Source organism: Rhodopseudomonas parapalustris, assembly GCF_053772255.1.
Map to the genome: position 1 here is coordinate 1 of NZ_JAMKBZ010000024.1, position 57,131 is coordinate 57,131.

The following is a 57,131-nucleotide window of genomic DNA, read 5'->3' on the forward strand; positions in this document are numbered from 1 at the left end:
GGCTGAACACTTGTCCGGGCGATCGCGTACTCCAGGGCGTTCGTGCTGAACTAACAGGTTCTCTGGGATACTGGATCACCCGCATGCGCGGGTGACGACGACGGTGAAGCGATTACTTCACCCGCGACTTCGTCCGATTTTCCGCGAGCCCGTCGCGCGCCAATTGGTCGGCGCGTTCGTTTTCGGCATGGCCGGCGTGGCCTTTGACCCAATGCCAGCGGACCTGGTGGCTCTTCAGCGCGCCGTCGAGACGCTGCCACAGATCGACGTTCTTCACCGGCTTCTTGTCGGCGGTCTTCCAGCCGTTGCGCTTCCAGTTGTGGATCCAGCTTCCGATGCCGTTCTTGACGTATTGGCTGTCGGTATAGAGATCCACCGTGCACGGCCGCGTCAGCGCTTCCAGCGCCGAGATCGCCGCCAGCAGCTCCATGCGATTGTTGGTCGTTTGCGGCTCGCCGCCTTTGAGCTCTTTTTCGGTGTCGCCGAATTTGAGGATGGCGCCCCACCCCCCGGGGCCCGGGTTGCCGGAGCAGGCGCCGTCGGTGTGGATGATCACCGGCCTGACTGCGTCCTCGCTCACGCCACCGCCCCTGCGATCTCGACCCCATAGTCGCGAATTCCGGCGACATTCTGCTGGAAGCGCAGCTTGCGGACGTATTCCATCGGGTCCTTCGGCTTGACCAGCGCGCCCTCCGGCACGTTGAGCCAGTCGACCAGGCGGGTCAGCAGGAAGCGCAGCGCGGCGCCGCGGGCCAGCAGCGGCAGCGCCGCCTGCTCGGCCGCGTCGAGCGGGCGCTCGCGGGTGTAGGCGTTCAGCAGCGCCCGCGCCTTGGTGACGTTGAAGGCATGATCGGCCTCGAAGCACCAGGCGTTCAGGCAGATCGCCACGTCGTAGGCCAGCAGATCGTTGCAGGCGAAGGTGAAGTCGATGATGCCGGAGACATCGTCGCCGATGAAGAACACATTGTCGGGAAACAGGTCGGCATGGATCAGCCCCTGCGGCAGATCGCTCGGCCACACCCCGCTTTCCAGGTAGCTCAACTCGGCAGCGAGGAAATCGCGCAGACCCGGCTGCACCTCGTCGGCGCGCGCTTCGGCTGCGGCGAACAGCGGCCGCCAACCGGCGACCGACAGCGCGTTCGCCCGCTTCATCGCAAAGCCGCGGCCGGCCAGATGCATTTTGGCCAGCGCCTCGCCGACGCCGGCGCAATGCACAACCGAAGGCTTGCGCGGCCACACCCCGTCGAGGAAGCCGATGATCGCCGCCGGACGGCCGGCGAGCGTCGCCAGAGACCGGCCTTCGCGATCGGCGACCGGCTGCGGGCAGTTGATGCCGTTTCCGGCCAGATGCGTCATCAGCGACAGGAAGAACGGCAGATCGTCGCGCGCGACGCGCTTTTCGTACAGCGTCAGGATGAAATAGCCGCGCGAGGTGTGCAGCAGGAAGTTGGAGTTCTCGACGCCTTCGGCGATGCCCTTGTAGGACAGCAGGTCGCCGATGTCGTAGCGGCTCAGGAAATCCGCGAGCTCGTCGGCGGCGACGTCGGTGTAGACCGCCATGTCGTGATCCGATCAGAAGGAAAAATCTGGCGGCTTCCTAGACCAAGACGGGGCGCGATGAAAGGGCGCCCCGGTGGAGGTCTCCGCCCCGGCCGGACTTATTCCGCGGCGTCGGGACGCAGCACCCGCGGCACCGGGAAGAACTCGTTTTCTTCCGCCGCCGACACCGTCTCGACCGACAGATCGAAGCGCTCGGCGAAGGCGCCCATGATCTCCTCGACGATCACCTCGGGCGCGGAGGCCCCGGCGGTGAGGCCGAGCACCTTGATGCCCTCGAACTGGCTCCAGTCGAGATCGGAGGCGCGCTGCGCCAGCACCGCGACCTTGCAGCCCTCGCGCTCGGCGACTTCGCGCAGCCGCTGCGAGTTCGACGAATTCGGCGCGCCGACCACGATCATGGCGTCGACCACCGGCGCGACCTTCTTCACCGCCGCCTGGCGGTTGGTGGTGGCGTAGCAGATGTCCTCGCGGTGCGGCCCGGCGATGTTCGGGAAGCGCTCGCGCAGCACCGCCACGATGCCGGCGGTGTCGTCGATCGACAGCGTGGTCTGGGTGACGAAGGCGAGGTTGTCGGGGTCCTTGGGCTGATACGCCGCAGCATCCGCCGCGGTCTCGATCAGCGTCACCGCGCCGGGCGGCAACTGGCCGAGGGTGCCGACCACCTCCGGGTGATGCGAATGGCCGATCAGCAGGATCTCGCGGCCGCGCTTGAAATGGATCGCCGCCTCGCGGTGCACCTTGGTGACCAGCGGGCAGGTGGCGTCGATCGAGAAGAAGTTCCGCGCCATCGCGTCTTCCGGCACCGATTTCGGCACGCCGTGGGCGGAGAACACCACCGGGGCCTTGGTGTCCGGAATCTCTTCCAGTTCCTCGACGAAGATCGCGCCCTTGGCGCGCAGGCTGTCGACCACGTATTTGTTATGGACGATCTCGTGCCGGACGTAGACGGGGGCGCCGTACATCGCCAGCGCCCGCTCGACGGTATCGATCGCCCGCACCACCCCGGCGCAGAACCCGCGCGGCGAACAAAGGACGATTTTCAGCGGCGGTTTGGCGAGCATTGGCAACGATCCGGGGGGCCTGGGCGCCGTGCAGAACCGGCGGAAAACGGGCGCACGCCATCGGCGCTGCGCATCGGACGAACGGTGTAGGAATTGGGCCGGGTTTAAGGCCCTGTCAAGGCCGGATCACCTGCACTTTAGCAAGGCTCCTTGCGCGGCGAGGCCCGGACGGCATATATAAGCGGCAATTCCCGTCATCCTCGACGACCCCGCCTTGCCTCAGGACGAATCCGGAGGGGCAAGGGACAAAGGAGATTTGCCATGAGCAACGCACCGCTGATGCCGAAGGCCACCGCCGTCTGGCTGCTCGACAACACGGCGTTGACGTTCGATCAGGTCGCCGACTTCACCAAGATGCACGTCTTGGAGGTCAAGGCGATCGCCGACGGCGACGCCGCCCAGGGCATCAAGGGCATGGACCCGATTTCGACCGGCCAGCTCACCCGCGACGAGATCGAAAAGGGCGAAGGCGATCCGGATTACCGCCTGAGGCTCGCCGAGAGCAAGGTGGTGCTGCCGCAGGCCGCCAAGAAGAAGGGCCCGCGCTACACCCCGGTGTCGCGCCGCCACGAGCGCCCGAGCGCGATCCTGTGGCTGGTGCGCAACCACCCCGAGCTGAAGGACGCGCAGATCATGCGCCTGGTCGGCACCACCAAGACCACGATCGCGAGCGTGCGCGACCGCACCCATTGGAACGCCGCGACCCTGACCCCGATGGACCCGGTGACGCTCGGCCTGTGCTCGCAGCTCGACCTCGACTTCGAGGTTCAGCGCGCCGCCAAGGAAAAGCCGATCGACCAGCAATACGGCGGCGCCACCCTGCTGCCGGCCTCCGAGACCACCCGCAAGGAAGCCGAATACGAAGCGGCGACCTCCGGCAAGAGCCAGGACGATCTCGACGTCGACGCGGTGTTCGCCAAGCTCAAGACCATCGGCGGCAAGAAGCAGGACGACGAGGACGAAGACGGCGGCTTCTGAGCCGCCCACCCTCACGGCCATCGCCCGCGCAGGCGGGCGACCCAGGATCCCAGAGCGCGTGTTGCTGACCGCAGGCTCTCTGGAATACTCGATCCTCCGCCTGCGCGGAGGATGACGGATGGAGCGCGTTGCCGCTCCGCGGCCGGCATCAGCGCGAAGCGCCCTCATCGCCCGCTCCCCGCCTTGCGCCCATCGCGCATCCGCTCGCCGTCCTGCAGCCGCGCCAGCGCCTGATCGCGGCGGCGGCGCTGCAGGTTGGTGTACAGCGTGTCGATCATCTTCCACTGCGGCTCGGTCGGCGGCTCCATCGGCACGACGGCGCAGAGCATCGGCGTGCGGCAGCCGCGCGCCCGGCGGCAGTCCTTCTTGGGGCAGCGCTTGTGCGCCTGCGCTTCATCTGCCAGCGCGCGCTGCAGCGCGCGGCGTGCCGCCAGCATGTCGGTTTCGAGCCGAAGCCGCGCCCGCTTGGCACTGGCCTGCTGCTCGAGTGCAACCAGCCGCGCGTGATCCCAGCTAAGGTATTCGGTCGGCCAAGTCGGCATCGCTCCCTCCTGATGTTGATACCAGCGGGCGCGCACGCATGCGGCGGCGTTGCCCGCAAAAGCCTTGCGTGAGTGATGGGTTCAGGGGGCCTCCGGTCGGCCATCGGGCCGAGGGAGGTGGAGCGCCGAAAGACGCGCCTTTGGTAGGACCCGCGGCCTCATGCCTCGGATCGCCGAAGCGCGAGCGCCGCGGAAACGTCTTTCGACGCTCCACCGTGGCGACTTTTGGCTGAAGGACCGTGCTTCCGGGACACGGCGAGCTTGCGGGCTTTCCCCGGCCTCTACCGTACCCGTCCAGCCTCTGTCGCGGCGGCCGCTCGTAGTAGCGGCGGACGGCGACCCTCAGCCTCCCGGAGGTACAGGGCGACGTCCACCCCACACCCGCAGGCGCCACACCCCGCCCCGCGACGACCAGCGTCCCGGCAACGCGCCCCTCGATGGGGCGGGATGAATGGGAATATAATCCAGGTACGGAATGTTGTCAAACGACAAGTCGGGAGGCCGTAGGCGATGAGCGCAGCGTCATCCGCTGTTTCCGTTGACGCCACGTACGGGGGTTAGGCATCGGCTAACCAGCCCTATGTGCTGAATTACACCGCGCCGCGATGCATAATGCGAATCTGCGACGAGTCATAGTTGGCCATCTTGACCGCGCTCACACCTTCTCGATACGCGTCACCAATACTTCGCCCTCTCACGAGGCCGTCGTAGAAGCCACGCGAAAACTCGATGGCCGCACCATCATCTATAGAGTCGTCCATTCCGATCGTAATCGGCGATATCGTATCCGTAAGCGACACAACTGACCCACAAGCATTCAGGATCACCGCCTTCGCACTACCCTGATTCTCAATAACTTCAGCGATAGCCTTCAGCGGAACCGGGGTGGAATTTCCTGACTCATCTTCAAATATCAAATTCTCCGAGTCGGAATGCCCAGCAAAATGAATAATGTCGTACTTTCCATCAAGTAAAGCCCGACGAAAATCCGTCGCGGTTGCCGCCGGAAGCGGCGCAAGTAACAACTTGAACGATCGCTCTTTTGATTTAGTTAGATCAGTTAGAATCTTATATTCGCCATGCACCCTGAGCGAATCTACGTCCGCCGGCGTGCAATACACAAAGAGAATTCTTACGGTATCAAGAATCTCACCAAGCTCTCCGACCAACCCATCCGTTCCACGGATATCGCTGCGACTATCGCTACCTAAACTCCGCCAGATTTCCTGGATTTGGTTCAGCAATCCATCGAGCTGAATCGGCTGTTTAGGCGTCCCCGGAAGTTGCGCAGAAACACTAATTGATAAGGCCTCCGACCTTAATCGTTCTGCAACTCGGGGGTTTGATTCAGCGACAGCATCTGCGATCTTTAGACACAAAGATACCAATGCTCGATTGGCATCGCCGCGATCGAAGGGGAGTTTCGATGTTAACCCTTCTAGTCCTCCAACCGACTCCAGAACTCTGTGTGCAACAATCTTCCCTTGCTCAGTAAACTCCTCAACATCGTTCAAGAATGGCAATTCTGCCTCCCCAATGGAAAGCTCCTTAGCCATTCGGCCGACAGTGGCCTCCGGAACAGCCGGACATACGCACGTCTTTGAACCACACTGAATGCAAAGCCCCGGAAATCGGGCGACAAACTCCTTCGAAAATGAAAACGAGAGCCCCTCTTGCGCGAGCCTCATCGTGTGCTCATTGGCAATACCCATGATATAGGAGAAGGTATCTGCAGCCTCGCCCAGGAAATATTTGGGATGTCGCTCAAACACCCTCACCGCCTCAGATAATTCGCCTAGCTCCTCAAGCAGACCGATAGTACTTCTTCCGTGCTCTTCCAACGACCGTGGATAGATTTGTTGGAACATTTCCTGCCAGCCGTCTAATGTCTTTGGCCTATTAGTCCAGTTTCTCTTATAGAAATTTTCGACCTCTTGATGATTGACCGTAGGGTTTGTTCCTCGCACGAGCTTGCAATCGACCTCCTTGTGAGGAGCCAATCTACAATAGGGGCACACCCCCGGAAATTTCCGAAAGACCAATTCCTCTACACTGCGCACTCGCATCTTCGCCAGTAGAGGAAAATACCAACCCAACGCCTTGCAGAGCGCATCAGTTACCTCAAGTCCTTCGCGCTTCTTCTTTCGATCATGGATCGTGAGCATCCCGCACACTTCAACAAAGTGAGCAAAGGTTGCCGTCGATGTTCTGTGGGTATTCTTATCGACGTAGATATAGGAGACCATTCGATACAACTCATCCAATGTGGGCTCCGCCGCGATAGATTTCATTTCAAATGCTCCAAAACACTCAATGGTTGCAGCATAGCAAAGCACAATTGACGCGCAAGTCACCCTACTCGACGATACCGGTTTCTGATCGGCAGCTCGTAGGGCGGATTAGCGAAGGGTAATCCGTCCTCTTCATTGGCGTCGCGCATCGGCGGGTTACGCCTTCGGCTAACTCGCCCTACGCTCTGATCGCGTCGCGGCGATCCTTGCCACAACGGCGAGATTCCGGGTTCGCTCGCCTCGCGAGCGCCCCGGAATGACCTGCTTAGCCTCAGTGTACAATCCTCTCTCCACGTCATTCCGGGGCGCGCGGAGCGCGAGCCCGGAATCCATACTCACTGTGGATGCTGTAAGGGCGCGGCGTTGCATCGGTGCGGCAAAACTCAAACGGCGGTGGTTATGGATTCCGGGCCTGCGCGCCGGTGGCGCGCATCCCGGAATGACGCGGGGAGAAGACGTCGTTTCGCGATGCTCTGGACATGCGAAGTGACCGCCCCCGCGTTGCTGCCATGCATTGACGGTCCGTGGGGCGGATGAGCGCGGCGTCATCCGCCGCCTTCACCGGCGTCGCGTATCGGCGGGTTACGCCTTCGGCTAACCCGCCCTACCCGCTGAGCGAGCATCATCGCCGCACCGAACGATTCCAAGCTCGGCGCATGGAAGCACGACCACGATCGCGGTAGTGTGCCACGCAGCTCAAACCGAGACCATGATGCGGATCACAACGGCGATCATCGAACGAGCCAGGCGCACCGCGAACGGGTTCAAGGATCTTGAGCTGGCGGCCGACGAAGTGATCGCGTCCGGCGATGCGGCGGGGGCGAAAGAGATTGCGGTGGAGCTGTTGCGATCCGAGGTCCATCAGGCCCGCTGTGTGGCGACGTTGATTCTCGGGCGTCTCGCGGCCTTCGACGGCGATGCGCTCGCCGTGCTGAAACAGCGCGTCAGCCTGGACGACGATTGGCGCGTGCAGGAGATTTTGGCCAAAGCGTTCGACCGGTTCTGCGCGGACACCGGCTATGAGGCCGCGCTGCCGACCATCCGGGAGTGGTTGTCGGCGGCATCCGCCAACACAAGGCGCGCCGTGACCGAGGGGTTGCGGATATGGACGGCGCGGCCCTACTTCCGCGCCCATCCCGAAGCCGCCGTCGCGCTGCTGTCGCCGCTGCGGAACTACGACAGCGAGTACCTGCGCAAATCGGTCGGCAATGCCCTGCGCGACATCAGCAAGAAGCACCCCGATCTGATCCGCAGCGAAATCGTGACCTGGGATCTAGATCACCAGGGCGTCCGACAAGTCCACAAGCTGGCCACGCGCCTCCTGACATCCGCCGCCGCCTGAAGCGCGTTCGGCGCGGACGGCTGGATCAGCCCGCAGGGCAGAGGAGCGTCGCGTCGTCCGTCGTCTTCATGGACGTCGCGCATCGGGGGGTACGCCTTTGGCTAACCCGCCCCACGCGCTTCGTCCCGCATTTCGTTCGACTCATGCGGACTCCACACTGGACTCACGACCCGCGTCGCCCTCACCCCAGCCCTCTCCCGCAAGCGGGAGAGGGAGCGTGCTGCGATCTGCGGCATGGCCCTTACGTCAAACTCGTAGGGGGCGGATTATCGCAGCGTGATCCGCCCTCTTCATGGACACCGCGCATGCGCCGGAACGCAAACGGCGGTGGTGATGGATTCCGCGCCTGCGCGCCGGTGACGCGCATCCCGGAATGACGCGGGGAGAGGACGTCGTGTCGCGATACGCTGGAGGTGCGGGGCGCCCTGCCCCCCGCGTCGCTGCCCCGCATTGACAGAGTCGCGCGATGCGATTGACACTTCGCGCATGGCTTATTTCTGGCTTCTGATCGCGATCGTGGTCACCGGCGGCGTGGCGGCGATCGTCAACGACACCGCCTATGGCGGCGCGCTGTTCGATTCCTCGACGGTGGTCAGCGTCGCGATGTTGTCGGCGCTGACGCTGTTCGTCGGCCGCGGCGTGCTGCGCCGGACCGGCACCAGCCAATGGCTGAACCACGCGCTGATCTGGGCCGCGATCGTGCTCGCGGTGGCGGTGGCGTATCGGCTGTGGCCGATGCTGAGCTGAGCGGCGGCTGGAAGCGGCAGTCGATCTTTGCAGCACGGCGGGATTCCAGGCTTCGCACGCGTTCACAAGCGCCGCGGAATGACTGGATAAGCGCAAGCAGATTTGACGCCGCGCAAGGCAAGCGCGGACGCGGCGCTTCTCAATGGGATCGGGAGGGCTAGCTGATGGGGTTGCTCCGTCTCGACCGGCGCGATGATGGCTGACGCTTCGCCATTGTACCGCTTGCTGTATGTCAGCGAGAATCGGATCGCAGGCGATGTCGCGGATGTCGGCCGCGAGATCGAGACGATCCTGAACGCCTCCCGCCGCCACAACCACAAGCTCGGAATTACCGGCGCGCTGATCTTCAATTGCGGGTTCTTCGCCCAGGTGCTGGAGGGGCCGCGCGATGCGGTGGAGCGGATCTTCGCGGTGATCCGCAAGGATCCGCGTCACAACAAGATCCAGGTAATTACCGCCGCCGAGGTCGAGGCCCGCGAATTCCCGGACTGGACGATGGCCTATATCGGCCGCTCGCCGAGCTGGGAGAAGGCGCTCGGCTGGATCAAGGACGACACCCATTTCGCGCCCGACGAACGCTGCGACCGGCTGTTCAAGATCGTGATGGAAATGGCCTACGATTCCGAGCTGTCGCCCGACCGGACCTTCGCGGCGCCGGGCAAGAGCTGAGGCGGTCGGCGCCTCACCCGCGCGGGCTCTGCGCCCGCAGGTAGTTCAGCATCCATTGCGCGGCGGGGCCGAGCGGGCGGGCGGCGAGGTGCGCGGCGGTCATCACCAGTTGGGCGGTGCGGTCCTCGAATTCGAGCGGCTGGATCAGCTTCAGCCGGCCGGCTTCGACATCGTCCGCCACCAGATGGGTCGGCATGCTGCCCCAGCCGAGCCCGGCCAGCAGCATCGCGTGCTTGGTGCCGAGATCGGCGAGCCGCCAGGTCTGGGTCGACAGCACGCCGTAGTCGCGCCCCTCGGTCAGCGCCGAGCGGTCGGTGAGCACGAGCTGGACGTAGCGGCGCAGCACGTCGGTCGGGATCGGCCCCTCGATCGCGGCGAGCGGATGATCCTGCGCCACCACCGGCAACAGCTGCACGGTGGACAGCGGATAGTGCTTCAGCGCGGGCTGGTCGCTGAACGGCTGCGGCACCAGGCCGATCACGCAAGTGCCGTTCAGCACCAGCTCGGCCGAGGCGCCGAGCGACTGCACGAAGATCCGCGGCGGCACCGTGGGGAAGGCGTCAGTGAAGGCGCGCAGCGCAGCGACCATCCGCGGCATCGGAAACATCGAGTCGAGCACCAGCGTCAGTTCCGGCTCCAGGCCCCCGGCCAGACTGCGGGCCTGATCGCGAAACGCCGCCGCCTCCTCGGCGATCCGCCGCGCCCGCGCCAGCAGCGCGCGCCCCGCCTCGGTCAGCACCGGCCGGTAGCCGGAGCGATCGAACAGCGACACCCCGATCTGCTGCTCCAGCTTCTGCACCCCGTAGGTGACGGCCGACTGCGCCCGCCGCAGCTTGCGGGCGGCGCCGGAGAAGCTGCCTTCGTCCGCCACCGTGAGCAGGAGCTGGATCTGGTCGAGGGTGAGGCTGTCGTTCATCATCGAAATTTTAGATGAAGATCACCAAGACTTCATCTCTTTCTTCAGGCGGCAGCGGCTCCTAAGTCAGGAGGACTGCCAAACTGGAGGACACCTATGATCCAACGACGCCTGCTGTTTCCGATCCTGGCCGCCGCGCTGGCCGTCGCGCCCGCCGCGTTCGCCGAGACCGCCCCTAAAGCCGGCGCCAACGCCCCGGCGGCGAAGACCGAGCCGGTTAAGGCGGAGAGCGGCACATATGCGATCGACCCGGACCACACCCAGGTCGGCTTCGTGATCTCGCATATGGGCTTCTCGGACTTCCGCGGCCGGTTCGGCGACGTCTCCGGCACACTGCAGCTCGATGCCGCCAACCCGGCCAAGAGCAGCTTCGACATCAAGCTGCCGACCGCCTCGGTGAACACCCCGGTCGACAAGCTGACCGCGGAGCTGACGGCGGCCGACTGGCTCGACGCCAAGGCGCATCCGGAGATCCTGTTCAAGTCGCAGAAGGTCGCTGTCACCGGGCCGCGCCAGGCCAAGGTCACCGGCGAACTGACGCTGCATGGCGTCACCAAGACCGTGACGCTCGACGCCCGGCTGCACGGCGCCGGCGTCAACCCGCTGAACAAGAAGGTGACGATCGGCTTCGATCTCACCGGCACGATCAAACGCAGCGACTTCGGCGTGACGAAATATGTGCCGCTGATTAGCGACGAGGTCCGCCTCGAGATCAGCGCCGCGTTCGAAAAGCAGAACTGATCGCCTCCCGCGCTCGCCGCATCCGGCGGCGGGCGCACCTGCCCTCGTCCGACAGAAGAAACGCCCCATGAGTTCGACGCTGCACGCTCCCCACCTCGACCAGTTGTTCGTCCAGGCCCGCACCCACAATGCCTGGACCAACAAGCCGGTGACCGACGACACCATCCACGCGCTGTACGACCTTTTGAAATGGGCGCCGACCGCGGCCAACAGCAATCCGGGCCGCTTCGTGTTCGTGCGCAGCACTGACGCCAAGGCGCGGCTGCTGACCAGCGTCGCGCCCGGCAATGTCGACAAGGTGAAAGAGGCGCCGTGCTGCGTGATCGTGGCCTACGACACCGAATTCCACGACCTGCTGCCGCAACTGTTTCCGGCGCGCGACATGCGCAGCGGCTTCGTCGGCAAGCCGGAGCTGATCACCGAGACCGCCAAGCGCAACTCGTCGCTGCAGGGCGCCTACATGATCCTCGCCGCCCGCGCGCTCGGGCTCGATGCCGGGCCGATGTCCGGCTTCGATCAGGCAGCGCTCGACGCCGAGTTCTTCCCCGACGGCCGTTGGAAATCGAACTTCCTGTGCAATATCGGCTACGGCGATGCCGAGAAGCTGTTTCCGCGCAATCCGCGGCTCGCTTTCGAGGACGCCTGCCGCGTGCTGTGACGCGGCGCTGATACCTTATCTTTCAGGGAGATTGCGACGATGCCCCGTCAACCCACCATCTTCCTGTCGCACGGCGGCGGCCCCTGCTTCTGGATGGAGCCGCCGCGGCGGTTCGGCCCGCACGCCTATGACGGATTGCGCAGCTATCTGTCCGGCGTGCTCGCCTCGCTGCCGGCGCGGCCGCGCGCAATCCTGATGGTGTCGGGCCATTGGGAGGCCGCGCTGCCGACCGTCAGCACCTCGGCGGCGCCGCCGATGCTGTTCGATTACTACGGCTTTCCCGAGCACACCTATCGGCTGAGCTATCCGGCGCCGGGAGATCCGGCACTCGCCGCGCGGGTGCAGCAGCTGCTCGGCGATGCCGGCATCGCCACCGCGACCGATGCAGCGCGCGGCTTCGACCACGGCGTGTTCGTGCCGATGCTGATCGTCGATCCGGAGGCAACGATTCCGGTGGTGATGCTGTCGCTGCAGCAGGATCTCGATCCCGTTCAGCATCTAGCGATCGGCGCCGCGCTGGCTCCCTTGCGCGACGACAATGTGCTGATCATCGGCAGCGGCAACAGCTTCCACAACCTCTCGACCTTCTTCGACGGCCAGGAGGCCGAGTCGGTGGCGTTCGATCACTGGCTCACGGAAGCTGCGACCGCGCCCGATGCCGCGGTCCGCAACGACCTTCTGGCGCAGTGGGCCAGCGCCCCCGGCGCCCGCGCCTGCCATCCGCGCGAAGAACATCTGATCCCGCTGATGGTCGCCGCCGGCGCCGCCGGCCCCGACCAAGGCCGCCGCGTGTTCCACGACGCCATCGGCAACAAGCGGATCTCCGGCTACGCGTTCGGGTGATTGACACCGTAGGATGGGTTGAGCGCAGCGAAACCCATCCTCACGATGCAGACGACGGAGCGATGGGTTTCGCCTGCGGCTCAACCCATCCTACGAACTACTCGACGCGCTCGTGCACGCGACCGCCGCAATCTCCACCGCATCTTCCTTCGTAACAACTGCGAGATTCCGGGTCTGCGTGCGGTCGCACGCATCCCGGAATGACGGCGGGTGGAGAGGAGCACGTTTGGCTCCACCGAGTCATTCCGGGGCACGCGCGTCAGCGCGTGAGCCCGGAATCTCGCGCCACGCACACGCGTAGGATGGGTTGAGCGCAGCGAAACCCATCATCACGACGCAGACGACGGAGCGATGGGTTTCGCCTGCGGCTCAACCCATCCTACGAACTCTTTCCTGACGAGCCGCGCGGTCCCCACGCATGCACGCCCCATGCACCCTTGTGCGCGGGCGGGGTGCCGAGATAGCGCAGCGCCGGCATCTCGTCGAAGATCCGGCGCTCGCGCGGGTTCTTGTAGATCACGTAATACTCGGCGCGGCGCAGCTCGAGCAGGTTGTCGCGCACCCGCTGCATGATCTGGTGCGAAAACGGGTTGAACAGATACAGCACGAACGGCTCGTCCTGGAACGCGTAGGCGCCGGCGTCGCCGTGCACCACCGAGATGGTGTCGAAGCCGGCCGCCGCGGCGTTGGCCTTCGCGGTCTGCGCCAGCTCGTCGGCGAATTCGACGCCGACGCAGGATTTGAAGCCGAGCTCGGCGGCGACGATCAGCATCCGGCCCTTGCCGCAGCCGAGATCGACGAAGCGATACAGGCGCGGATCGAGCCCGATGAACGCCACCGCGTCGCCGAGCACCGACGGATCGCTGGCCTGATAGCGCTCGCCGAAACGGCGGCTGTCGTGGCCGATGGTGAGCCCGTGCAGCTCGACGATGGAACGGGTGTCGGTGCCGTATTTGGCGTCCCAATCGATGGCAGTCCGCTGCGCGTCGCGCCCGGTCAGCAGGTCCAACAGCTTCGAGAACGACATCGCCTCGCCTCCCGGGTCTTCAGCGTTTGGTCGATGTTGCGCAGGCCAGCGGCGGCGTTACGCTAATCGGCGGGCGGCGCGATGTCGCTTGATTTCGCGCAAATCATGCGCGCGAGCAGACTGGGCGGCTCGGGGAGCTCATGCCGGAGACAAGCGACAGCGCGGCGGCCTTGCGCGACGCCGGAGAATGGACGCCGATCGGCGGCCAGGCCGGCTCCAATGCCGGCGGCCTGTTCGCCGACCCGCAAGGCCGCGCCTGGTACGTCAAAACTCCGGCGAGCGACGCTCACGCCCGGAGCGAAGTGCTGGCCAATCGTCTGTATCGGCTCGCCGGCACCAACGTCGCCGAGGTCGAGCTGGTGCGGCGCGGCGGCGGCCTTGCGGTGGCGAGCGCAATGCTGCGCGGCGCCTCGCTCGGCGAGGCACTGGCCTATCCGGAGAACGGCGTCGCCGCGGAGGTCTGCCGCGATTTCGCGGTCGATGCCTGGCTGGCCAATCGCGATGTGCTCGGCGTCGATCTCGACAACGTGCTGGTGACGCGCGACGGCGGCGTGGTGCGTATCGATCAGGGCGGCGCGCTGGCCTATCGGGCCCGCGGCGCGCGCAAGACCGACTTCGGCGCCGAGGCGATCGAATTCGACACGCTGCGCGATGCCCGCGCCAACGCGGTGGCGGCGAGTGTATTCGGCGCGATGAGCCGGCACGCGCTCGCCGCCTCCGTCGCCAAGGTGGCGCGGCTGACCGAACCCGCGATCGGCGCGGTGGTCGGCGATGTGCTCGGCGACACCGACGAGGCGCGCGTGCTGACCGCATTACTGCTGGCGCGGCGCGCCGATCTGATCCGCCGCGTCGCCGCCAGCGGCGCAGCGATCAACCGCGTCCGCGCGTTCGACACCATGGAGGAGTGATGGCGCCGCTGCGCACCAGCCAAACCCATCCGTTACAGATTGCCGAGGTGCGCGCCGGGCCGACGCTCGGGCGGATCGGCATCACCTTCTGCCCCGGCAAGCACGACGCCTCGGCGCTGACCGGCGGCTGGGCGCGCGATCTTGCCGCCGATCTCGACGCGATCCGAAGCTGGGGCGCGCGGCTGGTGATCACGCTGGTCGAGCCGCGCGAATTGGAGCTGCTGAAAGTGCCGGAGCTCGGCCTCGAGGTGGAGCGCCGCGCGATGCAGTGGCTGCATCTGCCGATCCCGGACTATCACCCGCCGACGGCGGAATTCGAACGGCGCTGGGACACCGAAGGCCGGCTGATCCGGCAGCGGCTGCGCGCCGGCGACGACGTCCTGGTGCATTGCAAGGGCGGGCTCGGCCGCGCCGGCATGATCGCGGCGCGGCTACTGGTCGAGCTCGGCGTGCCGGCGACCGAGGCGATCGCACAAGTCCGCGCGGTGCGTGGCCGCGGCGCGATCGAAACCCGTGCGCAGCAGGCGGTCGTCGAGCGGGCGCAGCCGATTCCGTGAGCGATGCGCGCCGGGCGCGATCCGCCGCAGCGGCGTTTTTCCGCAGCGCGGGACCGAGTCAAAGACGCTGTGCGGTCGATTCGCTACATCCGCGGCTTCAGGCGCAAGCCGCGCCACAACCGGACCGTCCCGATGAACGAGCTGCCGACTCCCGCCCCGCCGATGCCGCTGATCCGCAAGGGCTTCCAACTGATCGAGAACACCTTCCTGCTGCTGATCGGCACCTTCGCCGTGGTGGCGATGGCGCAGGAAGTCTACGAAACCGTGCTCAACGTCCGCGTCACGCTCAAAGAGCTGCTGCTGATGTTCATCTATGTCGAAGTGATCGCGATGGTCGCGGTGTACTACGAGAGCAAGAAGATCCCGATCACGCTGCCGATGTTCATCGCCATCACAGCGATCTCGCGGCTGTTGATCCTGCAGGGCAAGGACCAGCCGCCGGCGAACCTGCTGTACGAGAGCGGCGCGATCCTGATCCTGGCGATCGCCTGCGCGGTGATCTCGTATCGGCCGCCGCGCCATGGCGGCCACGGGCAGAGCCACGGCAAGCAGCATGAGCCGAACCACCCGGCCTAGCCGTCCCAGCCGCACCGGCAGTACCGGCAGTACCGGTCGCTCGCTGCGCGCCCATCCTTGCCGCTGATCGCGGACACGCTGTCCGGCATGAACCGGACAGCGGTCCGTGTCATGTCAAGTTGACAAGAGAGGGTGTCACGATAATGTGACCGAGCGAGAGAACGATGTGATCGGTACGCTACCGGACGATGGGTGGCACGGTCACGGAGGTCTCAGCCGGGACCAAACGGTCTGCGGGATGGCGCGGCAGCCTTCGAGGGGGGTGGTCGCGGACAGTCCAGCCGGATCGGGCGTCCCGGTCGCTGCTAGCAGCACTGAAGCGTGCGATCCGCACGCAATGATCGAAGTCTCTCTGGAGGTTTTACAATGGCAGACGATCCGAACAAGGTCTGGCCGACCGGTCTGACGATCGCGGAGTCGGAAGAGCTCCACAAGCATGTGATAGACGGCACGCGCATCTTCGGTGCGATCGCCATCGTCGCGCATTTCCTGGCGTATGTTTATTCGCCCTGGCTGCACTAAGGAGTATCGAACATGAATCAAGGTCGCATTTGGACCGTCGTGAACCCGGGCGTGGGCCTGCCGCTCCTGCTCGGCAGCGTCACCGTGATCGCCATCCTGGTGCACTACGCTGTTCTCAGCAACACCACCTGGTTCCCGAAGTACTGGAACGGCGCCACCGTCGCCGCCCCGGCCGCTGCGGCGCCGGCGCCGGCCGCTCCGGCCGCCAAGAAGTAAGCCTTTTACTTCTTCGACGCTGACAATACGCCCGTCGTTGCCCCTCGTGCGGGGGCACCGGCGGGTGTTTTGTTTGGGCGGTGCCGGATCGCCCGGCCAACCGATGCGAAGCACCGAGTCCCACACGACGAATTCCCGCGCGACGACTCGCTGCGGTTGAAATCACCCGGCCTCGGCGTTGCCGATCCCGACGAAAGCCGCGGCGCCGGGTCAGCTCCCTTCCGGCAGTTTGGATTTGCTCGAAATCCGGCGTTGTCGCGCAGGCTTGACGAATTGCAATAACCGCTGCGCCGCAAGGGTTTCTGCGTTCATGACAAGTCCGTAAGGTCACGGAAAAATCGCCTCCGTCACTGCAACTTCATCGCCGCTCCGCACTTGGGCCGCAATGGCTCGACATGGTGCCCGCCGCAACTGAAGGAGGTCACGATGACTGCCAACGAACCGCCGAAATTCGATCCCGAATACGTCGCGACGCTGCGCGAAGTGCTCGATATCGCGGTCGAGCAGATCGCAGCGGAGCACCGCACGCCGGCCACCAAGGCCATGATGGCGCAAATCATCGTGCAGAACGCCGCGCGCGGCGTCACTGACGCACACGAGCTGGTCGACGACGCGGTGCGTGCCGGCGCCGACGGCGCACCATAGTCCACCTCTCACGCCTGCCCCTCGCACGCGTCGCGGCCGTCCGCGGCGCGTTTTGATTCGGGGGGGCGTGATGGCGCAGAACGCCCCTCACGCTCCTCCCCACCCGCTCGCCAAACAGCACCGTCATTCCGGGATGCGTGCGGAAGCACGCAGGCCCGGAATCTCGCAGTGTTCTGCGGGGCGCGCGAAGCTGTCCATCACGGGCGACCGCTTGCTTATGACGTCATCCCCGCGCAAGCGGGCGATGACGGGTGTTGTTAGTTGCCTGCGCGAGATTCCAGGTTCACGCGCTGGCGCGCGTGCCCGGAATGACTGTGAGGGGAGACAGCGGCACGGAATGAGGCGGACGCGGAAGGCGTCACCACCGGAATGCCAACGCCCAAGGCGCGGGCGCGAAAAGCCTGGCGCTACTCGCCCCAGGCTTTGAAGGCTTCGTTGAAGGCGCGCTCGCCGGGGCCGCCTTTTTCGATCGCGATGATGGCGCGGCGGCCGTTGCTGTAGACGATCGGCACGTCGAACCAGGAGCGCTCCTTGAGGAGCTGCAGGTTGCGCGAGCGATCGGCTTCGACGTTGCTGAGGCCGACCAGGAAGAAGCCGTCGGTGACCTTGACGGCGAGCCCGGCGAGCGGCGTGCCGCGCGATTGCTCGTTCGACTTCATCAGGATGCCGGGCACGTTGGACACGCCGCCGCCCTGGAAATCGGCCGGCAGGATGAAGGTCAATTCCGCGGTGTGGCTGGCCGGCAGTGACGAGTCGGTGTTGCGGCGGAACGACATCGTCATCTTGAACTGCCGCTCCGGCACGTCGATGTCGGCGCGCACCGCGAGGTCGGCGCCGCCCTTGGGGCTTGCCCCCTTCACCTGCTCGGTCTTCCACACCACCGAGCCGACATATTGCTTGCCCTTCGGATCGCTCGGATCCTCGTCGTACAGCACCACGCGCTGCGCCACCGGGGCGGCCTGCTCGGTCGACGGCTGACCGACACGGTCGGTGATCTTCGGCCGCTCGGTCGGCGCTGCCGGCGTCGCCGGGGCAGCCGTCTCGGTCGAGGGCGACGACCGCATCAGCGTCATCAGGCTGGTCACAACACCCGGTCCCCAGACCAGGCCGGCGCCGATCAGCATCACCAGAACGCCGACGACCAGCGCGATCCGCAGCGGGAATTTCGACGGCCCGCGCACCGCCTTGCGCTTCGGCTCGGCCGGAGCCCGCGTCGCGGCGGCCGGCGGCGCATAGCGCGCCGCCTCGTCGATCGATTCATCGTAGGAATACGCCGCATCCGGATCGGCGCGGTTCTCCATCGTCGGTTCGAGCCGATCGAATTCCGGCGACGGCGCGACGTTGGCGTAGGTCTTCCGGGCGGCACGGTTGGCCTGTGCGGCCGCATTGCCGAGCCCGTCGAGATCGGCGGTGACGTCGCTGAAGCCGCGCAGGCCGGGGGAATTGGCCGGCGGAGGCGGCTGGTTCGGCGGAGCGGCGCGACGCGGCGGCACGGCCGGGCCACGGCCGGGCAGCGCCGGCTCCGGCGGAATCGGCGGCGGATCGACCCGCAGCGTGCGGGACGGACGCGGCTCGGGAGCCTCTTCCGGGATCGGCGCATCGTCCGGCGCGCGCGGGCGCACCGCCTGTGGCAACTCCGGCTCCGGCATCGCGCCCGCCGCAGCGCCGCGATTGACCTGGGGCGGCGGATCGCCGGGACGGCCGAGCGGACGGCTGGAAGCGCGCAGCGCATCGCCGGGTCGCGGCGCATCGGCGGGACGGCCGCGGCCCTTGAGTTCGGCACGGGCGGCATCGCGGGCGCGCTGTGCGGCCTCGGACTCGACCTTGCGCACGGCCTCCTCGAGCGCCAGGCGCTCGCGGGTGATTTCGGATTCGGTCAGCGGCGGCTGCACGCCGCGCAATTGCGCGATCAACGCGGCGCGGGCCCGCTCGTAGATCGCGCGCCGTTGCTCGCCGGGAGCACTCGGGTCCAGACTCGCGATAGCGCGTGCGATCAGCGGATAGTAATCAGCCATCTCGACTCAATTTTCGATGTCTTTGGGTAACATCTTATTAAGCCTCGAACGGATTCTGCACCAGAATTGTGTCCTCGCGCTCGGGGCTCGTGGACAACAAAGCCACCGGGCAGCCGACCAGTTCCTCGATGCGGCGAACGTATTTGATCGCCTGGGCCGGCAGCTCGGCCCACGACCTTGCGTTCGCGGTCGGCTCCTTCCAGCCCTCGATGGTCTCGTAGATCGGCTCGACCCGCGCCTGGGCGCCCTCGCCGGCCGGCAGATAATCGATCTCCTTGCCGTCGAGGCGATAGCCGACGCAGACCTCGACGCTGTCGAAGCCGTCGAGAATGTCGAGCTTGGTCAGCGCCAGACCGTGGATGCCGCAGGTCCGCACCGTCTGCCGCACCAGCACCGCGTCGAACCAGCCGCAGCGCCGCTTGCGTCCGGTGTTGACGCCGAACTCCTTGCCGCGACGGCCGATTTCTTCGCCGATCTCGTTGGTCAGCTCGGTCGGGAACGGACCGGCGCCGACCCGCGTGGTGTAGGCCTTGCAGATGCCGAGCACGTAGCCAACGGCGCCCGGGCCCATGCCGGTGCCGGTCGCCGCCTGCGCCGCAACGGTGTTGGACGAGGTGACGTAGGGGTAGGTGCCGTGATCGACGTCGAGCAGCGCGCCCTGCGCGCCCTCGAACAGGATGCGCTTGCCCTCGCGGCGCTTGATGTCGAGCAGCCGCCACACCGATTCGGCGTAGGGCAGAAGCTGCGGCCCGAGCGCCAGCAGGTCCTTCAAGATCGCGGCGCCGTCGAATTCCGGCAGGTCGAAGCCGCGGCGCAGCGCATTGTGGTGCGCCAGCAGCCGGTCGATCTTCTGCGGCAGCGTGTCCGGATCGGCGAGGTCCATCAGCCGGATCGCACGGCGGCCGACCTTGTCCTCATAGGCCGGGCCGATGCCGCGCTGGGTGGTGCCGATCGCGCCGGCCTTGGCGGCGTTCTCGCGCAGCGAATCCAGTTCGCGATGCAGCGGCAGAATCAGCGTGACGTTCTCGGCGATGCGCAGATTGTCCGGCGAGATCGCAACGCCCTGGCCCTGCAGCTTCTTGACCTCGTCGAGGAACGCCTGCGGATCGAACACCACGCCGTTGCCGATCACCGCCAGCTTCGACGGCCGCAGCACGCCCGACGGCAGCAGCGCCAGCTTGTAGGTCGCACCGTTGATCACCAGGGTGTGGCCGGCATTGTGACCGCCCTGGAAACGCACCACGATGTCGGCCTGCTCGGAGAGCCAATCGACGATCTTTCCCTTGCCTTCGTCGCCCCACTGGGCGCCGACCACGACGACATTGGCCATTTCGAGAAGGTTCCCCTGTCACTCTACCGGATGAAGCACGATCGCGGCGCGCCGGTGGCGACGATGACGGATCGGACTCGCGCGCCCTGGCAAACGCGACCGCAGCCGCTCGCACGCGAGGCACGGCACCGGATAACGGAAGCCGGCCTGCGACGCAAGCGAAACGCCCGTCCCACGGCGCTGCAAAGCATTGTATCCCCTCTGAAATCCGCCGCTGTGCGAGGCCCTTAGGCGGAGCCTTGGCGGTCCTGCCCGGGTGTCAAACGCTCGCCCGCAACCCCGGCGCCCGCTTGGCGCCTTTGCGGACCGCGATGAAGCGGACCCCGATGGTATCGCCTTCCACCCGAACCAGCTCGCAGCGCCGATACGCGGTGCCGTTCGGCGTCAGCACCAGGAAGAACTCGCGCAGGTTCAGACCGGCCATCGAGGCCTTCAGGATCAGCCTGGCGCCGGTTTGCGAGATGTCGGCGACGGCGCAGTCGCGCCGCCAGGTGCCGTCGACGGCGATCATCACCGAATCCAGCGCCTTCTCGAAGCGGACACGAGGGTCTTTGCGATCGCCATAGGTCACGCGCGGCTCCGTGTAATTCATCTCGCCGCAACTTCGTTGTCGCGGCCAATCGCTGTGCAGGTCGAAATCCTCGGCCGACGCACCGACGCAAGCAGCCCGCGAGACTGCCGCCCCGCACCCGCGAAGCAGCATCCTGGAACGATCACTCCCGTCAGTTGCGCAGAAGCGTAAGCTACAACCACTTCCGATTGGTAAAATCTGATGCAGATGTCGGGCATTCGCATTCACGAGGCGTTGACCCTATCTGAGGGCCGGCGCCGCCCTTCCCACGCGCTCGCGCTCGGCGCATTTCAGAATCCGATCGACAGACAACCGGACCTTTAGTTGCTCGACACGTTTTCTTCCGCGAACCGACATCGACGTCGCGCGAAGGCGCTTTCAGGAGACCAGATGGACAGCATCAAGACCCAAGGACTCGACGTGCCCAAGCTCGGGCTCGGCACCTTCAAACTGCAGGGCAAGGATTGCCACGAGGCGGTGCTGACCGCGCTCGGCCTCGGCTATCGCCACATCGACACCGCCGAGATGTACGCCAACGAGGATTTCGTCGGCGACGCGCTGGAGGACACCGATGTGCCGCGCGATCAGATCCACCTCACCACCAAAGTGTGGTGGACCAACCTTGCGCCGGACACGATCCGCAAGGCCTTCGACCAGAGCCTGCGCAAGCTGAAGACCAGTTACATCGATTTCTATCTGATCCACTGGCCGGCGCCCGAGATGAATCTCGGCGCTGCGCTGGAGACGCTGCTGAAGATCAAGGACGAAGGCGGTGCCCGCGCGATCGGCGTCTGCAATTTCCCGGTGGCGCTGATGAAGCAGGCGGTGGAAAAGATCGGCGCACCGATCGCCTGCAATCAGGTCGAGTACCACGTCCTGCTCGGTCAGACCAAGCTGCTGCCTTATCTGCAGAGCAAGGGCATTCCGCTCACCGCCTACGCGCCGCTGGCGCAGGGCCGTCTCGCTTCGTATCCGGAATTGCAGCAGATCGCCGACAAGCACGGCGCCACCGCGGCGCAGGTCGCGCTGGCGTGGCTGCTGGAGCAGGACGGCGTGATGGCGATCCCGAAAGCGCGTGGCAAAGCCAGCCAGGAAAGCAATCTCGGCGCGCTGAAGATCAAGCTCGACTTCGACGACAAGGCGGTGATCGCCAAGCTGCCGAAGAACCAGCGTTTCGTCACCCCGGCGTTTTCGCCGGAGTGGGATGAGGCGTAGTGGCGCGACGATCGCTGCGACAAGCCGACAAGTATTTAGCCCCACCCGCGTCATTCCGGGGCGCTCGCAAAGCGAGCGAACCCGGAATCCCGAGATGCAAGCCCCAGCGCCATGCCTCACACCTCCAGATTCCGGGTTCACGCGCTGACGCGCGTGCCCCGGAATGACGGCAGGGCCGGCACGAAGTAACGGCCGCTGCGCGCGTCGTCACGACCCATCCGTCATTCCGGGGCGCGCGTCAGCGCGAACCCGGAAACCGGAGGTGCAGGCCGACCCGCCGTGCCCCATGGCCGCGCGATTCCGGGTTCGCTCGCTGGCGCGAGCGCCCCGGAATGACGGTGTGTGGGGGCATGATCGCGTTGCATTGCGTCCGCTCGCGCGCAGTGACAATGTGCACCGCGGCGCGCGAGGCCTCTCCGCGCCGTCCTGCTAACTCCCCCCGAGTCCCCGCCATGTCGAAATCCACCCGCGCCACCCAGATGCTCGACAAGCTCGGCGTCGCGTTCAAGCTGCACAGCTATGACTACGATCCGAACGCCGAAGCGATCGGGCTGGCGGCAGCAGCGGCGGTGGGGGTCGAGCCGAAGCGGATGCTGAAGACGCTGATGGCCGAGCTCGACGGCAAACCGGTGTGCGCGGTGATCGCGTCCGACAAGGAAGTCAGCATGAAGAAGCTGGCGGCTGCGCTCGGCGGCAAGAGCGCCAAGATGATGAAGCCGGCCGATGCCGAACGGCTGACCGGCTACCATGTCGGCGGCATCTCGCCGTTCGGACAGAAGAAGCGCGTGCCGGTGGCGATCGACGAAGCCGCGCTCGCCGAAACCACGGTGTATCTCAACGGCGGTCAGCGCGGCCTGCAGATCGAGCTCGACCCCAAGGCCGCCGTCACCGCCCTCGGCGCCGTGGCGCGGCCGATCGCGGCGGATTGACGCCGCCGCCTGCCTCGCAGCGCGCATCTGGTAATTTGATACTTCATCGCTGGCGCAGGTTTGCGCGGTCCGGTTGGTGTCGCGACTGCGGAGGACTATGCTGCGGCACGACTCGCCGGAGGGGCGTCCGATGACCGCAACGGGTGAACGACGTGGAGAGGTCAGGCCGCTCGGCCCGGCCGACGCCGATCGTTACTGCAATCACTTGATGCGGCTCGATGCCGACGCGCGCCGGATGCGGTTCTTCGAGGACGTCTCCGAATTCCACGTCCTGTTTCACGCCGGCGCGGCGCTGTCGGACGGCCGCCCGGTGCTGGGCTATCTCGAAGACGGCGAGATCCGCGGCGCCTGCGAACTGCTCGAGACTGACCGCGCCAATCACCTGGCCGAAGCCGCCTTCAGCGTCGAAGCCGAATGGCGCTGCCAGGGCATCGGCGGGCTGCTGATGGCGGCGATGATCGCCGAGGCGCGCCGGCTCGATGTGCGCCGGATCGAGATGTCGTGCCTGCGCTCCAACCTGCCGATGCAGGCGCTCGCGGCCCGCTTCACCTCGGACCTGCGCCAGATCGGCGAGACCGCGCTGGCGGTGCTCGACAACAGCCCGGAACCCAGCGTCGCCTGAGCCACCGCGCGCGTCCACCACCGACGCGTCCGCCGCCCCCGACCTTTTGGGGGTTGCGGGCGCGACGATATCTGTCATAATTCGAATATTCGAATGTACGAAAGTATTGGCCGACAGGCCCGCGCAGACAACAATAAGCAATGGCGAGCTGCCGCCGCACTCACGAGGAAAACGCGATCGCCGCGGCACAACGCGCGCCCGCGGCAACAAGGAGTTGGCGACGATGGCACACATCCTGATCATGGGCGCCGGTCTCGGCGGCGTCGTGATGGCCTACGAGATGAAGGACCTGCTCGGGCGTGACGACGAGATCACCGTCGTCACCAAGGACCCGATCTATCACTTCGTTCCGTCCAACCCGTGGGTCGCGGTGAAGTGGCGGACCCGCGAGGCGGTCGAGGTCGATCTGGCGCCGACCTTCGCCAAGCGCGGCATCACCTACAAGCCGGTTCCAGTGACCAAACTGGAGCCCGAGGAGAACCGCGTCACCCTCGCCGACGGCAGCGTGATCGGCTACGATTTCCTCGTCATCGCCACCGGACCGGAGCTCGCCTTCGACGAGATTCCGGGGCTTGGCCCCGAGGGCTACACCACCTCGATCTGCCACGTCGACCACGCCACGGCGGCGGCCGAAGCGTTCGAGCAGTTCTGCAAGAACCCGGGCCCGATCGTCACCGGCGCGGTGCAGGGCGCGTCCTGCTTCGGCCCGGCCTACGAGTTCACCTTCATCCTCGAGACCGAGCTGCGGCGCCGCAAGATCCGCGACCAGGTGCCGATGACCTTCGTCACCGCCGAGCCCTATATCGGCCATCTCGGCCTCGACGGCGTCGGCGACACCAAGGGCCTGCTCGAAGCTGAGATGCGCCAGCATCACATCAAGTTCATGACCAGCACCCGGATCGCCAAGGTCGAGCCCGGCAAGATCACGGCCGAAGAAATCGCCGACGACGGCTCGGTGAAGAAGACGGTCGAACTGCCGTTCGGCTTCTCGATGCTGCTGCCGTCGTTCCGCGGTATCGCGCCGCTGCGCGGCATCGAGGGGCTGGTCAATCCGCGCGGCTTCGTGCTGATCGACAAGCACCAGCGCAATCCGAAATATCGCAACGTGTTCTCGGTCGGCGTCTGCGTCGCGATCCCACCGATGGGGCCGACGCCGGTGCCGTGCGGCGTGCCGAAGACCGGCTTCATGATCGAATCGATGGTGACCGCGACCGCGCACAACATCCGGCAACTGCTCGACGGCCAGGAGCCGACCCATCAGGCGACCTGGAACGCGGTGTGCCTGGCCGATTTTGGGGATTCCGGCGTCGCCTTCGTGGCGCAGCCGCAGCTGCCGCCGCGCAACGTCAACTGGTCGTCGTCCGGCGTGTGGGTGCACAACGCCAAGATCGCGTTCGAGAAATACTTCATGCGCAAGATGAGCCGCGGCGAGAGCGAGCCGTTCTACGAAAAGGCGATGCTCGACATTCTCGGCATCGGCAAGCTGAAGAAGACGACCGAGTCGGCGTGAGAGCCCCGCCCGCGCGCCGCGACTGGTGCGGCGCGCGCGGCCGGCAACGACAGCTCCAGCCCGACGCTTCCGACGTCTCAGGGTTTCGCGCCGAGCCGCCTGGGTCCAGATCCACTACGCCCGAGTTCGTCGCCGGGATTTCGCAGCGGACATTCCTCCAGCGACAGGCAGCCGCAGCCGATGCAACTCGTGATCTGGTCGCGCAATTGCGTCAGGCCGACGATGCGTACTTCCAGCATGGCCTTCCACGCCTTGGCGAAACGCGCCCAATCGGCTTTGGAGGGGACGCGATCGTGCGGCAGATCGATCAGCGCGCCGTGGATGGTCGTCAGCGGAATACCGGCCAGCAGAGCGACGCGGATGATGGCAATGCGGCGAAGCACCGAGCGATGATAGCGCCGCTGGTTGCCCTCGGTGCGCCAGCTCTGGATCAGCCCCTTGGCCTCATAGAAATGCAGGGTCGAAACCGCCACGCCGCTCCGCTTGGCAGCTTCGCCGACGGTCAGTGCGATCTTGGTGGCAGCCTCGGTCATCTCGGAAAACTCTGCGAAGGCGGCTGAGTCCAACGCCTCTCTACAACCTGCATGGTCCAACGCATACCGAATGCGTGCCGATGGCACGACCCGGCGCGGTGACGCACGGCTTCGAACGCACTCGTGCTGCGATTGCGCATGGGATTACGCGGAGACGGCGTCGGACTCGGCCGACGTCTGGCGCTGCCCGCCTCCTGCGCCGGCATGCCGGTCGGCGGCGATCAGCGTGTAGAAGGTCGGGAGCACAAACAGCGTGAACAGCGTCCCGACCAGCATGCCCATCACTACCACGATGCCGATGGCGAAGCGGCTGGCGGCGCCCGCCCCCTCGGCGAACAGCAGCGGCACCAGCCCGGCGACCATCGCGGCCGTCGTCATCAGCACTGGCCGCATCCGCACTTTCGCCGACTGCAGAATGGCGTCGCGGCGGCCGAGCCCCTGCTCGCGCTGAATCTGGTTGGCGAACGCCACCATCAGGATGCCGTGCTTGGAGATCAGCCCGATCAGGGTGACGAGCCCGATCTGGGTATAGATGTTGAGGGTGGTGTAGCCGAGATATAGCGGCAGCAGCGCGCCGCAGATCGCCAGCGGCACCGTCACCAAGATCACCAGCGGATCGCGGAAGCTCTCGTACTGCGCCGCCAGCACCAGGAAGATCACGATCAGCGCGAGGCCGAAGGTGATGGTGAGGCGATTGCCTTCCTGAACGTATTGCCGGCTGTCGCCGAGCCAGTCGATGGTGACGCCGGGCGCCCGTGGCTGCGCCTCCATGAACGCCACCGCCTGCCCCATCGTGACGCCTGGCCGCAGCACCGCCGACAGCGTGGCCGCGTTCATCTGGTTGAACTGCGGCAGCCGGTTGGCGCTCGGCGTCACCGACACCGAGGCGACGGTCGAGAGCGGGATCATCTCGCCGGAGCGGGTGCGAACCTGATAGTGCCCGATCGTCTCCGGCGTCAGCCGATCGCTGCGACGAACCTGCGGGATGACGTCGTAGGATCGGCCGTAATAATTGAAGCGGTTGACGTAGTTCTCGCCGACCAGCACCGCGAGGGTGTCGGCGATCGCCTGCATGGTGACGCCGACCTCGCCGGCCTTGGCGCTGTCGATGCGGATCCGCGCGGTCGGGCTGTCGAAGGCGAGATCGCTGTCGACGAATACGAACAGGCCGCTGCGCCACGCCGCCGCCTTCAGCGCCTCCATCTCGCGGTAGATGGTGTCGAATCCGGCGGGCGAACGCAGCACCATCTGGAACGGCAGACCGCCGGTCGAGGCCGGCAGCGCCGCCGGTTGGAACGGCGTGACGGACGCACCGTGGACGCTGCCGACGGCGCGGTACAGCGCCGCCTGGATGTCGGTGGCCGAACGCTGGCGTTCGCTCCAGTCCTTGAGGATGATGCCGCCGAACGCGTTGTTAAGGCCGTCAGTGCCGACGACGAAGAAATTGGCGTTGTATTCCGGCATCGAACGGAAGATCTGCTGGACCTGTCCGGCCGCCGCCGCCGTGTAGTCGAGATTGGCGTATTGCGGTGCCCGCACCGCGGTGAAGACGTAGCCCTGATCCTCCTGCGGTGCGAGCTCGCGCTTGGCACCTAAGAACAGCGCCGCGATCGCGAGCAGCATGGTGCCGGCAACCAGCAGCACCGCCGGCCGAATCGCCAGCGTCGCGGCGAGCAGCCGGCCATAGCCGTTCGCGAGCGCCGCGAAGCGATGCTCGATCATGGTGGCAAAGCGACTCTGGGCCTGCTTGCCGCCGAGCAACCACGAACTCATCATCGGCGAGAGCGTCAGCGCGATCAGGCCGGAGACCACCACGGAGCCCGCCAGCGTGAAGGCGAACTCGCGGAACAGACTTCCGGTCAGGCCGCCCATCAGGCCGATCGGCGCATAGACGGCGGCGAGCGTGATCGTCATCGCGATCACCGGGCCGACGATCTCGCGGGCGCCGACCAGCGCCGCGTCGATCGGCGACAGCCCCTCCTCGATGTGCCGATGGATGTTCTCGACCACCACGATGGCATCGTCGACGACGAGGCCGATCGCCAGCACCATCGCCAGCAGCGTCAGCAGGTTGAGCGAGAATCCGAACGCCAGCATCAGCGCCGCGGTTCCGACCAGCGACAGCGGGATGGTGACCACCGGAATGATCACGGCGCGTAGCGAGCCGAGAAACAGGAAGATCACCACCACGACGATCAAACCGGCCTCGATCAGCGTGTGTTGCACCTCCTCGATGGCGGCATTGACGAAGTGGGCAACGTCGAACTGGTTCTCGACCGTGAGGCCCGGCGGCGCGACGCTTTGCATCGCCGGGATCAGCGCCTTGGTGGCCGCGACGATCTCCAGCGGATTGCCGTCGGGCGTCGGGGCGATCTTGAGATACACGGCGCGGCGGGCGCTCGCCCAGCCGAGCGTGTTGCGGTTCTGGCTGCCGATTTCGATGTCGGCGACATCGCGCAGCCGCACCAGGCCGTCGGTGCCGGTCTTGATCACCATGTCGCGAAAGTCGCCGACGGTGGTGACGTCGGTCGCCGCAGTGATGTTGGTGACGGTGCTGCCGCTCTCGAGCTGGCCGGGCGCGGCCTGCACGTTGTTGGCGCGCAGCGCCGCGGAAACGTCGCCTGCCGTCAGGTTGCGGGCGGCGAGCTTGACCGGATCGAGCCACACCCGCATCGACAGCGCCTGCGCGCCGGCGAGGTCGGCGGAAGCCACGCCCTTGACCGAAGTCACGAGCGGCTGAGCGACCCGGGTGACGAAATCGGTGATCTGCGGGATTGTGAGGGTGTCGCTGACGAAGGCGAGGTACTGCACCGCGGAGGCACCATCGGTGATCTTGGTCACCACCGGATCATAAGCGCCGGTCGGCAACCGATACTTGACCTGCTGAACCTTGGCCAGCACGTCGGTCATCGCCCGATCGGAGTTGGCGTTGAGCACGAGCTTGGCCTTGACCTGGCTCTGCCCCATGGTCGAGGTCGAGGTGAGATATTCGATGCCGTCGGCGGAGGCGATCGCCTGCGCGATCGGGGTGGTGACGAAGCCCTGCATCACCTCCTGGGTCGCGCCGGGAAATTGGGTATCGACGGTGATCGTCGCGCTTTCGAGGTTGGGATATTGCCGCACCGGCAACGAGAAGAACGCGCTCGCGCCCGCCATCAGGATCAGCAGGCTGACCACCACGGACAGGATCGGCCGGCGAATGAAGAGATCGGTGAACCGCATGACGCCGCCCCCCACCGGTCAAGGGCGCGACGCGGCCGCCGAAGCGGCCACGCTGACCGGCGCGCCCGGCTGGACGCGGAGCTGGCCGCTGGTGATCACCACATCGCCGCCGCCGAGCCCGGTTTCGACCACGATGCGGTCGCCGACCCGTTGACCGGTGGTGACCGGCACGGGCGCGGCCTTGCCGTCTCGGATGACGAGGACGCTGTCGCCCGACGCACTGGTCTGGATCGCGGTCGCCGGCACTAGGATCGCCGATGGCCGCAGCGGCTGCGCGATGCGGACAGTGACGTAGAGGCCGGGCCGCAGCTTGCGGTCCGGATTGCCGAGCGTCGCCTGAACCCGCACGTTGCGGGTGTCCTGCTGCACCATCGGCTCGATCGCGTTGATCCGCGCCGCAAAGTCCTGACCCGGATAGGCGTCGGTGCGCACCGTGACCTCGCCGCCGAGACCGAGCTTCGACAGCTCCTGCTGCGGCAAGGTGAAATTTGCGTAGAGCCGGTCGAGCGCGGTCAGCGTCGCCAGGACATCGCCGGGATTGACGTATTGACCGAGATTGACCCGGCGGATGCCGAGCACCCCGGCGAACGGCGCGCGGATCGTCTTCTGCGCTATCAGCGCCTCGATCCGCTGAACCGCGGCGTCGGCCTGCTCCAGCTCGGTCACACGCTGGTCGAGGAGCTGCTGCGTCGCGCTGTTGGTCGCGACCAGCCGGCGCGCGCGGTCGAGCTGCAGCCGCGCGAATTGCGCGCGGGAAATCGCATCGGCCCGCTGCGCCCGCTCCGGCGCATCGTAGAGTTCGACCAGCGGCGTACCGGCCTCGACCGTCATACCCGCCTCGAACCGGATCGCCACGACACGGCCGGCGACCTCGGGCGCCAGCATCAGCTCGTTCACCGCCTGCAGCGAGCCGGTCGCTTCGAGCGATTGCGGCAGCGGCTCCGGCTCGATCGTCAAGGCGGAGACCTCGACCGGCGGGCGGACATGCTCGGCAGAGGCGGGCGCGAGCCGCGCCACACGCCACAGATAGATCCCGATAAAGATCGACGCCAGGATCGGAATCACGATCAGCACCGGCGCGAGGTGGCGCCGGGTATCGGGCAGGGGTCGCAAGGTGTCGGTCATCGCCGGCTCCAAACCGCATCCAAACGCGCGTTCGGCACCGGCAGCCGCCATAGCGGAGCGGCGTGCATTGTGGCGGGCCAGGACGAACGAGCCAGCCACCTCGATACAACCTCAACAATAGTTGAGGTCTACTGCACAAATAGTCGCGGGCTTGGTGCGCGTCCAACTCCGCTCAGGACCAACTGGTCGCCGCCCGAGGTGCGCGGATGCTCCGCTGCATCGGCAAGCTGAAGAAAACTGCGGAATCGGCGTGAAATATTCAGCCCGAATCCGGCCGTCCGCATGCGCGCAATGCGTGCAGCCGGCTTGTGGTCGGTGCGAAAAGCCGTATTGCTTGGACAAACTCAAAGGGAGGCGACGTTCGGCTCGTGCGGCCAAGGCGTAGCGTGCGCCGCCTCCGACTTGCGGGCCGCCCCATGACCACGACGACACCATCTGCCGAAACCTCGCATCGCTTCGGCTGGATCACCGATCAGCCCTATCTGCTGCTCAGCCTCACCTCGCTGTTCTGGGCAGGCAACGCCATCGTCGGCCGCGCCGTGGCCGGCCACTTCCCGCCGGTGACACTGTCGTTCCTGCGCTGGGCCTGCGCGTTCCTGATCGTCGCACCGTTCGCCTTCCGCCATCTGATCGCCGACTGGAAGGTGATCCGCCGCCATCTCGTCCTGATGGTGACGGTGTCGGTGATCGGCATCTCCACTTTCAACACGCTGCAATACACCGCGCTGCAGTACACCACCGCGCTGAACGTGCTGCTGCTGCAATCGACCGGACCGCTTTTCGTCGCGCTGTGGGCGCTGATCGTGCTGCGGGTGCGGCTCACCTTGATGCAGGCACTGGGCATCGCCACCTCGATGGTCGGCGTCGTGGTGATCATCCTGCACGGCAATATCGCCGAACTCGCCGCGATCGAACTCAACATCGGCGACCTGATGTTCGTCGGGGCGCTGGCGATGTTCGGGCTCTACACCGCGCTGACGCAGAAGCGGCCGCAAATGCACGCGCTGTCGTTCCTCGCCTTCACCTTCGGCTGCGGCGCGCTGTTTCTGATCCCGCTGGAGATCTGGGAAATCACCACCAAGCCGCTGCCGGCATTCGACTGGGCCAATATCGGCGCGCTGTTCTACGTCGCCGTGTTCCCGTCGATCATGGCGTATCTGTGCTACAACCGCGGCGTTCGGCTGGTCGGCGCCAATCGCTCGGCGCCGTTCTTCCATCTGATTCCGGTGTTCGGCTCGGCGATGGCGATCGTGTTTCTCGGCGAGCAGCCGCATCTGTATCACGCGGTCGGCTACGCGCTGGTGCTGACCGGTGTGATCGTCGCCGCGCGCAAGCCGAAGGAAGCCTGAGCAAGCGGCCGGACGACGACGCGCGCCTCGCGCGCTGCGATCACTTGGCGGGGATGTGGAACTTGCTGAAGGCTTCCCGGGTGCAGAGGATCAGGTGCTCGGCGCAGGCGTTGCGCCGATGCGGCTCGCACTGGGAGAGATATTCCGGCGACTGCATCATTCCCAGGAACGCTTCGACCGACGGGTAGTACACCAGCGAGACGTAGTCCCAGCGTCCATGATCGGCGTTGCCGAACGCCACCGCCTTGGCGTTGCCGTTCCACAGCAGGATTCCGCCGTAGCTCTTCACCAGCGCCACCTTCTGCGAGCTGTAGCGCAAGTAAGCGTCCCAACCGGTGCCGTCGCCGTCGCCGGCCTGCTCGCTGAACCTGATCAGGTTCACCATCACCACCGGCCCCGGATCGTCACGCTGCAGTTCGGTCAAGCCTTGAATGTTCAACTCGTCGATGCTCATGTGCGCCCCATTCGACTTTCCGGCACAAGATGCGCGGATCGCCCGCGACGTGGTAGCCGATTCTTTTGCGGCAGTGGACCGCGTCGCGTCGCACCGTCTCGGCACTGCGCCGCATGATGGAACCCGCGCGGCGGTCGAGCCGGCCGCGCATGCCAGCAATCCGCCGCGCGCCTCTTTTGCGGCGAGGTGAATTCGGGCACCAAGATTGCCTCGCTCTCTTGCTTCGGCCCCCGTTTGATCGCCCGGTTCCGCTCCATGTTCGGCTGGCTCGCCAACCAGCCATATCTGCTGCTCAGCCTGACCTCGCTGTTCTGGGCCGGCAACATCGTGCTCGGCCGCGCCGTCGCCGGCCATGTGCCACCGGTGACGCTGTCCTGCGCGCGCTGGATCGGCGCGATGCTGTTGCTGCTGCCGTTCGCCTGGCCGCATCTGCGGCACGACTGGCGCAAGCTGTTCGTACACTGGAAACTGATGATCGCGCTGTCGGCCACCGGCTTCGCGATCAACAATGCGCTGTCCTATTGGGGGCTGCAATATACCCAGGCGCTCAACGCGCTGCTGATGCAATCGTCGGGGCCACTGTTCGTGGCGCTGTGGTCGCTGCTGCTGTTCGGCGTCCGGCTGTCCTGGATGCAGGCGATCGGCATCGCGCTGTCGCTGCTCGGCGTCCTGACCATCATCCTGCGCGGTGATTTCGGGGCGCTGGCGGGAATCGAACTCAACCGCGGCGACCTGATGCTGGCCAGCGCGCTGTGCGCATTCGGGCTGTATTCGGCACTGATGCCGAAGCGGCCGGCGACGCATCCACTGTCGCTGATCGTGGTCACCACCGGCGGCGGCGCGCTGTTGCTGCTGCCGTTCGCGATCATGGAATACGCCAGCGGCGTGAGGCCGAGCGCCGACTGGATCACCGCAGGCACGCTCGCTTATGTGGTGATCTTTCCGTCGATGCTGGCCTATCTGTGCTTCAATCGCGGCGTCGCGCTGATCGGGCCGAACCGCTCGGCTCCGTTTCAGCATCTGATGCCGGTGTTCGGCTCGGTGATGGCGATCGTGCTGCTCGGCGAGAAGCCGGAGCTGTTCCACCTCGCCGGCTACGCCATGGTGGTGGCCGGCGTGTTCATCGCGGCGCGGCGCTGAGGCGACGCGCGGCCGTTACGCCGCGCGCACCGTGTGCAGGAACTTGCCGACCTCCGCCTTGAGCCGGTTGCTCTCGCCGGCGAGCGATTGCGCCGCATGCAGCACCTCGCCGGCGGCAGAGCCGGTGCCGCTAGCGCCATGCTCGACCTCGACGATGTTGGACGACACGTCGCGCGTGCCTTCGGCCGCCTGCTGGATGTTGCGCGAGATTTCGCGCGTCGCCGCGCCCTGCTCTTCCACCGCCGAGGCGATGGTCGAGGCGATCTCCGACATCTTCTCGATGGTGCCGCTGATTGCCTTGATGGCGTCGACCGACTCACGGGTCGCCGCCTGGATGCTGGAGATCTGCTGACCGATCTCGCCGGTCGCCTTCGAGGTCTGTTCGGCGAGCTGTTTGACCTCGGCGGCCACCACGGCGAAGCCTCGACCGGCCTCGCCGGCGCGCGCCGCCTCGATGGTGGCATTGAGGGCGAGCAGGTTGGTCTGGCCGGCGATGGCGTTGATCAATTCGATCACGTCGCCGATCTTGGTCGCCGCCAGCGACAACTCCTCGACCCGGTGATTGGTCTGCGCCGCCTGCTCGACCGCCTCCTGGGCGATTTGCGCCGAGCTCTGCACCTGCCGGCTGATCTCCTCGACCGACGCGGTCATTTCCTCGGCCGCGGACGCCACCGATTGCACGTTGGTGGAGGCTTCTTCCGAGGCGCTGGCGACCCTGACAGTGAGGTCCTGCGACATCGCGGCGTGGCGGCTCAAGGTGCTGGCAGAAGCTTCGAGTTCGGTCGATGCCGACGACACGGTCTCGATGATCTCGCCGACCGCGCCTTCGAAATCGTCGGCGAGCTTCTGCATCTCGGCGCGGCGCTGCGCGGCGACCAGTTCGTCCTGCCGGATCCTTGCCTCGGCCTCCTCGCGGGCCTTGGCGGCGGCGTGGACCTTGAGAGCCTCAATCGCATGCGCCATCTCGCCGATCTCGTCGTTGCGATCGAGCCCCGGCAAGGCCACGTCGAGCTGCCCCTGGGCAAGCTTGCGCAGGGCGCCGCCGAGTTGGGCCAGCGGCCGCAACACACGCAAGAAAGTGATCCACAGGCTGACCAGCACCAGCACGGCCGCGGCTGCGAGCGCAGCGAGGCAGAATATCAGGTGCGACGTACTGCGGGTGGCATCGGCTTCGGCCTCGGCGACCGCCGTCGAACTGATCGCGTCGGCGAGCCGGAGAATAGTGTCGACGCCGGCGGTCGCGCGAGCGAAGTAATCGGAACCGTTGATCGGATAGGCTCCGCTGTCGCCGGCGGCAAGGATCTCGTTGCGGGTCTGGCCGTAGCTGCCGAAGTAACCAGTCTCGACGCCATCGAGCGCGTTGCCGACCATGGCCGCGGTGTCTACGCGCTGCTTCATCGCCGCAACGATCGGCCACGCCAGATCGATCTGGCCGCGGAAGCCGGCGAGGTCGCGGATGTTCTGGGATGACAGTTTCGCCTTGGCGCTGACCAGACCGCCGAGATAGCCACGTTCGCGGCCGGCGTTCTCCGCCATGACCGCCACCAGATGGCGGATCGGGATCAGCTTCGCCAACTTCGGCGACGGCGCCTCCGTCAACGTTTCCATGCTCTGCCGCAATGACGTTGCGGCAACGTCGATCATGCCGGTGATCGCCGCGAATGCGGTCCGCATCACCTCGGGATCGCGTTCGGCCACCGGCTTGGCGATCGCATCGTCAATTCGAGCGCGCAGCGCCTTGTGAGTCGACATCGCCTGTCCGGCGGCAGCGATGGCACCTTGGGCAGCGCTCATTTCGGGCACGTCGCGCATCAGCACCAGCGCCTCGTCGAACGCCGCGTCGCCCACGGTCCGCGCCTGCGCGATCGCACTGCGGCGCTTGTCGTCGGCCGGCCCCGGTGCATGCAACGCCGAATTGCTGAGGCCGCGCTCGACCGCCCAGCGTCCGGCGCTCTTGAGCAGGAGTTCGGAGATCTTGGTGACCTCGAGAAACGCTTCGGACTGCTGACGCCTTACGAATGCGTCATAAGCCTGAAGCCCGGCGAAGACCATGGCCGTGGCCGCCAGCACCAACACCACGGTCGGCAGCATGACGCGAATTCTCAAGTTCATTGCAAACTCCCGGCACAACTCCAACACCAACGGCGAAGTTTGCGGCCGGACCGCACGGCGCATGGCCATGCAGCATCCCTCGTCGAAAAGGCTCACGCCTCTCCGGGTTGGTTCCCGCGCAACGATCGCAACGGCTCAACACTACCTGCGCGAGTATCAATTTTCGTTAATCGCGGACTACGTAAGAATCCTCAGCGACACGGGACGAAGACGCAAGTTGCGGGTTACTTGCTAGCCTTGAAATACCAGGGCGCCGCCGTCGTGCGAAACGGCGGCGCCCTGGTCGTAACCGTTACTGACGACAGCCACGTCAGGCGGCACGGATCGTATCGAGGAATCGGGCGACTTCGCGCCGCAGCAGGCTGCTGTCGCCGGCGAGCGACTGCGCCGCCGCCAGCACCTGCGAGGACGCCGTGCCGGTGTCGCCGGCACCGCGCTCGACGTCGGCGATGTTGGTCGTGACTTGGCTCGTGCCGCGCGACGCCTGCTGGATGTTGCGCGAGATTTCGCGGGTGGCGGCGCCCTGCTGCTCGACCGCGGAGGCGATCGAGGCGGCGATCTCGGAGATGTGACCGATGGTGTCGGTAATCTCCTTGATGGCCGTCACCGAGTCTCCGGTGGCCGACTGGATGCCGCTGATCTGCGCGCTGATCTCGCCGGTGGCTTTCGCGGTCTGTTCGGCGAGCTGCTTGACCTCGGCGGCCACGACGGCGAAGCCGCGGCCGGCCTCGCCCGCACGCGCGGCTTCGATTGTCGCGTTGAGCGCGAGCAGGTTGGTCTGGCCGGCGATGGTGTTGATCAGTTCGACCACGTCGCCGATCCGCGTCGCGGCCTTGGCGAGTTCTCCGACCCGGTCGTTGGTTCGCTGCGCCTGCCCCACCGCCTCGTTGGCGATCCGCGAGGAGTCCTGCACCTGACGACTGATCTCATTGACCGAGGCCGACATCTCCTCGGTCGCGGTGGCGACCGACTGAACGTTGGACGAGGCCTCTTCCGACGCCGTGGCGACCATCGAGGTCAGTTGCTGCGACCGCTCCGCCGTCGTCGTCAGCCTGGTGGCCGAGGCCTCCAGCTCGCTGGAGGCGGAGGACACCGTCTCGACGATCTTGCCGACCGCCGATTCGAACTTGTCCGCCATGTCGTTCATGTCGCGGCGCCGCGCCTGATCGGCACTGGCCTGATCCTCGGCACGCTGCGCGATGCTGCGCTTGAGTTCGCCCTGCATGGTGCGCAGCGAAGCGGCGAGCACGCCGACCTCGTCGGCCTGTTCGATCGCCAGCCTCTGGTCGAGATCGCCCTTGGCGATGCCGTCGGCGAAAGTGGCGCAGTCGCCGATCGGCCGGGCGATGCTGCGGGCCGCGAAGGCGATCACCGCGATGGCGATCACCACCACCAGGATTCCGGTGCCGAGCTGCCAGAACATCGCCGAATTGGCGCGATCGTTCAGCGCGGTGTCGAGCTCGTGGGCGGAGGCCAGCACGACGTTGCGCGGCACCGAGATCAGCACCGACCACGGCGTGCCGGTGCGACCGACCGAGATCGGCGCGTAGATCTCGACGTTGTCCCATTTGGGATCGTCGAGCACCTTGCCTTTGCCTTCGTTGACGATCGCCTGACTTTCGGCCCAGCGCGGATCGGCGCTGACCGCGCTCTTTCCGATCGATTCCGGATTGGCGCTGTTGGCGACGATCAGCCCGGTGTCGTTGAGGATCACGACTTTGCCCTTGCCGCCGAACAGCGAGCCATTGCTCTGCTGCGCCAGCTTCTGAACGAAGTCGAGATTGTAGTCGGCGCCGGCGACACCGACGAACTTGCCGTCGATCTTGATCGGCACCGACATCGTCGCCAGGAACACCGCCTTGCCCTGCACGATGTAGGGCAGCGGGCCGAGGATGTTCTCCTTGCCGGTCGCCTTCGGATTGATGAACCAGGCGCCCTTCACCAGACCGTTCGGGTGCCGCTCCTGGCTGTCGTATTCGACCAGCGGCTGCAGCGCGATCGAGCCGCTGGCGCTGCGGGTCCAGTAGGGAAGGAAGCGGCCGGTGCTGTCCGAGCCCATCGTCTGCCGGCCCTTGAAGGCGACGTCGTTGCCGTCGAGCGCATTCGGCTCCCAGGCCGAGTAGGTGCCGTTGAAGGCCGGGTTCTTTTCCAGCGTATTGCGCAGCACGGCGTTGAGCTGAAGGCGGCGGTTGCCGTCGGTGGTGCCGGCATTGTTCGGATCGGCCAGCACTTCGAAGGCGTGCGCCATGTTGCGTGCGGAGTCGAGCCCGAGGTCGAGCTCGGCCTTGATCTCGGCCGCTTTGGCGGTGGCGCGGTTGAGCAGGCTTTCCTTGGTCTGCTGATCGACCAGCTTCATCACCTCGGCGGCGACGTATTGATGCGTGCTCTGCGCGGACAGCACGCTGTAGCCGATCAGGATCAGGCTGGCGCCGGTCAAGCAGAGGCCTGCGACCAGCGCGATCTTCACCTGAATCTTGCGGATGGAATTGAACGAGAACGACATGGGGAACTCCTGGAGGGCCCCACACTGCTCGTGGCTTGTTTTGAATTACTTAAGTAAACGCCTCGTGCGGTTACGAGGACAAGTCGCTCCACACCAATACTTACGTCGAAGGCGAACGTGCCCAGCTATGCGCCACCGATCAGGATGCCCACGGCCAGCACGATGACGCCGCCGAGTACGATCTGGAACACGGCCTGCAGGAACGGCGTGTCCATGTACTTGGCGCGGACGTAGGCGATCACCCACAATTCGACGAACACCACCAGGGCGGCGATGCCGGTCGCGATCCAGAACGCGTTGGCCCAGCTATCGGGGACGAGATACGGCAAAGTGTGACCGAGACCGCCGAGCGTGGTCATCAGTCCGCAGATGCCGCCGCGCAGCCACGGCGAGCCGCGGCCGGTCATCGAGCCGTCGTCGGACAGCGCTTCGGCAAAGCCCATCGAAATGCCGGCGCCGATCGAGGCGGCGAGCCCCACCAGGAAGGTCGGCCAGTTCTGATGGGTGGCGAAAGCGGCCGCGAACAGCGGCGCCAGCGTCGACACCGAGCCGTCCATCAGGCCGGCGAGCCCCGGCTGGACGTATTGCAACACGAACATCCGCCGTGCGGCGTGGTCCTCGGCCTTGCGGGCGTCGGGGGTGAGGATCTTGTCGGTGAGCTGCACCGCGCGCTGCTCGTGGCGCTTTTCGAACTCGGCGAGGTCGGTGAGCAGCTTGCGGATATGGACGTCGGTGGCGCGTTCGGCGGCGCGCTCATAGAAGCGCTGCGCCTCGAACTCCATCGTCTCGGCCTCTTTGCGGATACGGTCGAGCGGCAGATTGCGGGTCAGCCAGATCGGGCGGCGGCGGATGAAGCCTTTGACGTCCTCGCGGCGGATCGGCGGCAGGTTGGGGCCGAACCGGTCCTCGTACATCCGCAGCAGCATGTGGCGGTGGCCCTTCTCCTGCTGCGCCATTTCGGTGAAGACGCGCGCGGAGTCCGGATAGCGCTCGGCGAGGTCTTCGGCGAATGCGAGATAGATCCGGCTGTCCTCTTCCTCGCTGGCGATCGCCACCGCCAGAATTTCGCGCTCGGTCAGGTCGGAAAACGCCTTCATCGCACCGCTCATCAATTTAGAACGCTTCTAAATAGAGTTGCCGCCCGCCTCTGTCAAAGCCGAAGCCGCGGCGGGGCGGGGCGGGGCGGCCAATCGGTCGCAGGGCAAGTCATCGCCGTTTCATCGATCCGTCAGGCCGCTGTGACGTCGCGCGGCCAAAAGACCGGCTTCCATTACAGGAGGCTGTTCATGCGAAAATTACTGCTCGGTTCGGTCGCGGTCTTTGCGCTGGCGACGTCCGCCGCGCTGGCGCAATCCGAAGGCGAATTCCCGGCGACCCTCGCCGGCCACGCCGTGATGCCGGCGACCTCGTTCATTGAGGCGCCGAAGGATGCGCCGGACGATCTGAAGACATCGGGCAAGTACACCACCGGCAAGCGGGTCGAAGCGCTCGGCAGCATCGAGGGCAAGTCCAACGGCCGGCCGACCGGCGTGTCGCTGCCGTTCCAGGGCCAGCCGCTGCAGGGGCACTCCGGCATCAAGAAGATGGATGACGGCAGCTTCTGGGTGCTGACCGACAACGGCTTCGGCTCGCGCTACAACTCGGCCGACGCCATGCTGTTTCTCAGCCATCTGAAGATGGACTGGGCCGGCAGCAAGGTCGACCGCGTCGGCACCGTGTTCCTGCACGATCCGGACAAGAAGGTGCCGTTCCGCATCGTCCACGAAGACACCGACCAGCGCTATCTGACCGGCGCCGATTTCGACACCGAAGGCTTCCAGATCATCGGCGACCGGTTCTGGATCGGCGACGAGTTCGGCCCCTACATCATCGAGGCCGACATGACCGGCAAGGTGATCGGCGTCTACGAGACTACCGCCGACGGCAAGCCGGTGAAGTCGCCGGATCACTGGTCGGTGCAGTCGCCCGGCGCGCCCGGTGCAACCTACACCGGCGTCAACCTGAAGCGCTCCAAGGGCTATGAAGGCTTCGCCGCCTCCAAAGACGGCAAGTTCCTGTACGGCCTGCTCGAAGGACCGCTGTGGGACGCCGACAAGAAGGACTGGGAAAAGGTCGACGGCAAGGAAGCCGCGCGGATCCTCGAATTCGACGTCGCGCAGAAAAAGTTCACCGGCCGCTCCTGGACCTACGTGTTCGAGCAGAACGGCAACGCGATCGGTGACTTCAACATGATCGACGCTACCCACGGCCTGGTGATCGAGCGCGACAACGGCGAAGGCACCAAGGACAAGGCATGCCCCGAGGGCAAGCCGGGCACCGACTGCTTCGCAAATCTCGCCAAGTTCAAGCGGGTCTACAAGATCGAACTGACCGATGCCGGCGCCGGCAAGCCGGTGAAGAAGATCGGCTTCATCGATCTGATGAACATCCGCGATCCCGACAAGAAGGCGAAGAAGCCGCTGACCGACGGCGTGCTGACGTTCCCGTTCTTCACCATCGAGAACGTCGATAAGGTCGACGACAGCCACATCATCGTCGGCAACGACAACAACCTGCCGTTCTCGTCGAGCCGCGATCCGAACAAGGCCGACGACAACGAGTTCGTGCTGCTCGAAGTCGCCGACTTCCTGAAGGCGAAGTAAGCGCTCAAGGCGAAGAAAAGCACTGGGTGGTTCCGGGGCACGCGTATCAGCGCGTGAACCCGGAACCTCGCGGTGATGATCAGAGGCGTCGCTTCAACATCTCCAGAGTCCGGGTTCGCGCTCTCTGCGCGCCCCGGAACGACGTTGCGACAGGAGGCTCGGCGTTCGGCGCTCCGAACCGCGCCCGTCGTCTTCACGCCGGCGACGACATCCAGCGGGTCAGCCGCGCGAACATGCCTTTGGCCGGCAGCGGCGGCGCGACGTCCGCCTGTTCGATGCGGTGCAGGAATTTCTCGAGGAACCGATCGTCGCTGGATTCGATCACCAGGAATTCATCGTCGCCAGTCGAGACGCTGTAGGCGTAGCACAGGTCGGTGGGACGCGTGGCCGCGGCCACCGTGGTCTTGGCGATCGTCACACCGTCAGGATCGATGTCGCGTGCGATCAGAGCGCGGGTCAACCACGCCAGATTCCCGACGAATTCCGGCTCGAATGCGATGGTGCCTTGCAGCATCACGGGCATGCGCTACCTCCCGACATTCACGCATCCCCCCCAGCTATCTATTGTCATCACCATCGCCGAAAAAGTTCAAGCGTTACGATCAGGCCGCGCGAATCTTGCGTAGGAAGTCTTCGACCGACGATTGCAGCGCAACAGACTGGCCGCCGAGCGCCTCCGCATGCGACAGCACCTCAGCGGCGGCATCGCCGGTCGCAGCCGCGGCCGAACTCACCCCACCGATATGATCGCTGATCTCGTTGGCGCCGGCCGCCACCGACTGGATGTTGAGAGCAATCTCGCGGGTGGCGGCGCCCTGCTGTTCCACCGCGGTCGAGATCGCCATGGTGATCTTGTTGATTTCGCCGATGGTCGCCGTGATACCGCCGATCGACTGCACGGCGCTCGAAGTCGACGCCTGCATCGCTGCGACCTGGGCCGAGATATCCTCGGTGGCCTTGGCGGTCTGGCTGGCCAACGCCTTCACTTCGCTGGCAACCACCGCAAAGCCGCGGCCGGATTCGCCGGCGCGCGCCGCCTCGATGGTGGCGTTGAGGGCCAGCAGGTTGGTCTGCGACGCGATCGAATGGATGAGTTGCACCACCTCGCCGATCTTCTCGGCACCGACAGATAGCTGCATCACGGTTTCGTTGGTCAGTTCGGCGTCGCTCACGGCGCGTCCGGCGATCGAGCGCGACTGCTCGACCTGACGTGAGATCTCCTGCACCGAAGCCGACAACTCCTCCGACGCCGCCGCCACGGTGCCGACCATGCTGGACGAGGAGTCCGAGGCGGAGCCGACCGCCGCGGCGCGGGTCGAGGCATCCGCCGCGGTCGAAGTCATCGACTGCGCGGTGGATTGCATCTGCCGGGTGGCGTCGGCGACGCTCATCACCACGCCGTTGACACTAGACTCGAACTCGTCGGCGATGCCGCGCATCAACGCGGCGCGCTCGGCGGCGGCGCGGCGCTGCGCCTCCTGCTCCTGCTGCTCGAGGCCGCGCATGCGCAGCGCATTGTCCTTGAACACCTGCACGGTGGCGGCCATCTCGCCAACCTCGTCGCGACGCTCCACGCCCGGGATGGCCGCATCGAGCTGCCCTTCGGCGAGGGCTTTCATCCGGGCACCGAGAGCGCCGAGCGGCTTGGTGATGCTGCGGCTGATCGCCCAGGCGACCACTGAACAGACCGCACCGATCCCGAGGATCGCGAGGCCGAGCCACAGCATCATCGGCCGCATCTTGGCATCGATGTCCTGCAGGTAAACGCCGGTGCCGACGAACATGTCCCAGCCGGGAATTGCGACAGCGTAGGACACTTTGCGCAGCAATTCGTCGCCGCCCGGCTTCTTGAATTCGTAGATCAGCGTGACATCGCCCTTGGCGGCGACGCCGTCGCGCAGCTCGCGGACAATCTTGCGCCCGGCGGTCTCGACGTCGAGCCGGTTGGTGCCGATCATCTTCGGATCGGCCATCAGCACGGTGGTGCCGTCCATCTGGTAGGCGAAGAAGTAACCGTTGGAGCCGTCGTAGGTCATGGTCCGGGCGCGCTGCTGAAACTCGGCGATCGCCTGGTCCTTGGTCAGCTTGCCGTCCGCGACCTGCTTCTGCAGCCCGATCGCCATGTTGAGCACGCTGTCGACCAGCGCCTTGGTCTGCTCCAAACGGCCGTCGCGCATCTCCCGTTGCAGCATCGACGCGGCGAACAGACCGGACGCCAGGAGGCCGAGCATCGCTACGGCGACCAGGATCCCGAGCTTCGGCGTGATGCGCAGATTGGTGACTTTCACAGTAGGGAGCTCCCGCGTACCTGAGACCGATCGGTCAAGCAGCGTTACGGCGGCAGAGTCTCTAATCGGTTTAAAGTGCTCCCAGTAGGAACCCGAGGGTAGTTTCCCGATCGACTAACTCATCGAACGACGAAGCCCCGGGCAGACCGTCAGATCTGCCCGGGGCGACGTGATCGGCGGAAGCCGAAGCGACCGATGGTCAGGCGGCGCGGACCTTGCCGAGGAAGTCGTCGACCGCCCGGCGCAATTCGCCGGACTGGGCATCAAGTTCGCGGGCGTTGGCGAGCACCTGGTCGGCGGCCGAGCCGGTCGCGGTCGCCGCTTCGGTGACGCCGCCGATATGCATGCTGATCTCGTTCGATCCGGCCGCGACCGACTGGATGTTGCGGGCGATCTCGCGGGTCGCGGCGCCCTGCTGCTCGACCGCGGTCGAAATCGCCATGGTGATCTCGCTCATCTGCGCGATAGTCGCGGTGATGCCGCCGATCGACTGCACCGCGTTGCTGGTCGAGGACTGCATCGCCGCCACCTGGGCGGAGATTTCCTCGGTGGCCTTGGCGGTCTGGCTGGCGAGCGCCTTCACTTCGCTGGCGACCACCGCGAAGCCGCGGCCGGATTCGCCGGCCCGCGCCGCCTCGATGGTGGCGTTGAGCGCCAGCAGATTGGTCTGCGAGGCGATCGAGTGGATGAGCTGCACCACCTCGCCGATCTTCTCGGCGCCGGTGGAGAGCAGCTTGACGGTCTCGTTGGTCTGCGCCGCGTCGTCGACCGCCTTGCTGGCGATCTCGCGCGACTGCTCGACCTGCCGCGAGATTTCGGTGACCGACGCCGACAATTCTTCGGCGGCGGACGCGACCGTGCCGACATTGTTGGAGGCGCTCGCCGAGGCCGACGACACGGTCGCGGCGCGGGCGCTGGCATCGGTCGCGGTCGCGGTCATCGACTGCGCGGTCTGCTGCATGCCGGAGGTCGCGGACGTCACCGACTGCACCACGCCGTTGACGCTGTGCTCGAATTCGTCGGCTAGCCGCTCCATCGCGTTGCGCCGCTCGGCTGCGGCGCGCTCCTTGGCGGCCTCCTCGGCGCGTTCGAGATCGCGGATGCGCAGCGCGTTGTCCTTGAACACCTGCACGGTCTTGGCCATCCCGCCGACCTCGTCGCCGCGATCGATGCCAGGGATCGGCTGCTCCAATTCGCCATCGGCGAGCGAAGCCATCCGCGTTCCGAGCCGAGCGAGCGGACGGGTGATGCCGCGGGCGATCAGCACCGCGAACAGGCCGGCGATGAGCGCGATGACGAAGATCGCACCGCCCAGCGTCCAGAAGATCGGCCGCAGCTTGGCGTCGACATCGTCGAGATAGGCGCCGGTGCCGACGAACATGTCCCAGCCGGGGATCGCCAGACCGTAGGACATCTTGCGGATGTTCTCGTCGGTGCCGGGGCGGCGGAAATCGTAGAACAGGGTGACGTCGCCCTTGGCGGCGACGCCGTCGCGCAGCTCGCGAACCAGATAGCGGTCGCCGGTCGCCACGTTCATCCGGTTGGTGCCGACCGCCTTTTTGTCCGGGGTGGCGATGGTGACGCCGTCCATGGTGTAGGCGAACAGATAGCCCTGGCCGTTGTCGTAGGTGAGCATCGCCGCATCGCGGGCGAACTGGGCGACCGCCTGCTCCTTGGTCATCTCGCCGGCTTCGACCTTCTTCTGCAGGCCCACCGCCAGATTGCGGCCCATCTCGGTGATCGCTTTCGCCTGATCGAAGCGCGCGTGGAGCATCTCCCGCTGCATCATCACGCCAGCAAAAATCCCGGCCAAGCACAAACCGATCATGGTGCCTGCAACCAGCAGGCCCAGCTTGGGGGCGATACGAAGATTACTGAACTTCACGAAACTCTCCCCGAGGTACGACACCACATGCGAGAACATTGCATTCGTACAACTACGTGAAAATTGTTCCCGGACAGTTACTGCGGCGCACGCAATGCCACAAATTGCGTACTTGCGGACGGGGGCCGCAAAAGCAAATCCCTCCCCCGAGGGGGAGGGATCAATCAGTTGTTAACCGGAACTGCGTTTCGCCGTCGGGACATCGCGCCGGGGAAACCGGCGCGACGTCGGACGATCAGAAGGTCAGCGGCTTGACCTGCTTGACCTGCGGCAACGCCTGCACCTTCTCCAGCACATCGGCCGGCGCCGGACCGTCGATCGTCACCAGCGCGATGGCGTCGCCGCCTTCGCTGTGACGGCCGAGGTTGAAGGTCGCGATGTTGACCTTGGCGTCGCCCAAGAGGCTGGCGAACTTGCCGATGAAGCCCGGCTTGTCCTCGTTGGTGACGTAGATCATCGAGGCGCCGAACTCGGCGTCGACGCGGATGCCCTTGATGTCGACCAGACGCGGCTTGCCGTCGGCATAGACGGTGCCCGACACCGAGCGCTCCTGCTTTTCGGTGGCCACCGTCAGGGTGATCAGGCTCTCGTAATCGCTCTCGGCGGCGCGGACGACTTCGTCCACCACCATGCCGCGCTCCTTGGCGATCACCGGCGCCGAGACGACGTTGATGTCGCCCAGCATCGGCCGCAGCAGGCCGCTCAGCACCGCCGAGGTCAGCGCCTTGATCTTCATCTCGGCGACCTCACCCTCGTAGGTGATGGTGACCTTGGTGATGCCGGTCTCGGTGAGCTGGCCGGCGAACGAGCCGAGCTTTTCTGCGAGTTCGATGAACGGCTTCAGCTTCGGGGCTTCTTCGGCGGTGATCGACGGGAAGTTGATCGCGTTGGTGATCGCGCCGGTCAGCAGGTAGTCGCTCATTTGCTCGGCGACCTGCAGCGCGACGTTCTCCTGCGCTTCGGTGGTGGAGGCGCCGAGATGCGGGGTGCAGATCACATTCGGCAGGCCGAACAGCACGTTCTTGGTGGCCGGCTCTTCGGAGAACACGTCGAACGCCGCGCCGGCGACCTGGCCGGACTTCAGGGCTTCGGCGAGCGCATTCTCGTCAACCAGACCGCCGCGGGCGCAATTGATGATACGGACGCCCTTCTTCATCTTCGCAATGGCTGCCGCGTCGATGATGTTGCGGGTCTTGTCGGTGAGCGGGGTGTGCAGGGTGATGAAGTCGGCGCGCTTGAAGATGTCTTCGAGCTCGACCTTCTCGACGCCCAGATCCTTGGCGCGCTCCGGCGACAGGAACGGATCGAACGCGATGACCTTCATCTTCAGGCCGAGGGCGCGGTCGGCGACGATCGAGCCGATGTTGCCGCAGCCGATCACGCCGAGGGTCTTGGCGGTGATCTCGACGCCCATGAAGCGGTTCTTCTCCCACTTGCCGGCCTGGGTCGAGGCGTCGGCGGCGGGGATCTCACGAGCCAGCGACAGCATCATGGTGATGGCGTGTTCGGCGGTGGTGATCGAATTGCCGAACGGAGTGTTCATCACGATGATGCCCTTGGCGGTCGCCGCGGGAATCTCGACGTTGTCGACGCCGATGCCGGCGCGGCCGATCACCTTGAGCCGGTTGGCCTTCTCCAGGATCTTCGCCGTCGCCTTGGTGGCGGAGCGGATCGCGAGGCCGTCGTAATTGCCGATGATTTCGGCCAGCTTGTCTTTGTCCTTGCCGAGGTTCGGCTGGAAATCGACGTCGATGCCGCGATCCTTGAAGATCTGGACGGCGGCTTCCGACAGCGCGTCGGAAATGAGGACTTTGGGAGCGGTCATGGGATGTGATCCTGATGATCTTGAAAAAGGGGAAGCGGTCCTACGAGTCGCGGCGCGCTCCCTCACCCCGCACTTGCGGGGAGAGGGTTGGGGTGAGGGGCTACTGAGTCCGCAAGATGCGGAAGCGCCCCCTCACCCGACCCAGCTACGCTGCGCTCCGCCGGGTCGACCTCTCCCCGCAAGCGGGGAGAGGTTTAGAGGCGATCAAGCCGCCTGAGTCAGCGAGGCCTTGGTGGTCTCGAACGCATAGTCCAGCCACTGCGTTAGAGCCGCGACGTCGGCGGCTTCCACCGTAGCGCCGCACCAGATCCGCAGGCCCGGAGGAGCGTCGCGATAGGCGCCGAGATCGAAGCCCGCGCCTTCCTTCTCGACCACCGCGACCAGCTTCTTGGCGAAGTCCGCCTGGGCTTCGGCCGGCAGCGCGGCAATGGCGGGATCGACCACCTTGAGGCAGACCGAGGTATTGGAGCGGATCGCCGGATCGGCGGCGAGGAAGTCGACCCACGGGGTCTTGGCCGCCCAGTCGGTGATCACCTTGGTGTTGGCGTCGGCTCGGGCGATCAGGCCCTTGAGGCCGCCCACCGACTTCGCCCAGTTCAGCGCGTCGATGTAGTCCTCGACGCACAGCATCGACGGGGTGTTGATGGTCTCGCCCTGGAAGATGCCCTCGATCAGCTTGCCGCCCTTGGTGAGGCGGAAGATCTTCGGCATCGGCCAGGTCGGGGTGTAGCTCTCCAGGCGAGCCACGGCGCGCGGCGAGAGGATCAGCATGCCGTGCGCGGCTTCGCCGCCGAGCGCCTTCTGCCAGGAGAAGGTGACGACATCGAGCTTGGCCCAATCCAGCGGCTGCGCGAAGGCGGCCGAGGTGGCGTCGCAGATGGTCAGACCTTCACGGTCGGCCTTGATCCAGTCGGCGTTCGGAACGCGGACGCCCGAGGTGGTGCCGTTCCAGGTGAAGACGACGTCGGTATTGCAATCGACCTTGGTGAGGTCGGGAATTTCGCCGTAGCCCGCCTTGAGCTTGGTGACGTCCTTGAGCTTCAGCTCCTTGGTGACGTCGCCGACCCAACCGTCGCCGAACGATTCCCAGGCCAGGGTGGTGACCGGGCGCGGCCCGAGCAGCGACCACAGCGCCATCTCGACGGCGCCGGTGTCGGACGCCGGAACGATACCGATCTTGTAGTCGGCGGGAACCTCGAGCACGTCGCGGGTCAGATCGATCGCGAGCTTGAGCTTGGCCTTGCCGACCTTCGCGCGATGCGAGCGGCCGAGCGGCGCGTCCTTGAGATTTTCGGGGGACCAGCCGGGGCGCTTGGCGCAGGGGCCGGAGGAGAATTGCGGCGCATTGGGCCGCGAAGCGGGCTTCGCTACAGTCATAGTCTATCCTTCCAGATAGCTGCCTCTCGGTGGGGAGAGGTTTCCCGCCGCTGGGGATAGTCCTTTGGCTTCGAATGTCAAGGAAGTTCGCCATCCGGGAGATCACGGACAACTTCGACTTTCGGCGCCGTCGCATGCCCGGTCGGGCAATTGCAACACGACGATGACGTCGGCCGAACAACACTGCACCGCCGACGTGGCCGCCGGCGGCGCTGAGGGTGCGTGGTTCGCTTCGCGCGCCGGCCCGGCTCAGGCGACCTTGGCGACGAAACTCTTCACCTGGGCGCGCAGTTTCTCGACCTGGCCGGCGATCTCACCGGAGACGCCATTGACGCGCATCGCGATCTTGCCTGTGTCGTCGGCGGCGTGGCTGATACCAACGACGTTCGACGTTACCAGCGCGGTGCCGGACGAGGCCTGCTGCACGTTGCTGGCGATCTCGCGCGTCGCGGCGCCCTGCTCCTCCACCGCGGACGCGATGGTGGTTGATACTTCATTGATCTCGGTGATCCGCTTGCTGATCGCTTCGACCGCGCCGACCGACTCGTCGGTGATCGATTGCATCTCGCCGATCCGCGCGGTGATTTCCTCGGTGGCCTTGGCGGTCTGACTGGCGAGCGCCTTCACTTCCGCCGCCACCACCGCGAAGCCGCGGCCGGACTCGCCGGCACGCGCCGCCTCGATCGTGGCGTTGAGGGCGAGAAGGTTGGTCTGCGCCGCGACCGCGTTGATCAGCTTGACGACGTCGCCGATCCGCTGCGCGGCATCGGCCAGGTGCCTGATCTTCTCGGTGGTCTGCGCTGCCTCTTCCACCGCCTGATGCGTGCTGTTGGTGGAATGCTGGATCTGCCGCGAAATCTCGGCGATCGAGGCTGTGAGTTGCTCGGCCGCACTGGCCACGGTCTGCACGTTGGCGGATGCCTGCTCGGCGCCGGAGGCGACGCTGACCGACTGACGGCTGGTTTCCTCCGCCGCCTCGGCCATCGCACCGGCGTCGGATTTCAGCCCGGTGGACGCCGTCGTCAGCAACCCGGCGACGTCGTCCATGCCGGCCGCGAAGCACTGCGCTTCCTTCGCTACTTCGCGCACCCGGCGGTCCATCGAATCGGAGGCGCTGTTGATCACCACCGAGGCGTTCTTGAACGAGCCCGGCAAGCCGCGGGTCAGCACCTTGCGGAAGGTTTTGCCCTGGCTGACATATTCCATCGACGCGGACGCCTCGCGAACGAACGCGTCGACGATGTCGAGCATGTTGTTGACCTCGGCCTGCGCCCGACCGATCTCGCCGCCGTCACGGCGGCCCTGGACACGCGCCTCCAGATTGCCGTGGGCGGCCTCGACGCACACCTTGGCTATCTCGGCGACCGCCGCCGAGGTGCGGCGCAGCAGCCAGACCGCATAGCCGATCAGCGCGACGCCGATTCCCATCGCGGCGAGTTCGACGACGTAGCCGAGCGAGCCGACGATCGTCCCGACGGCGCTCATCCCCACCATCACCGTCACGGCGACGACGAGAGCGACCGTCGCCCTAGATAGAGAAGATGAATTCGTCATACTCGACACCCCGATCTTTAAGCATGTTCATCATCATCGCGTAGCCGGCCATCATGCCGTCCTTGGCGTTGCGATGACGGTTTTCCTCGTCCCGCAATTGGCGATAGAGCGCCTCGATCTTGGTGATCTGACCGCGATCCGGCTTGCGTCGATTGGAATGAAAGCCGGTGACGTTGCGCTGGGCGTCCAGCGTCGGGGTGACATGCGCGAACACCCAATAATGATCGCCGTCGCGCGCCATGTTCACCACATACGCGAAGATCTCCTTCTTCGACTGAATCGAATCCCACAGCATCTTGAAGATCGTGCGGGGCATGTCGGGATGGCGGACCAGGGAATGCGGCGCGCCGATCACCTCGTCGCGTGGATACTTCGCGAGCCGCACGAAGACGTCGTTGGCGTAAGTGATATGGCCCTTCAGGTCGGTCTTCGATACGATTAGTTCGTCTTCGTCGAACGGGCATTCGACGCCTGTCGGCTTCACCTGTGGTCGAGCCATCTCGAACTGTCCCCTAACCTGCCATGGCCGTTAGCCCGACGCCGTCGGGCCTGTCGTGCAATGGCGCTCGTCATGGTCCCAAATTGCTCGGCGACCATTACCCTGCGGTTAAGAACTGAATTCAGTATTACTACTCGGATGATGTAGTTTTATGGAATTCAATCAGTCAAATACGCGTTCAAGCTTGGGGGAGCGTTGAAGGCTGGGCCGAGCGGCGAAAAGCTATCCGCGATTCCGGCTGTCGTGCGTGAACAGCTCGACCGGCGCGGACCTTCCGCCATCACCACCGGAGGCAGGATGTCCGCCACATCGGACCCAGCCAAGGCCTCAGTCACAAGGCCCGAGTTAGGAGGCAGGCCTTGTGACGCCATCAAGAGCAGACAGGCCGAGACCGGTCTCGGCGCGGGCAATCCAGCGCTGCACCGCAGGATAACGGTCGAGCGCAAAGCCGCCCTGCTCCGCCATCCGCGTGTAGGCGAGCAGCGCCACATCGGCCAGTGACAGCCGATCGCCGACCAGGCAGGCCGATTGCGCCAGATGCTGCTCCATCCGGGTCAGCGCAGCGTGGCCGCGGCGAACCTTGTCCGGATCGAGTTCGCTGGCCGGCTTGCCGAGATAGACCATCTGGAAACGGCACACGGCGATGTATGGCTCGTGGCTGTACTGCTCCCAGAACAGCCATTCGTCCACCTTGGCCTGGTGCCAGGGATCGATCGGAATCAGGTCGCTGCCGCGGGCGAGATAGCGGATGATGGCATTGGATTGCGCCAGCGTGCGGCTGTCGTCGAAGGCGACCACCGGCACCTGCCCGGCCGGATTGAGCGCCAGGAAGACCGGCGTCCGGCTTTCGCCCTTCATCGTATCGACGGCGACCCACTCGTACGGCAGACCCAGCCGGTCGCAGGTCCACTTCACCTTCAGGCAATTGCCGGAATTGAGATCGCCGTAGATCCGCATCGTTGCTCCTCTCGCTTGCGCGAGCAAGTCGATCAGCAGCAGCCGGCGTCGTCAATCCATAGCAAGATTTGCGCGAGAGATTTAGGCGATCAGAACTTGTAGCCGATGCCGCCGCGCACGGTGGACACCGCCGTGTTGATCGGCGCGGCGAACTTCTGGTACTCCCACTCCGCGCGAACGAACAAGCCACGGTACAGCATCATGTCGACGCCGAGACCGCCCGAGTAGCCGTAAATGAAATGGCTGTTCTGGACCTGGCTTCCGCTGAGTACCCATGTGCCGCCGGAATCCGTGCCGATGATCGACGCCGATTGGACGATATCCGCCTGCCCGAGCGCCACGCCGCCGAACGCGTAAGGCAGGAAGCTGCCGAAGGCCCAGCCGGCGCGCAGCCGCGCCGACCCGACGTCGTGGACGTTGATCGCAGCGTTGGCGCCGTAGATCGCGCCGTAGTTGACTCCACCGGAGGTGATCTGCCGGGCCATCGAGCCAGACGTCGAGCCGCCGAAATTGCCGTGCATGTAGTTGGCTTCGATGCCGAGCACGACATCGTCCCACTGCGCGTTGTAGCCGACGAAACCGCCCCAGCCCTGGCCATGCGACGAGGACTTGCCGAGCACCGGCCACGACGACACGCCGAGCGTCCCCTCGACGGCGGTGTTCACGAGCAGGTTGGACGCGACGCCCTGTGTCGAGTTGGTGAAATCCATGTCGGAGGTGCCGTAGCCACCCTGGCCGCCGACATAGAAGCCCTCCCAGTTGACCACCCGGGGAGTCTCCACCAGCGCGCCGCGCAGCGGGCCGTAGTCCGGCATGTCCGCCGCATACGCCGTCTGTGCCATCGCGCCGACCGCCGCGGCCATCACAACTCTACGCATCGCACACTCCCCCGACCAACCCTTCAACGCTGCTGATCATGCGGCGTTAACCTTAATTCTTCGTTGTCGGGCACGGCCCCGGACAAACAAAAACGGCGCGGGAAGCTCCCGCGCCGTTAACACTCGTAAACGAGTGGAGAGCGATCAGCCCTTGCGCATCAGCACCGGCGAGGCGGGGTATACCGGGCCGGCATCGAGATTCCAGCGCACGCCGAGCTTCACGTCGTGGGAGGTGATGTCCTTGAATTCAAACTTGTTCCCGGCCGTGGGAGAATCATACCGAGCTGCATTTCCTGTCACGCCGCTGCCAAGATTGACGTAGCTGTAGCCAAGATCGACGGTCAGATTGGGAGTAACCTTGTAGGCTAGACCGGTGTGCAGGGCCCAAGCGAGATTCCATTTCGACCCCGTCTCGGCATAAGCGACCCCCGGAAAGCTGCCGGAGACGAACGTGTCAAGGCCAGGCGAATAGGCGAGGTTAGTCTGACTTCGGTCGACGAAGTTAGCGATGGTCACCCGAGCCGCACCAACACCGGCACCGACATAGGGGGTTATGCACCACCAGGTTCCTAGATCGGCATAGGCATTCGCAAGGAACAGCCACTCTGACTTGGTGGCACTGTAATCGTCGACACCATTGTAATTCCACGAATTACCACGATAGGTCGCAACACCAGTCAGAAGGTCGGTCCCATGGAAGCTAGACTGCCCACGATATTGGCCTGTGATGTCCGCACGGAACCAGTTGTTGAACTGATAACCGACGCCAATCTGATAGGTACCTCCGGTGTCGAAGCCGGTCTGCTGGCTGAAAGAGGTGAGCTGGCTGTAAGCCGTCGGATTGGTGCTGCGAACGTCCTTGACCTGCTGATTGCTGAATCCGATGTCGCCGCGCAGATACCATCCGCCGAAATCTTCGGCCGGGGGCGGCGCATAAGCAGGCGGAGGGGCAATCGGCATATCGGCCGCCATCGCGGCCGAGGCAATCAGCGAAGCCGCTCCGGCGGCCATCAACATCTTCACGCTACGCATTGGCTTCGTCCTTTGGTCCAATGATCAATTACGAAGGCCCCACACCCGGAAACCTATGGACCGCACGATGCCATCAATTCCTTAAGCGCGACTTAACCCTAATTTTTAAGGTTGACATTTAGTGACGAACCGCCGGCCCTGGTAACAATCAGTAGGCGAAGACCCGCACGGCGCATCATGACTAACAAATGATAAACGCCCGAGCCGTGAGCAGCGAGCAAACGAAAACGGCTCCGGTTCCAACAGGAACCGAAGCCGTGATGTGAAGGTCATCGGTGCCGGGTGAACCCGGCTTCTCTGCCCGGTCGCGTCAGTGGGCGTGGCGCGGCATCTTTGGCAGCAGCACCGCCAGCAGCCCGAGCGCCGGCAGGAACGAGCACACCTGATAGACGAAATCGATGCCGCGGATGTCGGCGAGCTCGCCGAGCGCCGCGGCGCCGAGGCCGCCGATGCCGAAGGCGAAGCCGAAGAACACCCCCGAGATCATGCCGAACCGGTGCGGCATCAGCTCCTGAGCGAACACGATGATTGCCGGCGTCGCCGACGCCAGGATGAAGCCGATGAACACGGTGAGCACCGCGCTGGCGGTGAGTCCCGCATAGGGCAGCGCCAAGGTGAACGGCAGGGTGCCGAGGATCGAGAACCAGATCACATAGCGGCGGCCGAACCGGTCGCCGAGCGGGCCGCCGAAGAACACCCCCGCCGCAGTGGCGGCCAGGAAGATGAACAGGAAGATCTGCGCGGTCTGGGTCGAAACGTGGAACTTGTCGATCAGATAGAACGTGTAGTAGCTCGACAGACTCGACAGATAGAGCTGCTTGGAGAACAGCAGCCCCACAAGCACCACCAGCGCCACCATCACCCGCCGCCTGCTCGGCGCATGCGGATGCGGCTGCACCACCATCCTCTTCTTGCCGGCGACCTGCGGCTTGTACCAGACGCCGATTCGCCACAGCACGATGATGGCGAGAAACGCGATCGACGAGAACCAGGCGATCGACGGCTGGCCAAACGGCACCACGATCAGCGCCGCCAGCACTGGCCCGAGCGCAGTGCCCGCGTTGCCGCCGACCTGAAACACAGACTGCGCCATGCCGTGCCGGCCGCCGGAGGCGAGCCGCGCGATCCGCGCCGATTCAGGGTGAAACACCGCCGAGCCGAGGCCGATCATCGCCGCGGCGATCAGGATCACCGGATAGGAATGCGCGACGCTGAGCAGCAGCAGGCCGAGAAATGTCGAGCCCATGCCGATCGCCAGCGAGAACGGCTGTGCCTTCTTGTCGGTGATGTGGCCGACCACAGGCTGCAGCAGCGACGCGGTGAACTGGAACGCCAACGTGATCAGGCCGATCTGGCCGAAATCGAGCGCGTAGTTCGCCTTCAGGATCGGGTACACCGACGGAATCAGCGACTGCATGGTGTCGTTGAGGAAATGCGAAAAGCTGATACCGCCGAGCACGATGTAGGTAGGCCCGGCCGCGGCAGGCGCCGCCGGCTTGGTGATTTCGGGCAGCGGCATCTCGGCCGGATTGACCGGAGCAGCGATATCCGCATCGACGGTGACAGGCTTGTTCACGGCGTTTCCTGAAATGGGCTTGGGAGCGCCGACCGAATTGCGCGGCGCAACAACGACGAACGGCCGGCACGTTGGCCGACCGTTGCTAAATTAGTTCCGAGCGCCGCTGGCGTGTAGCGCGGATTCGCGATGGCAGCGTTGCGCCGCGTCCGCGAAGCCGCGGCGGGCAACTCAGCCTCAGGCGGCTGCGGCCGCAGCGTTGCCGAGCGCGTCGACGATGCTGTCGACGACTTCCTCCACAACGTCGCGATCGTCACCCTCGCCCATCACCCGGATCACCGGCTCGGTGCCGGAGGGGCGGATCAGCAGCCGGCCATGGCCGTTCAGCCGCTTCTCGCCGTCCGCAATCGCCGAGATCACGCCGCCGTCGTCGAGCGGACGGCCGCTGCGGTAGCGCACGTTCTTCAGGATCTGCGGCAACGGATCGAAGCGGTGGCAGACTTCGGAGACCGGACGGCCGAGCTTCTGCACCATCGCCAGCACCTGGAGCGCCGCGACGAACCCGTCGCCGGTGGTGTTGAAGTCGGACAGGATGATATGGCCGGAAGACTCGCCGCCGACGTTGTAGCCTTCCTTGAGCATCTGCTCGAGCACGTAGCGGTCGCCGACCGGGGTGCGCAGCAGCGCGATGCCTTCGCCTGCAAGGAAACGCTCGAGCCCGAGATTGGACATCACGGTGGCGACCACGCCCGGCTTGGCGAGGCGGCCGTCTTCCTTCCAGCTCTGGCCGATCACCGCCAGAAGCTGATCGCCGTCGACCACATGGCCGCGCTCATCGACCAGGATGACGCGGTCGGCGTCGCCGTCGAGCGCAATGCCGATGTCGGCGCGCATCTCGCGGACCTTGGCGCACAGCGCCTGCGGCGCGGTCGAGCCGCATTCCTTGTTGATGTTGAAGCCGTCCGGCTCGACCCCGATCGAGATCACGTCGGCGCCGAGCTCCCACAGAGCTTCCGGCACCACCTTGTAGGCGGCGCCGTTGGCGCAATCGATCACCACGCGCAGGCCTTCGAGGCTGAGTTCGCGCGGCAGCGTGCGCTTGGCGAATTCGATGTAGCGGTCGTGGACGCCGTCGATGCGGCGGGCACGGCCAAGGCTGGCGCTCTGCGCCAGCTTCTTGTCGAGCGAATCGTCGAGCATCAGCTCGATCTGCTTCTCGACGTCGTCGCTGAGCTTGTAGCCGAGCGGGCCGAACAGCTTGATGCCGTTGTCTTCGAACAGATTGTGCGACGCCGAAATCATCACGCCGAGGTCGGCGCGCATCGACTTGGTAAGCATCGCCACCGCCGGCGTCGGCATCGGGCCGACCAGCAGCACGTCCATGCCGACCGAGGTGAAGCCCGCCACCATCGCGTTCTCGATCATGTAGCCGGACAGACGGGTGTCCTTGCCGATCACCACCCGATGGCGATGGTCACCGCGCTGAAACGCTAGGCCGGCAGCCTGGCCGACCTTCAGGGCCAGCTCCGGCGTGATCAGGCCGTTGGCACGGCCACGAATTCCGTCCGTCCCGAAATATCTGCGGCTCATCAAATCTTCCCCCGCCCTTGCCGCTCACGGCCAAAAACCCACGATTCATCCGTGGCTTGCCGTGCGGCGAAACGGCCTTATAGGCCGAAAATGGTTGCGGGGACTTCAAAAAATGTAATCAAAGATTACGCCGCCAGCCTTAGCTGACGGCGTAACTCTTTGAAAAATATATCGGATATACTCTTGCGCAGGGTCCAGTGATTAACCCTTCCGGCTCTTATCCCCATCCGGTTTCGATGGCGCCGGCTGGGTCACGCTGACCGGATCGGAGCCCGGAAATGAATCCTCCAAGCCCTCGTTGAGCTGCTCTTCGAGCTTCTTCTCGTCCTTGGTCGGCTTTTCGGCGGTCTTGGCGTCGGTCATGGTGATCCTCCTCGAACCTTTCGGAACTCGATTGGCAACGCGCCGCCGCGCGCCCTGTTCCGAGGTGCGGCCGTCGCCCGACGCGACGATTTTGCACAGGGCGCCCGCGTGCTACAGGACGAGCGGCTCGCAACCAACGGCAAGAGGCGGACGGCAATTCCATGAAAGAGATCACCTGCATCGAAGACCTCCGCCAGATCCACAAGCGCCGGGTGCCGAAGATGTTCTTCGACTACGTCGACCACGGCTCCTACGCCGAGGAGACGCTGCGGGCGAATGTGGAAGATCTGAAGCGGATCAAATTCCGGCAGCGCATCCTGGTCGACATCTCCAAACGCGATCTCGCCACAACCATCCTGGGCGACAAATACGCGATGCCGCTGATCCTGGCGCCGGTCGGCTCGACCGGGATGCAGCACGCCGACGGCGAGATCCATGCCTGCCGCGCCGCGCAGGCCGCCGGCATTCCCTACACGCTGTCGACGATGTCGATCTGCTCGATCGAGGACGTCGCGGCGAATGTCGACAAGCCGTTCTGGTTTCAGCTCTACGTGATGCGCGACCGCGGCTTCGCCAAAGCGCTGATCGAGCGCGCGATCGCCGCCAAGTGCAGCGCGCTGGTGCTCACCGTCGACCTGCAGGTGATCGGCCAGCGCCATCAGGACATCAAGAACGGCATGACGGTGCCGCCGCAGCTGTTCAAGTTCAAGAACGTCGTCGACATCGCCACCAAGCCGCGCTGGGTGAAGGGTATTCTCGGCACGTCGCGGCGCAATTTCGGCAACATCGCCGGCCATCTGCCCGGCTCCAAGGATCTGGAATCGGTGTCGGCCTGGGTGGCGTCGCAGTTCGATGCTTCGCTGAACTGGCGCGACATCGACTGGATCCGCTCGATCTGGCCGGGCAAGCTGATCATCAAGGGCATCCTCGACGTCGAGGACGCCCGTGAAGCGGTGAAGGTCGGCGCCGAGGCGCTGGTGGTGTCGAACCACGGCGGCCGCCAGCTCGACGGCGCGCCGTCGTCGATCGAGGTGCTGCCGGAGATCGTCCACACCGTCGGCTCGCACATCGAAGTGATGTTCGACGGCGGCATCCGCTCCGGCCAGGACGTGATGCGCGCGCTCGCGCTCGGCGCCAAGAGCTGCATGATCGGCCGCGCCTACATCTACGGCCTCGGCGCATATGGCGGTCCGGGCGTCGCCAAGGCGATCGACATCATCGGCAAGGAGCTGTCGACCACGATGGGGCTGTGCGGCGTCAATTCGATCCACGAGATCGACGAGAAGGTGCTGGCGG

Annotated in this window: 51 protein-coding genes (1 of these 51 running past the window's edge); 21 read left to right on the forward strand and 30 right to left on the reverse strand. The window is 65.5% G+C overall.

Annotated features, from left to right (window positions below):
- Positions 1–112: 112 nt before the first annotated feature.
- The 3 genes from rnhA to ispH form a co-directional block, all read right to left on the reverse strand.
- Positions 113–580 (reverse strand): ribonuclease HI, encoded by a 468-nt coding sequence (rnhA, locus tag M9H71_RS18710; RefSeq protein ID WP_164606946.1) that lies wholly within the window; start codon positions 578–580, stop codon positions 113–115.
- The gene (locus M9H71_RS18715; RefSeq protein ID WP_455406440.1) at positions 577–1,560 is read right to left on the reverse strand and encodes a homoserine kinase; all 984 of its coding nucleotides are present in this window, start codon (positions 1,558–1,560) and stop codon (positions 577–579) included. The genes rnhA and M9H71_RS18715 overlap by 4 nt, the downstream gene beginning before the upstream one ends.
- Positions 1,561–1,658: 98 nt before the next feature.
- Entirely contained in the window at positions 1,659–2,621 is a 963-nt protein-coding gene (gene ispH / locus M9H71_RS18720) for a 4-hydroxy-3-methylbut-2-enyl diphosphate reductase (protein ID WP_455406441.1), read from the reverse strand.
- Between the two features lie 261 nt (positions 2,622–2,882).
- On the opposite strand from ispH, the gene M9H71_RS18725 reads away from it, so the two are divergent.
- On the forward strand, positions 2,883–3,599 hold the full coding sequence (locus M9H71_RS18725) for a DUF1013 domain-containing protein (protein ID WP_455406442.1): 717 nt from the start codon (positions 2,883–2,885) through the stop codon (positions 3,597–3,599).
- Between the two features lie 164 nt (positions 3,600–3,763).
- Here the strand turns inward: M9H71_RS18725 and M9H71_RS18730 are convergent, their stop codons facing one another.
- Together M9H71_RS18730 and M9H71_RS18735 are read right to left on the reverse strand one after the other, a co-directional pair.
- The gene (locus M9H71_RS18730) at positions 3,764–4,141 is read right to left on the reverse strand and encodes a hypothetical protein (RefSeq protein WP_455406443.1); all 378 of its coding nucleotides are present in this window, start codon (positions 4,139–4,141) and stop codon (positions 3,764–3,766) included.
- A gap of 590 nt (positions 4,142–4,731) precedes the next feature.
- Positions 4,732–6,432 carry a CHAT domain-containing protein gene (locus M9H71_RS18735; protein WP_455406444.1) on the reverse strand — a complete coding sequence of 567 codons (1,701 nt, stop codon included), beginning with the start codon at positions 6,430–6,432 and terminating at the stop codon, positions 4,732–4,734.
- 712 nt (positions 6,433–7,144) lie between these two features.
- On the opposite strand from M9H71_RS18735, the gene M9H71_RS18740 reads away from it, so the two are divergent.
- From M9H71_RS18740 to M9H71_RS18750, 3 genes are all read left to right on the forward strand, one after another.
- Positions 7,145–7,774, forward strand: coding sequence for a DNA alkylation repair protein (locus M9H71_RS18740; protein ID WP_455406445.1), 630 nt, complete (start codon positions 7,145–7,147; stop codon positions 7,772–7,774).
- Positions 7,775–8,260: 486 nt separating this feature from the next.
- Positions 8,261–8,521 carry a hypothetical protein gene (locus M9H71_RS18745; RefSeq protein WP_455406446.1) on the forward strand — a complete coding sequence of 87 codons (261 nt, stop codon included), beginning with the start codon at positions 8,261–8,263 and terminating at the stop codon, positions 8,519–8,521.
- A gap of 195 nt (positions 8,522–8,716) precedes the next feature.
- Complete coding sequence (locus M9H71_RS18750) at positions 8,717–9,190, forward strand: BLUF domain-containing protein (RefSeq protein WP_455406447.1); 474 nt, start codon at positions 8,717–8,719, stop codon at positions 9,188–9,190.
- Between the two features lie 13 nt (positions 9,191–9,203).
- Here the strand turns inward: M9H71_RS18750 and M9H71_RS18755 are convergent, their stop codons facing one another.
- Positions 9,204–10,106, reverse strand: coding sequence for a LysR family transcriptional regulator (locus M9H71_RS18755; protein ID WP_455406448.1), 903 nt, complete (start codon positions 10,104–10,106; stop codon positions 9,204–9,206).
- Positions 10,107–10,202: 96 nt separating this feature from the next.
- On the opposite strand from M9H71_RS18755, the gene M9H71_RS18760 reads away from it, so the two are divergent.
- From M9H71_RS18760 to M9H71_RS18770, 3 genes are all read left to right on the forward strand, one after another.
- Positions 10,203–10,847 carry a YceI family protein gene (locus M9H71_RS18760; protein ID WP_455406449.1) on the forward strand — a complete coding sequence of 215 codons (645 nt, stop codon included), beginning with the start codon at positions 10,203–10,205 and terminating at the stop codon, positions 10,845–10,847.
- A 67-nt stretch (positions 10,848–10,914) separates the two neighbouring features.
- Positions 10,915–11,505, forward strand: a complete 591-nt coding sequence (locus M9H71_RS18765; RefSeq protein WP_455406450.1) for a malonic semialdehyde reductase — start codon at positions 10,915–10,917, stop codon at positions 11,503–11,505.
- Between the two features lie 39 nt (positions 11,506–11,544).
- On the forward strand, positions 11,545–12,348 hold the full coding sequence (locus tag M9H71_RS18770; protein ID WP_455406451.1) for a DODA-type extradiol aromatic ring-opening family dioxygenase: 804 nt from the start codon (positions 11,545–11,547) through the stop codon (positions 12,346–12,348).
- Positions 12,349–12,727: 379 nt separating this feature from the next.
- On the opposite strand, the gene M9H71_RS18775 is transcribed toward M9H71_RS18770, so the two are convergent.
- Positions 12,728–13,375 (reverse strand): class I SAM-dependent methyltransferase, encoded by a 648-nt coding sequence (locus M9H71_RS18775; protein WP_455406452.1) that lies wholly within the window; start codon positions 13,373–13,375, stop codon positions 12,728–12,730.
- 140 nt (positions 13,376–13,515) lie between these two features.
- Here M9H71_RS18775 and M9H71_RS18780 point away from each other — a divergent pair, with 140 nt between their 5' ends.
- From M9H71_RS18780 to M9H71_RS18805, 6 genes are all read left to right on the forward strand, one after another.
- Positions 13,516–14,283, forward strand: a complete 768-nt coding sequence (locus M9H71_RS18780; RefSeq protein WP_455406453.1) for a type III effector HopAG1 — start codon at positions 13,516–13,518, stop codon at positions 14,281–14,283.
- Positions 14,283–14,840 (forward strand): cyclin-dependent kinase inhibitor 3 family protein, encoded by a 558-nt coding sequence (locus tag M9H71_RS18785; RefSeq protein ID WP_455406454.1) that lies wholly within the window; start codon positions 14,283–14,285, stop codon positions 14,838–14,840. Before M9H71_RS18780 ends, M9H71_RS18785 begins: the two co-directional genes overlap by 1 nt.
- A gap of 132 nt (positions 14,841–14,972) precedes the next feature.
- Positions 14,973–15,416, forward strand: a complete 444-nt coding sequence (locus M9H71_RS18790) for a phosphate-starvation-inducible protein PsiE (protein ID WP_455406455.1) — start codon at positions 14,973–14,975, stop codon at positions 15,414–15,416.
- Between the two features lie 366 nt (positions 15,417–15,782).
- On the forward strand, positions 15,783–15,938 hold the full coding sequence (gene pufB, locus M9H71_RS18795; RefSeq protein ID WP_011157052.1) for a light-harvesting antenna LH1, beta subunit: 156 nt from the start codon (positions 15,783–15,785) through the stop codon (positions 15,936–15,938).
- 12 nt (positions 15,939–15,950) lie between these two features.
- The gene (locus tag M9H71_RS18800) at positions 15,951–16,154 is read left to right on the forward strand and encodes a light-harvesting protein (protein WP_455406456.1); all 204 of its coding nucleotides are present in this window, start codon (positions 15,951–15,953) and stop codon (positions 16,152–16,154) included.
- Between the two features lie 426 nt (positions 16,155–16,580).
- On the forward strand, positions 16,581–16,799 hold the full coding sequence (locus M9H71_RS18805; RefSeq protein ID WP_455406457.1) for a hypothetical protein: 219 nt from the start codon (positions 16,581–16,583) through the stop codon (positions 16,797–16,799).
- Between the two features lie 407 nt (positions 16,800–17,206).
- Here the strand turns inward: M9H71_RS18805 and M9H71_RS18810 are convergent, their stop codons facing one another.
- The 3 genes from M9H71_RS18810 to M9H71_RS18820 form a co-directional block, all read right to left on the reverse strand.
- Positions 17,207–18,814, reverse strand: coding sequence for a hypothetical protein (locus M9H71_RS18810; protein WP_455406458.1), 1,608 nt, complete (start codon positions 18,812–18,814; stop codon positions 17,207–17,209).
- Between the two features lie 37 nt (positions 18,815–18,851).
- Positions 18,852–20,144, reverse strand: coding sequence for an adenylosuccinate synthase (locus tag M9H71_RS18815; protein WP_455406459.1), 1,293 nt, complete (start codon positions 20,142–20,144; stop codon positions 18,852–18,854).
- A gap of 259 nt (positions 20,145–20,403) precedes the next feature.
- A complete protein-coding gene (locus M9H71_RS18820) occupies positions 20,404–20,715 on the reverse strand; it encodes a PilZ domain-containing protein (protein WP_455406460.1) in 312 nt (103 codons plus the stop codon).
- A 390-nt stretch (positions 20,716–21,105) separates the two neighbouring features.
- Between M9H71_RS18820 and M9H71_RS18825 the strand changes: the two genes are divergently transcribed.
- From M9H71_RS18825 to M9H71_RS18840, 4 genes are all read left to right on the forward strand, one after another.
- Positions 21,106–21,930, forward strand: a complete 825-nt coding sequence (locus M9H71_RS18825) for an aldo/keto reductase (RefSeq protein WP_455406461.1) — start codon at positions 21,106–21,108, stop codon at positions 21,928–21,930.
- Between the two features lie 452 nt (positions 21,931–22,382).
- On the forward strand, positions 22,383–22,859 hold the full coding sequence (ybaK, locus tag M9H71_RS18830) for a Cys-tRNA(Pro) deacylase (protein WP_415217227.1): 477 nt from the start codon (positions 22,383–22,385) through the stop codon (positions 22,857–22,859).
- A gap of 130 nt (positions 22,860–22,989) precedes the next feature.
- Positions 22,990–23,481: a GNAT family N-acetyltransferase gene (locus tag M9H71_RS18835; protein WP_455406462.1), complete on the forward strand. Its 492-nt coding sequence runs from the start codon at positions 22,990–22,992 to the stop codon at positions 23,479–23,481.
- Between the two features lie 223 nt (positions 23,482–23,704).
- Entirely contained in the window at positions 23,705–24,991 is a 1,287-nt protein-coding gene (locus M9H71_RS18840) for an NAD(P)/FAD-dependent oxidoreductase (RefSeq protein ID WP_455406463.1), read from the forward strand.
- Positions 24,992–25,068: 77 nt separating this feature from the next.
- Here the strand turns inward: M9H71_RS18840 and soxR are convergent, their stop codons facing one another.
- The 3 genes from soxR to M9H71_RS18855 form a co-directional block, all read right to left on the reverse strand.
- The gene (gene soxR / locus M9H71_RS18845) at positions 25,069–25,524 is read right to left on the reverse strand and encodes a redox-sensitive transcriptional activator SoxR (protein ID WP_455406464.1); all 456 of its coding nucleotides are present in this window, start codon (positions 25,522–25,524) and stop codon (positions 25,069–25,071) included.
- 144 nt (positions 25,525–25,668) lie between these two features.
- Positions 25,669–28,746, reverse strand: coding sequence for an efflux RND transporter permease subunit (locus tag M9H71_RS18850; RefSeq protein WP_455406465.1), 3,078 nt, complete (start codon positions 28,744–28,746; stop codon positions 25,669–25,671).
- 18 nt (positions 28,747–28,764) lie between these two features.
- Positions 28,765–29,871: an efflux RND transporter periplasmic adaptor subunit gene (locus M9H71_RS18855; protein WP_455406466.1), complete on the reverse strand. Its 1,107-nt coding sequence runs from the start codon at positions 29,869–29,871 to the stop codon at positions 28,765–28,767.
- 416 nt (positions 29,872–30,287) lie between these two features.
- Here M9H71_RS18855 and M9H71_RS18860 point away from each other — a divergent pair, with 416 nt between their 5' ends.
- Positions 30,288–31,220 carry a DMT family transporter gene (locus tag M9H71_RS18860; RefSeq protein ID WP_455406467.1) on the forward strand — a complete coding sequence of 311 codons (933 nt, stop codon included), beginning with the start codon at positions 30,288–30,290 and terminating at the stop codon, positions 31,218–31,220.
- Positions 31,221–31,260: 40 nt separating this feature from the next.
- On the opposite strand, the gene M9H71_RS18865 is transcribed toward M9H71_RS18860, so the two are convergent.
- Positions 31,261–31,674: a DUF1330 domain-containing protein gene (locus tag M9H71_RS18865; RefSeq protein ID WP_455406468.1), complete on the reverse strand. Its 414-nt coding sequence runs from the start codon at positions 31,672–31,674 to the stop codon at positions 31,261–31,263.
- A gap of 234 nt (positions 31,675–31,908) precedes the next feature.
- Between M9H71_RS18865 and M9H71_RS18870 the strand changes: the two genes are divergently transcribed.
- Positions 31,909–32,814: a DMT family transporter gene (locus tag M9H71_RS18870; protein ID WP_455406469.1), complete on the forward strand. Its 906-nt coding sequence runs from the start codon at positions 31,909–31,911 to the stop codon at positions 32,812–32,814.
- A 15-nt stretch (positions 32,815–32,829) separates the two neighbouring features.
- Here the strand turns inward: M9H71_RS18870 and M9H71_RS18875 are convergent, their stop codons facing one another.
- The 3 genes from M9H71_RS18875 to mbfA all read right to left on the reverse strand — a co-directional run bounded on the left by M9H71_RS18875 (position 32,830) and on the right by mbfA (position 38,526).
- Complete coding sequence (locus M9H71_RS18875; protein WP_455406470.1) at positions 32,830–34,926, reverse strand: methyl-accepting chemotaxis protein; 2,097 nt, start codon at positions 34,924–34,926, stop codon at positions 32,830–32,832.
- Positions 34,927–35,236: 310 nt separating this feature from the next.
- A complete protein-coding gene (locus M9H71_RS18880) occupies positions 35,237–37,429 on the reverse strand; it encodes a methyl-accepting chemotaxis protein (protein WP_455406471.1) in 2,193 nt (730 codons plus the stop codon).
- A gap of 125 nt (positions 37,430–37,554) precedes the next feature.
- Positions 37,555–38,526, reverse strand: coding sequence for an iron exporter MbfA (mbfA, locus tag M9H71_RS18885; RefSeq protein ID WP_455406472.1), 972 nt, complete (start codon positions 38,524–38,526; stop codon positions 37,555–37,557).
- A gap of 189 nt (positions 38,527–38,715) precedes the next feature.
- On the opposite strand from mbfA, the gene M9H71_RS18890 reads away from it, so the two are divergent.
- Positions 38,716–40,071, forward strand: a complete 1,356-nt coding sequence (locus tag M9H71_RS18890) for an esterase-like activity of phytase family protein (protein WP_455406473.1) — start codon at positions 38,716–38,718, stop codon at positions 40,069–40,071.
- A gap of 193 nt (positions 40,072–40,264) precedes the next feature.
- Here the strand turns inward: M9H71_RS18890 and M9H71_RS18895 are convergent, their stop codons facing one another.
- The 13 genes from M9H71_RS18895 to M9H71_RS18955 all read right to left on the reverse strand — a co-directional run bounded on the left by M9H71_RS18895 (position 40,265) and on the right by M9H71_RS18955 (position 55,835).
- Entirely contained in the window at positions 40,265–40,594 is a 330-nt protein-coding gene (locus tag M9H71_RS18895; RefSeq protein ID WP_455406474.1) for a hypothetical protein, read from the reverse strand.
- A gap of 79 nt (positions 40,595–40,673) precedes the next feature.
- Complete coding sequence (locus M9H71_RS18900) at positions 40,674–42,359, reverse strand: methyl-accepting chemotaxis protein (RefSeq protein ID WP_455406475.1); 1,686 nt, start codon at positions 42,357–42,359, stop codon at positions 40,674–40,676.
- A gap of 199 nt (positions 42,360–42,558) precedes the next feature.
- Positions 42,559–44,244, reverse strand: coding sequence for a methyl-accepting chemotaxis protein (locus M9H71_RS18905; protein WP_455406476.1), 1,686 nt, complete (start codon positions 44,242–44,244; stop codon positions 42,559–42,561).
- A 235-nt stretch (positions 44,245–44,479) separates the two neighbouring features.
- Positions 44,480–46,069 carry a phosphoglycerate dehydrogenase gene (serA, locus tag M9H71_RS18910; RefSeq protein ID WP_455406477.1) on the reverse strand — a complete coding sequence of 530 codons (1,590 nt, stop codon included), beginning with the start codon at positions 46,067–46,069 and terminating at the stop codon, positions 44,480–44,482.
- A 204-nt stretch (positions 46,070–46,273) separates the two neighbouring features.
- A complete protein-coding gene (locus M9H71_RS18915; protein WP_455406478.1) occupies positions 46,274–47,446 on the reverse strand; it encodes a phosphoserine transaminase in 1,173 nt (390 codons plus the stop codon).
- Positions 47,447–47,695: 249 nt separating this feature from the next.
- A complete protein-coding gene (locus M9H71_RS18920; protein ID WP_455406479.1) occupies positions 47,696–49,000 on the reverse strand; it encodes a methyl-accepting chemotaxis protein in 1,305 nt (434 codons plus the stop codon).
- Positions 48,975–49,499, reverse strand: coding sequence for a PAS domain-containing protein (locus M9H71_RS18925; protein WP_455406480.1), 525 nt, complete (start codon positions 49,497–49,499; stop codon positions 48,975–48,977). The genes M9H71_RS18920 and M9H71_RS18925 overlap by 26 nt, the downstream gene beginning before the upstream one ends.
- Positions 49,500–49,844: 345 nt before the next feature.
- Positions 49,845–50,456 (reverse strand): glutathione S-transferase family protein, encoded by a 612-nt coding sequence (locus tag M9H71_RS18930; RefSeq protein WP_455406481.1) that lies wholly within the window; start codon positions 50,454–50,456, stop codon positions 49,845–49,847.
- Between the two features lie 89 nt (positions 50,457–50,545).
- The gene (locus M9H71_RS18935) at positions 50,546–51,334 is read right to left on the reverse strand and encodes an outer membrane protein (RefSeq protein ID WP_455406482.1); all 789 of its coding nucleotides are present in this window, start codon (positions 51,332–51,334) and stop codon (positions 50,546–50,548) included.
- Between the two features lie 144 nt (positions 51,335–51,478).
- Positions 51,479–52,366 carry an outer membrane protein gene (locus M9H71_RS18940; RefSeq protein WP_455406483.1) on the reverse strand — a complete coding sequence of 296 codons (888 nt, stop codon included), beginning with the start codon at positions 52,364–52,366 and terminating at the stop codon, positions 51,479–51,481.
- 310 nt (positions 52,367–52,676) lie between these two features.
- Positions 52,677–53,942 carry an MFS transporter gene (locus tag M9H71_RS18945; RefSeq protein ID WP_455406484.1) on the reverse strand — a complete coding sequence of 422 codons (1,266 nt, stop codon included), beginning with the start codon at positions 53,940–53,942 and terminating at the stop codon, positions 52,677–52,679.
- A gap of 177 nt (positions 53,943–54,119) precedes the next feature.
- Positions 54,120–55,472 carry a phosphoglucosamine mutase gene (gene glmM / locus M9H71_RS18950; protein WP_455406485.1) on the reverse strand — a complete coding sequence of 451 codons (1,353 nt, stop codon included), beginning with the start codon at positions 55,470–55,472 and terminating at the stop codon, positions 54,120–54,122.
- Between the two features lie 201 nt (positions 55,473–55,673).
- A complete protein-coding gene (locus M9H71_RS18955; RefSeq protein ID WP_455406486.1) occupies positions 55,674–55,835 on the reverse strand; it encodes a hypothetical protein in 162 nt (53 codons plus the stop codon).
- Positions 55,836–55,996: 161 nt separating this feature from the next.
- Between M9H71_RS18955 and M9H71_RS18960 the strand changes: the two genes are divergently transcribed.
- Positions 55,997–57,131, forward strand: partial view of an alpha-hydroxy acid oxidase gene (locus M9H71_RS18960; protein WP_455406487.1) — the 5' portion only. Its footprint extends 5 nt past the window's final position; only the first 1,135 of its 1,140 coding nucleotides appear in the window; it begins with the start codon at positions 55,997–55,999; its stop codon lies off the right edge, out of view.

Excerpts from the sequence above, each read along its gene's own strand:
- M9H71_RS18760 (WP_455406449.1), top strand. The coding sequence starts at position 10,203 with ATGATCCAACGACGCCTGCTGTTTCCGATCCTGGCCGCCGCGCTGGCC.
- M9H71_RS18810 (WP_455406458.1), bottom strand. The coding sequence starts at position 18,814 with ATGGCTGATTACTATCCGCTGATCGCACGCGCTATCGCGAGTCTGGAC.
- pufB (WP_011157052.1), top strand. The coding sequence starts at position 15,783 with ATGGCAGACGATCCGAACAAGGTCTGGCCGACCGGTCTGACGATCGCG.
- M9H71_RS18740 (WP_455406445.1), top strand. The coding sequence starts at position 7,145 with ATGCGGATCACAACGGCGATCATCGAACGAGCCAGGCGCACCGCGAAC.
- M9H71_RS18775 (WP_455406452.1), bottom strand. The coding sequence starts at position 13,375 with ATGTCGTTCTCGAAGCTGTTGGACCTGCTGACCGGGCGCGACGCGCAG.
- soxR (WP_455406464.1), bottom strand. The coding sequence starts at position 25,524 with ATGACCGAGGCTGCCACCAAGATCGCACTGACCGTCGGCGAAGCTGCC.
- M9H71_RS18940 (WP_455406483.1), bottom strand. The coding sequence starts at position 52,366 with ATGCGTAGCGTGAAGATGTTGATGGCCGCCGGAGCGGCTTCGCTGATT.
- M9H71_RS18725 (WP_455406442.1), top strand. The coding sequence starts at position 2,883 with ATGAGCAACGCACCGCTGATGCCGAAGGCCACCGCCGTCTGGCTGCTC.
- M9H71_RS18925 (WP_455406480.1), bottom strand. The coding sequence starts at position 49,499 with ATGGCTCGACCACAGGTGAAGCCGACAGGCGTCGAATGCCCGTTCGAC.
- M9H71_RS18915 (WP_455406478.1), bottom strand. The coding sequence starts at position 47,446 with ATGACTGTAGCGAAGCCCGCTTCGCGGCCCAATGCGCCGCAATTCTCC.
- M9H71_RS18735 (WP_455406444.1), bottom strand. The coding sequence starts at position 6,432 with ATGAAATCTATCGCGGCGGAGCCCACATTGGATGAGTTGTATCGAATG.
- M9H71_RS18765 (WP_455406450.1), top strand. The coding sequence starts at position 10,915 with ATGAGTTCGACGCTGCACGCTCCCCACCTCGACCAGTTGTTCGTCCAG.
- M9H71_RS18800 (WP_455406456.1), top strand. The coding sequence starts at position 15,951 with ATGAATCAAGGTCGCATTTGGACCGTCGTGAACCCGGGCGTGGGCCTG.
- serA (WP_455406477.1), bottom strand. The coding sequence starts at position 46,069 with ATGACCGCTCCCAAAGTCCTCATTTCCGACGCGCTGTCGGAAGCCGCC.
- M9H71_RS18790 (WP_455406455.1), top strand. The coding sequence starts at position 14,973 with ATGAACGAGCTGCCGACTCCCGCCCCGCCGATGCCGCTGATCCGCAAG.
- M9H71_RS18955 (WP_455406486.1), bottom strand. The coding sequence starts at position 55,835 with ATGACCGACGCCAAGACCGCCGAAAAGCCGACCAAGGACGAGAAGAAG.
- M9H71_RS18745 (WP_455406446.1), top strand. The coding sequence starts at position 8,261 with ATGGCTTATTTCTGGCTTCTGATCGCGATCGTGGTCACCGGCGGCGTG.
- M9H71_RS18880 (WP_455406471.1), bottom strand. The coding sequence starts at position 37,429 with ATGTCGTTCTCGTTCAATTCCATCCGCAAGATTCAGGTGAAGATCGCG.
- M9H71_RS18770 (WP_455406451.1), top strand. The coding sequence starts at position 11,545 with ATGCCCCGTCAACCCACCATCTTCCTGTCGCACGGCGGCGGCCCCTGC.
- ybaK (WP_415217227.1), top strand. The coding sequence starts at position 22,383 with ATGTCGAAATCCACCCGCGCCACCCAGATGCTCGACAAGCTCGGCGTC.
- M9H71_RS18930 (WP_455406481.1), bottom strand. The coding sequence starts at position 50,456 with ATGCGGATCTACGGCGATCTCAATTCCGGCAATTGCCTGAAGGTGAAG.
- M9H71_RS18850 (WP_455406465.1), bottom strand. The coding sequence starts at position 28,746 with ATGCGGTTCACCGATCTCTTCATTCGCCGGCCGATCCTGTCCGTGGTG.
- M9H71_RS18875 (WP_455406470.1), bottom strand. The coding sequence starts at position 34,926 with ATGAACTTGAGAATTCGCGTCATGCTGCCGACCGTGGTGTTGGTGCTG.
- M9H71_RS18865 (WP_455406468.1), bottom strand. The coding sequence starts at position 31,674 with ATGAGCATCGACGAGTTGAACATTCAAGGCTTGACCGAACTGCAGCGT.
- M9H71_RS18755 (WP_455406448.1), bottom strand. The coding sequence starts at position 10,106 with ATGAACGACAGCCTCACCCTCGACCAGATCCAGCTCCTGCTCACGGTG.
- M9H71_RS18895 (WP_455406474.1), bottom strand. The coding sequence starts at position 40,594 with ATGCCCGTGATGCTGCAAGGCACCATCGCATTCGAGCCGGAATTCGTC.
- mbfA (WP_455406472.1), bottom strand. The coding sequence starts at position 38,526 with ATGAAGGCGTTTTCCGACCTGACCGAGCGCGAAATTCTGGCGGTGGCG.
- ispH (WP_455406441.1), bottom strand. The coding sequence starts at position 2,621 with ATGCTCGCCAAACCGCCGCTGAAAATCGTCCTTTGTTCGCCGCGCGGG.
- M9H71_RS18935 (WP_455406482.1), bottom strand. The coding sequence starts at position 51,334 with ATGCGTAGAGTTGTGATGGCCGCGGCGGTCGGCGCGATGGCACAGACG.
- M9H71_RS18920 (WP_455406479.1), bottom strand. The coding sequence starts at position 49,000 with ATGACGAATTCATCTTCTCTATCTAGGGCGACGGTCGCTCTCGTCGTC.
- M9H71_RS18805 (WP_455406457.1), top strand. The coding sequence starts at position 16,581 with ATGACTGCCAACGAACCGCCGAAATTCGATCCCGAATACGTCGCGACG.
- M9H71_RS18780 (WP_455406453.1), top strand. The coding sequence starts at position 13,516 with ATGCCGGAGACAAGCGACAGCGCGGCGGCCTTGCGCGACGCCGGAGAA.
- M9H71_RS18890 (WP_455406473.1), top strand. The coding sequence starts at position 38,716 with ATGCGAAAATTACTGCTCGGTTCGGTCGCGGTCTTTGCGCTGGCGACG.
- M9H71_RS18815 (WP_455406459.1), bottom strand. The coding sequence starts at position 20,144 with ATGGCCAATGTCGTCGTGGTCGGCGCCCAGTGGGGCGACGAAGGCAAG.
- M9H71_RS18730 (WP_455406443.1), bottom strand. The coding sequence starts at position 4,141 with ATGCCGACTTGGCCGACCGAATACCTTAGCTGGGATCACGCGCGGCTG.
- M9H71_RS18855 (WP_455406466.1), bottom strand. The coding sequence starts at position 29,871 with ATGACCGACACCTTGCGACCCCTGCCCGATACCCGGCGCCACCTCGCG.
- M9H71_RS18785 (WP_455406454.1), top strand. The coding sequence starts at position 14,283 with ATGGCGCCGCTGCGCACCAGCCAAACCCATCCGTTACAGATTGCCGAG.
- M9H71_RS18840 (WP_455406463.1), top strand. The coding sequence starts at position 23,705 with ATGGCACACATCCTGATCATGGGCGCCGGTCTCGGCGGCGTCGTGATG.
- M9H71_RS18750 (WP_455406447.1), top strand. The coding sequence starts at position 8,717 with ATGGCTGACGCTTCGCCATTGTACCGCTTGCTGTATGTCAGCGAGAAT.
- M9H71_RS18835 (WP_455406462.1), top strand. The coding sequence starts at position 22,990 with ATGACCGCAACGGGTGAACGACGTGGAGAGGTCAGGCCGCTCGGCCCG.
- glmM (WP_455406485.1), bottom strand. The coding sequence starts at position 55,472 with ATGAGCCGCAGATATTTCGGGACGGACGGAATTCGTGGCCGTGCCAAC.
- M9H71_RS18825 (WP_455406461.1), top strand. The coding sequence starts at position 21,106 with ATGGACAGCATCAAGACCCAAGGACTCGACGTGCCCAAGCTCGGGCTC.
- M9H71_RS18860 (WP_455406467.1), top strand. The coding sequence starts at position 30,288 with ATGACCACGACGACACCATCTGCCGAAACCTCGCATCGCTTCGGCTGG.
- M9H71_RS18715 (WP_455406440.1), bottom strand. The coding sequence starts at position 1,560 with ATGGCGGTCTACACCGACGTCGCCGCCGACGAGCTCGCGGATTTCCTG.